The sequence below is a fragment of the Sphingopyxis sp. 10G20-10 genome (assembly GCF_057365075.1).
In genome coordinates this window covers 564,532-620,314 of sequence record NZ_CP195117.1, presented here as the reverse complement: position 1 = coordinate 620,314, position 55,783 = coordinate 564,532, and the positions used below count along the sequence as shown (strand labels likewise).

Sequence of the window (55,783 nt, the reverse complement as noted above, 5' to 3'; positions counted from 1 at the left end):
CTCGGCTGCCGATTCGGCATCGATGCGCTGCAGCTCTGCTCGCAGCATCTTCAATTGGGTGCGAAAATGGTCAGGGTCGATCGTCATAGCTGTGCGATCTTAGCAGTAAGATCGACCTATGGCACCGCCTTCTCACCACGTCACTCGCAACTGCGCGGTCCCCAATCCGTCATGGAACGAGGGGCCGTTTTCCATAGCAGACCTGCATTTACAGCCACAGCATCGCACGCTTTGCGCCAAGGATAACATCGCAATAAGCATCTCATGTGACACCATATTTAATGAAAAAAGAGAGGTAAAATCTGGGAAAATGATTTGCGGGTAACATCAAATTTCGATAGCTTTGAAAACAATTATTTCAGAATGATCGTATTGCGATATGAAATATTATTCTCACGGGCAATTGAGAGAAATTTCATTTCGGCGGAATGGTCGATGGCGTGGCTCTGCTTTCAGTATAGATGAAACGCACTGCGCTGGCTGGATTACGGGTTGGGATGGACCCGGATACTGCGTCAATTCGGCGCACAAAACAGGAGAAGGCAAATGATATTCCCAAAAACAGGTGTCGCACTCGCGGCCATGACATTGGCCGCCATGGTCAGCGCCCCTGCTGCGGCAAGAAGTGCAGACAAACTCAAGGATCTGGTCGGCGAACGGGCAAGTTCAGGTGAGCAGGATATGGAGTCGCGAGGCTTTACGTTCATCACCGGGCATGAAAGCAGTCGCGACAGCAAATATGGCTATTGGTGGAGCCGCGATGCAAAAGATTGCATTCGCACCGAAACCCGTGATGGTCGCTTTGCATCCGTAATCGACACCAAAAATGTGGATTGCAACCAAAAGAACAAGGACAGTGGTGCCGGAACCGCCATTGCTGCGGTCGCGGGTGCCGCGCTGCTTGGCGCCCTGCTCACCCACAAATCGGGGCATCATGATGATGGCAAACATTATGAGAACGACGCCGACGAAGCCCAATATGAGCGCGGCTTTAATGATGGCCTCTATAACAAAAGCTATCATAATTATGACCGGTCCGATCACTATGCGAGCGGCTATCAATCGGGGGTCAACCAAAGGAGCACCAACACCAGGCACCATCATGGCCGAGGCGGCTATAGCGCCGTTGCTCAATTCAAGGATTTGAAGGGCGCGCGCGGGTCGAGCGTCGACAGGACTTTGGAATCGCGTGGCTTTACCAATGTCGATGGTTTTAAATCGGGCAACACCGCTTACACGATCTGGAATCGCCCGGCGTCGAGACAATGCCTGCAAGTCACCGTTGCCGATGGCCGTGTCTATGACATCCGCGACATCGCAACACACCCCAAATGCCGCTAGGCTGACGGAGCCGGGCCCGGGGCGCGCTGATCTATGTGATCAGCGCGCCAACCGATGCGGACGACAGACGGGCATGGGATTGAAGGGGAGGACGATTCCCCTCCCCTGACGCGACGGCTTTATGACCTTTGATATCGAGCGGTTCAAGCGCGGCAATGATGTGCGCTTGAACCGGCGCTTTAGGCCGCTTTCTTGCGCGATGCTTTCTTGCGCTCGTTCGGGTCGAGCAAAGCCTTGCGCAGGCGGATGTTCAGCGGGGTGACTTCGACCATTTCATCGTCGTCGATATAGGCGATGGCCTGTTCGAGCGTCAGGCGGCGCGGCGGGGTCAGGCGGATGGCGTCGTCCTTGCCACTGACGCGGAAGTTGGTCAGCTGCTTCGACTTCATCGGATTGACTTCCAGATCGTCGGGCTTGGCATTCTCGCCGACAATCATGCCTTCATACAGCGCCTCGCCGGGGGCAACCATCAGGATGCCGCGTTCTTCGAGCGGGCCGAGCGCATAGGCATTGGCCTCGCCCGCACCGTTGCTGATCAGCACGCCGTTCTGGCGTCCGGCGATCTGGCCTTTGTGCGGGCCATATTTTTCGAACAGGCGGTTCATGATTCCGGTGCCGCGCGTGTCGGACAGAAACTCGCCATGATAGCCGATCAGGCCGCGCGACGGGCCGCTAAAGGTGATGCGGGTCTTACCGCCGCCCGATGGGCGCATGTCGGTGAGTTCGGCCTTACGGATCTGCATTTTTTCGACCACGGTGCCCGAATGTTCGTCGTCGACGTCGATGACGACGGTTTCATATGGTTCGGTGCGCTTGCCCGCTTCGTCTTCACCGAACAGAACGCGCGGGCGGCTGATGCCGAGTTCAAAGCCTTCGCGGCGCATCGTTTCGATGAGCACACCCAGCTGAAGCTCGCCGCGACCGGCGACTTCATAGCTGTCCTTGTCGGCGCTTTCGGTGACGCGGATGGCGACGTTGGTTTCGCCTTCGCGCAGCAAGCGGTCACGGATCATCCGGCTCGTGACCTTTTTGCCTTCGCGGCCGGCCATCGGCGAATCATTGACCGAGAAGCGCATCGACAGCGTCGGCGGATCGATCGGCTGCGCGGGGATCGCAACGCTGACCGAGGGGTCGGCGATGGTGTTCGAAACGGTTGCTTGGGTCAAACCGGCAATGGCAACAATGTCGCCGGCGCGCGCTTCGTCGACAGGGACACGGTCCAAACCGCGAAACGCCAACAGCTTCGATGCACGACCGGTTTCGATGATCTTGCCGTCCATGTCGATCGCGTGGATCGGCTGGTTGGTCTTGATCGTCCCCGACTGGACGCGACCCGTGAGGACACGGCCGATAAAATTGTCGCGGTCGAGCAGGGTCGCCAAAAAGGTGAACGGGCCGTCTTCGGGCAAGCCGGGGGTCGGCACATGGCTGACGATGGTTTTGAACAAAGGCTCAAGCGTACCTTCGCGCGCGTCGGCGCTATCCGAAGCATAGCCGCCGCGGCCCGAGGCATAGAGAATCGGGAAATCGAGCTGTTCGTCATTGGCTTCGAGCGCCAGGAACAATTCGAACACTTCGTCGAGCACTTCGGCGGCGCGCGCGTCGCTGCGATCGATCTTGTTGACGACGACGATGGGCTTCAGCCCCAATGCGAGCGCCTTGCCGGTGACGAATTTGGTCTGCGGCATCGGGCCTTCGGCAGCATCGACGAGCAGGATAACACCGTCGACCATGCTCAGGATGCGCTCGACCTCGCCGCCGAAGTCGGCGTGACCCGGGGTGTCGACAATATTGATCCGCGTCGCGTCATCACCCTCGCCCCATTCGACGCTGGTGCATTTCGCAAGGATGGTGATCCCGCGTTCCTTTTCCAGGTCGTTGGAATCCATCGCGCGTTCTTCGACGCGCTGGTTGTCGCGAAAGGTGCCCGACTGGCGGAACAGCTGGTCAACGAGGGTGGTTTTGCCATGATCGACGTGCGCGATGATGGCGATATTGCGCAAAGACATGCGAAAAGCCTTGATTGGGAGGGGGCGGCACCGGATGCCGCGAACCGCGCGCCCCTAGCAGATGGTCTGTTGCGGCGCAACAAAATTGCCCGCTTTGGTATAACAGAAAAAGACGCGACAACCCCAAAGGATTGCCGCGCCATCATTGTCTTGATTGTCTTGCGTCAGATCACATCGCGGGCGGCACCTTGCGCGGCGGGGCTTTCGCTGCCGGCTTGCTACTGCGCATATCCTCCAGCACCCGTGCCGCTGCGTCGCGACCGCCTAGGCCAAAGGCGAGCGCGGCAGCCACTGCGCCGCCGATCACCAGCGCCCCGAACGCCATTTCGATGATGCTGTCGGCGATCCCCATATATTTGAGGCCCATCGCCGCGAACAACAGGATCGTGGCATAGCGGATGAGCTGCGGTCCCAAACCGCTGCCCCCCGCGCTGCTGACCAGCGTGGCAAGGAAGTTGGCGATCAGGAAACCGACGGCGATAATCACACCGCCAAAGATTACCGCACCGCCAAGCCGCAGCACTTCATCAACCACTTGGGTCAATTCGGGGAAGTTGAGCATCCGCGTCGCCGCTATGGTCACAACGAGCAGGATGGTCACCAGAATGACCTTGCCGATAATATCCGACAGCTTCACCGCCGGGGGCAGGATGCCGATGGCACCGACCGATTGGTCAACCCCGAGGCCAGCCAGCACTTCTTCGGCAACGCCCGCAATCCAGCGCGCGATGACAAAGCCAAAGCCGAGGACCAGAGCCGCGCCAATGACTGCCGGAATGGCATCAAGAATACGCGACAACATGCCGACCAGCGGGTCGCTGATCGAATCAATCTGCAGCGCCTGAAGCGCCGCAATGACGACCGGAATGATGATGAGCACATAGATGATCGTGCCGATGGTGCGGCTGATCGTGCTGTTTCCGGTTACTTGTTCGATTCCGCCGCGATTGGCCCAACGGTCGAAATCGACCGTCGCGAGGACGGTTTCAATCAGCTCCTTGGCAATCCGCGCCAGCATATGACCGATGAATAAGATCAGCCCGGCCCCAATGATATTGGGAATGAAGCCCATCGCATTGTTGAGCATCGTCTGCATCGGACCGGTCACCGCACCCAGATTGAGCACGTTCAAAATAGCGACAAGACCGAACAACCAGATGAGCAACGCCACGATCCGTCCGAGCGACAGACCGAAACTTTCCCCCGACCCCGTCTCTCGCCGTAACAGCGGGACGGTTTCTACCAGCTTGGCAAAGGCCCATTTGGCGGCGCGCGCCAAAATCCATGTTGCCAGCAATATGAGCAGCGCGATGACGGCGATGCGGCCATAGGCCACCGCTCGCTCCCCATCGATGATGAAGTTGCCGATTTGAAAGTCGTTCATAGCTATCCGGTCCCCTTTTTGTTTTGCGGGACTCGGCGCACCAAATTGCGGCACGCAGAGCCGCGGTAGGGACAGGTTTACCACAATATTTTGATAAACTATAGGGGCATAGCCACTAAGGGTTGATGTGACCGCCATAGCGCATCACAGTTTCGCGACCAGCCGTTCCACCGCGCTCGCCGCAGCCCGCGCCGCGCGCAACAGGTTGGTCTGAAAATCACCCGCGCTGGCGCCATCGGCATCGTCGGTCACCGCCTTGATCGCGGCCCATGGCAGTCCGGTGCGATGCGCGACCTGCGCCACCGCGCCAACCTCCATATCGACCAGATGCGCGCCCAGCCCATCGGCGAGCCAGCGGCCATGGTCGGGGCAGCCGACAAAACTATCCCCGCTGGCAATGCGCGCGTGCGGCAAACCCAGACCGGGATCGGGCATGGCCGAAAAATGCGCCGCACCCGCCTCGCCAATCGGCCAATCGCCTGCGCGATAGGGCGTAAATCCTGCCGCCTGCCGACTGCCATAATCATGCTGCACCGCTTCGGCGATCCAGAACGCCTCGCCCGCCAGCGGCCCGACGCGGCCGCAGCATCCGGTCATCATCAGCATATCGGGGCGCTCGACCGCCATCAGCAATCCCGCCGCCAGCGCCGCCTGCACCTTGCCCATTCCGCAAGTGGCAATGGTCAGCCGGTGGCCGTGGATTTGGACATGGCGGGTCGGAACGCCAGACAGGTCGTTGCGTGTCCCTTCGCCGGGAAAGAGCGCCTCGCCCTCTTCGGGCAAGGCCGCCAATATCAGAATCAAACTCATCGCTGCTATCTAACGCCATTCGCGCATCGCACCAGAGCGCTTGCCAAGGCCGCGCCCAATTGCCATCGCTTCGGGCGATGCTCGCGCGAATTTTTCCCGACCGCTTTGTGCCTGTTCTGTTGGCAACGATTGCACTCGCCAGCCTGTTGCCGGTGAGCGGACGCGCGGTGCCCCTCGCACACGGCCTGTCGACCGCCGCCGTCGTCCTGCTGTTTTTCCTCAACGGCGTGCGCCTGCCGCGCGACGAGGTGCTGCACGGCATTCGCAACTGGAAATTGCAGGGGGCGGCATTGGGTTTTTGTTTCGGCGTGATGGCGCTGATCGGTCTTGGCGCGCAGGCCCTCACTACTCCCTTTCTTCCCGCCACCCTTGCGCTCGGCTTTTTGTTCCTTGGTGTCCTGCCTTCGACCGTCCAGTCGGCCACCGCCGCCAGCAGCCTTGCCGGTGGCAATGTCGCAGCAAGCGTGGTGGCCGCCGCTTTGCTCAATCTGATCGGCGTTCTCCTCTCTCCCTTACTATTTACCGCGCTCGCGGGAAGCGCGGGGGAGATTAGCGGCATGGCGGCGGTTCGGATCGTGTCGATTCTGCTGTTGCCCTTTGTCGCCGGACAATTGGTGCAGCGCTGGCTGCGGCCATGGGCTATCCGACACAAGGCGCTGGCGACCTTCATGGACCGCAGCGCGATTGCCATTGCGGTTTATGTCGCCTTTTCCGCTGCCGTCGTGGGCGGAATCTGGGATCAGCTCGACGGCCCCGAACTCGGCATCATCGGCGCGGCGGTGGCCGCGATGCTGGCGCTGTCTTTTACCGGAGCCTGGACGCTCGGCGGATGGCTCCGTCTGGCGCGGCCCGACCGCACGACCCTGCTGTTTTCGGGCGCGCAAAAGAGCATTGCGGTCGGCGCGCCGCTCGCCGCAACGCTATTTCCACCGGCAACAGCAGGCATGGTGCTGGTGCCGATCCTCGTCTATCATATGGCGCAGCTGATCTTATCAGCATGGATTGCCCCTTGGCTGCTAAGGCAGACAAGAGGTGTGGTGCTTGAATAATACAGATGCGCGTGCCATATATCGGGACGGCATCGGGGTGGAAGGACGAAGAATGAGCGAAGCAACGGCAACCGCGACGGCGACCGACGAGTTAAAGCTGACCCCGCCCGAGCCTTTGGCGCCGGTGGCACCCGAAAAGGCCGCCGGCCTTGTGCCGCTGTCGACCGAGCAAAAGTCCAAGCTGGAGGAGCGGGTCGACAGCTTTATCGACGATCTGGTCGCGCAGGATGAAAATTCGCCCGAATTCGGCCAGCGCATCGACCAGATTACCAATATGGGCCGCAAGGAAATGATGGAGGCGGCGGGTCAATCGAACCGCTTTCTCGACCGTCCGGTCAAGGCGATGGAGCGCGACAGCGACGTCGGCAAAAATTTGATTGAATTGCGCAACACGGTCGAGGAGCTCGACCCCTCGGCAAACGGCAAATTGCTGTCCAGAACCGGCTTTTTCGGAAAATTGTTCGGCAATCGGGTCGGCAATTATTTCGCCAAATACCGCTCGGCGCAAAGCCATATCTCGGCGGTGCTCAACGCGCTGGCCAATGGCAAGGACGAATTGTTGATGGACAATGCCGCCATCGACGTCGAACGGCGCAAGCTGTGGGAGGCGATGGGCAAGCTGGAGCAGATGGTTCATATCGCCCAGACGCTCGACGCGCGACTGGAGGCCAAAGCCGTCGAACTCGACAGCAGCGACCCCGCCAAGGCCAAAGTCCTTCGCGAAAACGCACTCTTCTATGCGCGCCAGCGGACACAGGACCTGCTCACCCAGATGGCGGTGACGGTTCAGGGTTATCTCGCGCTTGATCTGGTCAAGAAAAACAATGTCGAACTGGTGAAAGGCGTCGACCGCGCGAGCACCACAACCGTCAGCGCGCTCAAAACGGCGGTCACCGTCGCACAGGCGATGACCAACCAGAAACTGGTCCTCGAACAGATCACCGCGCTCAACACCACGACCGCAGGGATCATCGACGGCACGTCGAAAATGCTCAAGGACAATACGGCCAAGATTCACGAACAGGCCGCATCGAGCACCATTCCGCTCGAAACATTGAGCCGCGCGTTCCAGAATATTTACGATACGATGGACGCCATCGACACCTACAAGCTGAAAGCGCTCGATTCGATGAAGAGCACCGTCACCTCGCTCGAAGGCGAAGTCGCCAAGTCCAAGGGCTATATCGCCCGCGCCGAGGGTGCCAGTCAGGCCCAAGCCAGCGTCAGCAGCGGCGACAGCCCGCTTGCGTCGCTCGAAGGATAGTCACGGACAAGATGCCCATGAGCGAAACTGACCGCACCATCATGCTGGGCGAGGCCGCGATCGAGCGGGCGCGCACGCCGCGCCACCATATCGGCAAAAAAAGCCGCGCGCTGCGTCGCCAGCATCTCTATCGCAAACTCGGGCGGATGCTGGTTGCGGGCGGCGTGTTGCTGCTTGGCGCCGCCGTCTTTGGCCTGATCATCCGTCCCTTGGGCTTTGCCGGACTGCTCGCGCTCCTTGTTCTGATGGTCGGCGTCGTCACGCTGTTTTCCAACTGGCCAAGCTTTCCCGAGCCGCGCATGGCCGATTTGCCCAAGGCCGATCTGAAGCAGCTCGCGGGGCGCACCGAAATCTGGCTCGAGGCGCAGCGCCCGATGCTGCCCGCGCCTGCCAAAACGCTGATTGATGGCATTGGCGTCCAGCTCGACCTGCTAGCCCCGCAACTCCAGACGCTCGACGAATCGACCCCTGCGGCGCGCAATATCCGCAAGCTTGTGGCCGAGGATCTGACCGGACTGGTCGACGGCTATCAGCGCATCCCCGTCCCGCTGCGCAAAGAGGCGCACGCCGGACGCACCCCCGACGAAACCCTCGTCGGCGGGCTCAAGATGCTCGAGCGTGAAATCGGCGAAGCAGCGCGCAGCCTTGCCACAGGCGACCTCGACAAACTCGCGACGCGCGAACGTTATCTTGAGCTTAAATATCAGGGTGTCGAAGACCCGGCAGACTAGGCGCGTCGCGCGCCTTCATGCCAGCGCATGAAATGGATGCCCCGTGAGGATTCGAACCTCAATAGGCGGTATCAGAAACCGCAGTCTTACCATTAGACGACGGGGCACCAGAGGCGGGCGAAATATGGGCCGCGCGGCCAACTGTCAAGGTTGATGCTCACCCGATGCACGCAAGCCTTGCCCTGACGCATTTCGCCGCTAGCATCACGCCATAACAAAACGGGGGTGTTGCGTGGGACGCGCGGACCACCTGGGCAAGGAGTGGGTTGATGCGTCACATTGCCATCATCGGGTCGGGACCGGCGGGATATTACACCGCCGAAACGCTGCAAAAGGCAGAGGATATCTCGATCGATGTGCTCGATCGCCTGCCCGTACCCTATGGCTTGATCCGCACCGGCGTCGCCCCCGATCATCAATCGATCAAGGCCGTCTCGCGCCGTTACGAAGGCGTGGCACTGCGCGATAATGTCCGTTTCGTCGGCCATGTGTCAGTGGGCAGCGATGTCACGATTGACGAATTGGTCGGGCTCTATGATGCGGTCATCCTGGCCACCGGCGCGCCCAATGACCGGCCGCTATCGATTCCGGGGGCCGATTTACCCGGCGTCATCGGCAGCGCCGCCTTTGTCGGTTGGTATAATGGCCACCCCGATTTCACCGACCTTGACCCGCCGCTCGGTGCGGCGGGGGTGGCGGTCATCGGCAACGGCAATGTCGCGCTCGACGTCGCGCGCATATTGGCCAAGACCCCGCAGGAGTTTGCCGGAAGCGATATTGTCGCGCACGCCCGCGATGCGCTGGCCCAAAGCGGTGTCCGCAACATCCACGTTCTCGGCCGCCGTGGCCCGCATCAGATTGCCATGACGCCAAAGGAGCTGGGCGAGCTGGGTCATCTGGCGCGTGCCAGCCCGCGCGTCGACCCCACCGACCTGCCGCCAGAGGGGGAGGATGCGCTGCTCGAACCCGGGATGCGCAAATCGGTCACCCATTTGCGCGGCTTTGCCGCCAATCCGGTCGCCAAGCCGGTGACAATCGATTTCGATTTCTTTGCGATGCCCGTTGCGGTCGAAGGCGACGGAAGAGTGAAGCGCGTCATCGTCGAAAAAACCATCCTCGACGCCGATCTGCGGTCACAGCCCACCGGCGAGACGTACAGCATTGATGCGGGGCTGGTGATCAGCTGCATCGGCTATCAAACCCCGCCCATCCCCGGCGTCCCCTATGAACATGGGCGCGGGCGTTTTGCCAATGACGAAGGGCGGATCCTACCGGGTCTATATTGCGTCGGCTGGGCGCGGCGCGGGCCGTCAGGGACAATCGGCACCAACAAGCCCGATGGCGCACGCCTTGGCGAAATGGTGCTGGCCGACATCGGCCATGGTAGTGGCAAGGCAGGCCGAGCGGGGCTCGACGCCCTGCTCGCCAGCCGCGACGTCACGCCCGTCACCTTCCGCGACTGGCGCCGCATCGAAGAGGCGGAAGTGGCCGCCGCACGCGAAGGCGCTCCACGCGAAAAATATGTCTCGGTCGATGATATGCTGGCGGCGCTGGGGCGCTAGCTCTGCGGCTAACCGCCAGTTGCTAACAGCGGATCAACAGCGGCCTTGAATTCGCGCGCCGAAAAAGCGCCCTTATGGGCAAAACGCATAATCCCTTTGCGGTCGATGATATAGGTCGAAGGCACGCTGTTATCGATCGCGCCATATCCGCCGCTGATATGGTTCGACAGCGGATAGGATAGAATGTCAGCGAGCTTTTTGAGCTGATATTTGGGCACGCTGTCCTCTGTCGTCACCCCGAACATTTCCAGCCCGCGCGCGTGATTGGCTTTGTAATAGCGATGCATCATCGGCATTTCTGCCTTGCATGGCCCGCACCATGTCGCCCAATAGTTGATGACAACAACCTTGCCCTTCAATTCAGCCAGCGTGACCTTGCGCTTGTCAAATGTGGTGAGCTTGAAGGCGGGGGCGGCTTCGCCCGGTTCTGGGATGTGACGCGACGCAGCGCCGATCAACAGAGCGGCAAACAGGGGGGCAATGACCATGCGGACCAAGGACGCAGATTTCATGGCGCAAAGGTGCGAAAGGCCATGGCGATAGTCAAGCCGCAAAGCTGGCCGCGCACCGCGTTTCGATGGCTGCTCGTCATCGCCTATGCGGTCGCCGGTTGGGCGCACCTCACGCGGCCAGGCGGCTTCCTTGCGATCACCCCGCCGTGGGTTCCGTGGCCAGAGACTGTCGTTGCGCTGACCGGCGTCGCCGAATTGGCGGGCGCGGCGGGATTGATGATTCCCCCGTTGCGCCGCGCCGCTGGCTATGGGCTGGCGCTCTATGCCTTATGCGTCTGGCCGGCCAATTTTCACCACGCGCTTGCCGACATACCGCTGGGAGGCGTGCATCTCAGCTGGTGGTATCACGGTCCCCGCCTCGCGCTTCAACCCGTCATCATCTGGTGGGCGCTGTGGGCAGGCGGCGTTGTCGACTGGCCTTTTGCCAAACGCGACTAGTCCGCCCTATTCGGCCGCTTTCGCCACCGGCGTTTCAATCGGCGGATCGCCCGCGTGCGCCTTGGCATAGGCCTCCGCCGCCTTCATCACGCGCATCATATTGCCGCTGGCGATCTTCTCCAAATCACTCTGCGAATAGCCGCGCCGTGCCAGTTCGGTAAACAGCGCCGGATAGGTCGACACATCCTCCAGCCCGTCGATTACCGCCGGAATACCGTCGAAATCGCCGCCGATACCGATATGGTCGACGCCAATCCGGTCGCGGATATGGTCGATATGCTCGGCCACATCGGCGATGGTCACGCGCGGGGCGGGGTTGGCAGCGACCCACGCATCCAGCGCCGCCTTGGCCCCATCGGGATCCCCGATATGCAGGGTCTTTTGCCGCGCCTCCTCGGCGCTGCTTGCTGCATTCCATTGGTGCAGTTTTTCGCTGGCATAGTCGGGGACGAAATCGACCATGACGATACCGCCATTGGCCTTGAGTTCATCGAGCACCTTGTCGGGGACATTGCGCGGGTGGCTGTTGATCGCGCGCGCGCCCGAATGGCTGAAAATCACCGGCGCCTTCGTCACCGCCAGCGCGTCGAGCATCGTCGACTCCGCCACATGGCTAAGGTCGACCAGCATCCCCAGCCGGTTCATCTCCCGCACCACCTGCTCGCCAAAGGGGGTCAGCCCGTCATGGGCGGGCACATCGGTCGCGCTGTCGGACCAGGGCGTATTGTTGAAATGGGCGAGCGTCATATAGCGCGCACCCAGCGCAAACATTTGCCGCAGCACGCCCAGGCTCGACCCGATCGAATGGCCACCTTCCATGCCGATAAGCCCCGCAATCTTATGCTGTTTCCACGCCGCCATGACATCGCCGCTCGATCGCGCGAGCATCATTGCATCGGCGTTGCGCGCGATCAGCCGCTTGGTAACGTCAATCTGTTCGAGCACCTGCTGCACCGCATCGGCTTCGGGCAACGACGAATCGACCCACACCGACCAGAATTGCGCGCCGACCTGTCCCTTACGCAGCCGCATCAGGTCGGTGTGCATCGCCTTGTGCGTCGCATCGGCGCTGCCGCTGGTGTCGGTAAAATCAAAATCGCCGATCACATCGCCATGCCGGTCGCGCAACTGTTCGGGCACATCATTATGCCCGTCCCACACCGGCGCAGCGGCCAAGGCGGCTTTGGCAATGGCTTCGGGCGAAGACTGAGCCGAGGCAGGGGCAGCGACAAGGGCGAATGCGGCAAGGCCGGCAAGTAAGGGAGCTTTGGTCATGGCGGCGACCTTAACCGCTGCCCCACGAAAATCACCCAAAGATTTTCAACGGCCCGTCTTGACCTCTTCGCCCACCCCGCCCAGCATTCGGCACGAGCGCCGCAAAGGAAATATGCATGAACGAAATCACCCAAAACTTCCCCGCCGAGGCCGAAACCCTCCTCCCCGATCTCGTGGCCTTGCGCCGCGCGATTCACCTTGAGCCCGAACTCGGCCTGCACAATCCCAAGACGCTGGCGAAGATCAAGGAAGCGCTCGCGGGTTTGCCGCTGGAGTTTCGCGAAGGGCCTTCGACGACCGGCCTCGTCGCTATCCTGCGCGGCCCCGCCAATGGTCGCACCGTGTTGCTGCGCGGCGACATGGATGCGCTGCCGCTCGTGGAGGAAACGGGGCTCGACTTCACATCGGAAACCCATGGCGCGATGCACGCGTGCGGGCATGATACGCATGTCGCGATGCTCGTTGGCGCGGCCAAGCTGCTTTGCGCCGCCGCCGACCGCCTGCCCGGCACCGTGATGTTCATGTTTCAGCCGGGTGAGGAGGGGCATCATGGCGCGCGCTTCATGCTCGACGACGGCATCATCGACCCGCTGCCCGATGCCGCCTTTGCGCTCCACATCATGCCCAACGCGCCGCACGGAATTTTTGCCGGACGCGCCGGACCGTTGCTCGCTTCGGCGGACGTTCTTCATGTGACGATCAAGGGCGCAGGCGGCCACGCCTCTATGCCGCACGATACGGTCGACCCGATTCCGGTGGCGTGTGAGATTGTCGGTGCGATCCAGACGATGGTGACGCGCAAGGTTTCTGTCTTCGATCCGGCGGTGGTAACCATCGCCCGCATCACGGCGGGCACGACCAACAATATCATCCCTGAAACAGCCGAGATGGAGGGGACGATCCGCACCCTCAGCGCCACCCAGCGCGCCCATGTCGCGCGCGAACTCCATCGGCTGATCCCCGGCATAGCAGAGGCGCATGGCTGCACCGCCGAAGTGGTGATTGACGAAGGCTTTCCGGTCACCGTCTGCGATGCCCGCGCCGCAGCCTTTGGCCAGCGGGTCGTCACCGATCAGTTTGGCGAGGATGCGTGGCTGACCATGGACAACCCCGTGATGGGGGCGGAGGATTTCGCCTATGTCCTCGAAAAAGTGCCCGGCGCGATGTTCTGGCTCGGCGCAAGCGAGGAAGGCAGCGACTGGCGCGCCTGCTGCGGATTGCACAGCAACCATATGGTGCTCGACGAAAAAGTGATGGCCCGCGGCGCGGCGCTCCACGCAGCACTGGCAGAGACTTTTCTGGAGGGCGGTTTCGACGATTGAATCGCTTGCGACGGCAGCCGCGATTGATTAGCCTTTCATCAGAAGCCCATAGGGGCAGGGGAGGAACGACATGATCAATATCATCGGTGCGATTATTTCCGGTTTCATCATCGGCGGACTGGCGCGTTATTTTTATCCCGGCGTGGTCCAGATGGGCTGGGTCGCGACAATCCTGCTCGGCATCGCGGGTTCCTTACTCGCCGGTATGGTGACCACACGCGGTGTGCGCGGCGAATTTCACCGCGCCGGCTGCCTCGCCTCGATCATCGGCGCGGTAGTGCTGATCTTTGTCGGACGAATGCTCGGCATCGGCTGACCAAGCTGAAAGCCCTGACTCTAACTTAACGCAAACCAGAGCAACGCCGCGACACCCACTGCCGCGAGCGTGTGGATGACCGCAAAACTCAAACGGATTTTGCGGATCAGCTTTTTGAACTCTGCGGTGTCATTGACATGCGGGAACGGCGTCGCCGGGACGGGCTTGTCCAGAAAGGCGCAAAGCGGTTCCCACCCCTGTTTGGCTTCGAATATCAGCAATTTTTCGGCGGGCACATCGGCTTTGACCTGTTCGATATAATCGCGGAAAATCTGTGTCGCCTTGGCCTTGTCCTCAAACTGGCCATGGAATACCCGCTGCCACACCGTGCCTTGCACAATGGCATCAATCTGCCGCTGCATCTTGATATATTTACGCGCCCAACGCGGTGCGGCGGTGCTGATTGGATAGATGGTCTCGTTGGCACTTTTATACCAGCTGTCGGGATCACGAACCGTCAGTAGAACTTTGGCATCGGGATAACGCGCCAGCAATTCCTTGTAATAGGTGCTCGACGGAAAATCGACTGACGCCTGGAAACCATCAAAAATAGCGTCCCAGTCGGGTGCAGCCCCCTCTGCCACTTGCTGCCATAATTGCCGCTGTTCGGCGTTGGGCAACACCTCCAGCATATGGTGCGTCTTGATATAGCCGAGCTGTTCGAGAGCAGCCTTCATCGACATCGTTCCCGTCCGGCCAAAACCGGCGCCGATAACTTGTAAGCCCATAATCACATCCCCCCGACATGCTTGTATCGCGGGACCGGAGTTTGACAATCAATACTGTATCACGGCACCAACACCGTATCTTCGGGCACCAACAGCGTTTCGGGATAATCGGTCGTATAATGCAGCCCGCGGCTTTCGTGGCGGTGCAGCGCGCTTTTGACAATCAACTCGGCACATTGGAGCAGGTTGCGCAGTTCGATAAGGTCGGTGGTCACGCGGAAATGACCATAATAATCCCCCACCTCATGGGTCAGCATATTGATGCGGTGCTGCGCGCGCTCCAGCCGCTTGGTGGTGCGGACAATGCCGACATAATTCCACATGAAGCGACGGATTTCGGTCCAGTTCTGCTTGATGATGACTTCTTCGTCGCTGTCGGTAACGCGGCTTTCGTCCCACGGGCGGATCGGCGGCGGCGGGGCCATTTCGTCCCAGCGCGCGACAATGTCGGCGGCGGCGGCTTCGCCAAAGACAAAACATTCAAGCAAGCTGTTCGACGCCAGCCGGTTCGCGCCATGCAGCCCGCTTTCGGTCACTTCGCCTGCCGCATAAAGGCTGGGAAGGTCGGTCCGCCCCGCCAGGTCTATCAGCACCCCGCCGCAAGTATAATGCTGCGCCGGAACCACGGGGATCGGTTCTTTGGTCATATCGATGCCCAGCCCCACCAGCTTGTCATAGATGTTGGGGAAATGGCCCTTCACAAAGTCGGGGTCTTTGTGACTGATGTCGAGGTGGACATAGTCGAGCCCCAACCGCTTGATCTCATGGTCAATCGCGCGGGCCACAACGTCACGCGGCGCCAATTCTTCGCGCATGTCAAAGCGCGGCATGAAGCGTTCGCCGCCGCCCGGAAAGCCCGGCGGAATTTTCAAATGTCCACCCTCGCCGCGCACCGCCTCGGTAATCAGGAAATTCTTGACCTCCAGATTATAGAGGCAGGTCGGATGGAACTGCATCATTTCCATGTTGGACACGCGCGCACCCGCACGCCACGCCATCGCAATGCCGTCGCCGGTCGCGCCTCTGGGAGCCGTCGAAAATTGATAGACACGTCCGGCCCCGCCGCTCGCCAGAATCGTCGCGCGGCCTGTATGCGCGTGAACCTTGCCGCTCGCTTCGTCGAGTGCATAGACACCCCACACGCTACCCGATCCCGAATAACGCATTTCATGGCGTCCGGTGATCAGGTCGATGCACGTCTGCCCCGGCAACAGCGTGATATTGGGATGCGCCTCGGCGGTTTTGAGCAATGCAGCCTGCACCGCCCAGCCGGTGGCATCATCGACATGGACGATACGGCGGTGCGAATGGCCACCCTCGCGCGTCAGGTGCAGCGCTTCGGCTTCCTTGTTAAAGGGCACCCCCATCTCGACCAGCCGCTCGATTGTGTGCGGCGCATTTTCGATGACAAATTCAACCGTCTCGCGCCGGTTCAGCCCTGCGCCCGCCACCATCGTGTCGTTGATATGATTTTCAAATGTGTCGCCTGCATCGAGCACTGCGGCAATGCCGCCCTGCGCCCAGGCGGTTGAACCGCCGGTCAGGCTTCCCTTGGCCAGCACCAGCACCTTCGCCTTGTCGGCCAGACTAATCGCCGCCGACAATCCCGCCGCGCCAGAGCCGATGATAACGACATCATGGACAGTGCCCTCACCCATCGGCGCGGGTCAGGTTTAGGAAGACATCTTCCAGATCGGCCTCTCGGGTCGACACGTCGACAATATGCAGCCCCATGCCCTGCACCGCGGTCAGCACATCACCCGCATTCATCCGGTCCTTATTATAGCTGATCGCCAGCCCGCGATCGCCCTCGCGCTCGACCTTGTCAAAGGCCGGATGTTCGGGAAGGTCGGTCACATCGCTATCGAGCGTCAGCGACACCACCTTTTCGCGCGCCATATCGACCAGCTCGCGCGTCGGCTTGTTGGCGATCAACTTGCCATGGTTGATGATGGCGATGCGGTCGCACAATTCCTCGGCTTCTTCCAGATAGTGCGTGGTCAGCACCACGGTGACGCCGCGTGCGTTGAGCCCGCGGACATAGTCCCATAATTGCTGGCGCAGTTCGATATCCACGCCCGCCGTGGGTTCGTCGAGGACGATGATCGGCGGCGAATGAACCATCGCCTTGGCCACCAGCAACCGCCGCTTCATCCCGCCCGACAGCGTGCGGGCATAGGCGTCGCGCTTGTCGGTCAACCGCACGGCCGCCAGCAATTCCTCCGAAATCCGCTTCGCCTTGGGCACACCATAGAATCCGGCCTGATTCTCCAGCGTTTCAAAGGGCGTGAAAAAGGGGTCGAAAACAATTTCCTGCGGGACAATGCCGATCGAATATTTGGCATTGCGCGGATCGGCATCAATGTCGAAACCCCAGATGCTGGCATGACCGCCCGTTTTGTTGACCAACCCTGCCAATATATTGATCAGCGTCGATTTTCCTGCCCCGTTGGGACCTAGCAACCCGAATATCTGACCACGCGGAACATCAAAACTGACATTGTCGAGGGCCTGCTTGCCCCCGGCATAAATTTTCGAAACAGCGTCGATGGAGATAGCAGCTTGGGTCATAGGACGACGGGCTTAGCGATGGATGCGCCGCCGCGAAAGGGGGCTGATGGCAAGACTTTGTTTACCATGATGCGTAAGCATAATTTATGACTGTATCACTAGGGGACAGGTTGTGAGGACCAGACACACCAACTTCCCGTCGTTTCTGCGACGCGGCGCTGCCGCCTTTGCGCTGTTGATGGCTCCGGCCGTCGGCACGCCGGCGTTGGCGCAGGCGACTTCGCAGGGCCAGGCCAAGGCCATCGTGCTTCAGCCCCTGAGCTTCTTCAAGGTCAATGATCTCGACTTCGGTGATATCATTGCGTCAGGAACGGCGGGAACCGTGCGCCTGTTCCCCGACGGAACACGCACCGCATCGGGCGGTGTAACGCTCGCCAGCAATGGCGGCGCGCCATCGCGCTTTGCCGGACTCGGCTCGCCCAATCAGCGCGTTGTGATCTCGGTCGCCGCAAACAGCATCTTCATTACCGGACCGGGTCAGCAGATGCGGGTCCGCAATTTCGATATCGGCAGCACGCCGACCGTGTTGTTGTCGACGTCGCCGCTGCGCTTTCGCATCGCCACCGGGCTGGGCAATTTCAACTTTCCGGTTGGCGCGACGCTCGACGTCAATGCCAATCAGGCGCCGGGCGATTATAGCGGCACCTTCTCCATCATCCTCAATTACCAATAGGACTCCGGGTGAGGAGCAAAGCAACTCACCACAGGGCGCGGCGGCGAATCGGGAGGGGGTTCGCCGCCGCTGCCTTCATGGCGGCACTTTGGGCTCTCCCTGTCGCGGCACAGGACGCAGATGCCAGTGCCGACGCGCAGGCGTTGGTGCTGCAACCCTTTTCGCTGGTCAGTGACGAGGATCTTGATTTCGGATCGATTATACCTTCGGCGTCTCAGGGCAATGTCATTGTCAGTCCCGACGGTACAATATCCACCACCGGCGGCGTCATCACCGTCGGTGCGGGAACCCATCCGGCGCGCTTTGCCGGACAGGGCAGCAGCAACCGGGTGCTCATCAAAACAGGGTCGAACCGGATATTCCTGACCGGCCCCGGCGCGCAAATGCGACTGAACAAATTCACCATTGGCGCGCTTTCAGGCCTGTCGCAGATCGGCAACGGCAATAATTTCCGTATCACCAGCAGCAACGGCATCATCGGCTTTGGTGTCGGCGGCACCTTGCGCGTCAATGCCAATCAGGCCGAAGGGCTGTATAGCGGCACTTTCACCATGACCTTCAATTATCAATAGCACGTCACGCATCACCCGATTGCCCAGCCGAAACAGGCTTGCTATGCGCGAAAGCCATGACGACATCAGCCCCCCCACCCGAAACCCTCCGTGTCAGCAAAAGCCGCATCGCCTGTGATGGCACCGGCGATGGTCTTGCCAATGCCGCGCTCGGTCATCCGCGCGTGTGGCTGGAGATTGATCCCGACGACGGGTTTGCGGACTGCGGCTATTGTGACCGGCGGTTCATCCTGATCGGCGGCGTCGCCGACAAGGGCTGATTCCCCTTTTTCCACGCCCAAAGCTTAACAGCTTTTTTACCCTGATTATCCATTCGATGCACATCCGGTGCTGGCATAACTGTGCCAGACAGGAGCAGGATGGATGGTTTCACGGGGTGCAAAGCAACGGGCGGCATCGCCAGTACGTCTGATCATTGTCGCCATCGCGGCGATGGGATTTGGCGTGATTCCGGCGCAGGCCGCCGATAGCGACGGCACCGCTCGGGCCGTCGTCGTTCAACCGCTCAGCCTGATTAAAACCGCCGATCTGGATTTTGGAACCTTGGTCAGCGGCACCACGGGCGGCACGGTTACCATCAACCCGTCCAGCAACGCGCTGACGACCGCGGGCGGCGTGACGCCGGTCGGTGGCGGAGCGCATCGCGCAACCTTTCAGGGCGCCGCACGCATCGGCCTGATTGTCACAATCAACGGCAGCAACACCGCCACCCTGACGCGCGCCGGCGGCGGAGCGCCCCCCATGACCGTCAATCTGACTCGCACCTATGGGTCGGGACTCAACGTCATCACGCTTCCTTTGGTCGGCACGGTGACTGTCGTGGCGACGGGCGTGCAGACTTATTATGTCGGCGGCACGCTGAATGTTCCCGCCAATCAACCCGACGGCGATTACAGCGGCACCTTCAATCTGACCGTCAACTATCTGTAGCCGCTCAGCGCGAACCCTTTGCGGATGCGGGGCAGCGTGCCTATATCGCGTCTATGAACAGCCCCACTGACCCCCGCCGCTTTCTCTATCGTACCGACGCCCTCGACCCCGATCTGGCGCAAGTTCTTGCCAAAGACGCGCTGGCCAGCGCCGATGATGGCGAGCTTTATCTGCAATATCGCGCGACCGAGAGCTTTGGTTTTGATGACGGGCGACTCAAGACCGCCGATTATTCGACCGACGCCGGTTTCGGCCTGCGCGCCGTGTCGGGCGAGATGACGGGCTTTGCCCATGCCAGCGACATCAGCGCCCCGGCGATCCGCCGCGCCGCCGAAACGCTCGCACTGCTCGACCCGACCAAAACGCCCCACGCCCCCGCACCGGCGCGCACCAACCGCCATCTCTATGACGAAGCCAACCCGCTCGACCTCATCCCCTTCGCCAAAAAAGTGGCGCTGTGCCAAGAGGTCGATGCCGCCGCACGTGCGCGCGACCCGCGCATCGTCCAGGTGTCGGTCAGTCTGGCCGCAAGCTGGTCGGTGATCGAAATCGTCCGCGCCGACGGTTTTCTGGCGACCGACATCCGCCCGCTCGTCCGCCTCAACGTCTCGATCGTCGTCGAGGAAAACGGACGGCGCGAAAGCGGCTATTTCGGGCTTGGTGGCCGTTACATGTACGACCATTTGTTCGCCGAAGCGCAATGGAACCGCGCCATCGACGAGGCGCTCGCACAAGCCCTCGTTAATCTGGAGGCGGTCGACGCACCGGCTGGCGAGATGACCGTGCTGCTCGGTCCCGGCTGGCCCGGCGTCCTGCTCCACGAAGCGGTCGGCCACGGACTCGAAGGCGATTTCAACCGCAAGGGCACCAGCGCCTTTTCGGGCCGCATCGGCGAACGCGTTGCCGCACCCGGCGTCACCGTCATCGACGACGGCAGCCTCAACAGCCCCGTCGGCGGCGGTCGCCGCGGCTCGCTCAGCATCGACGATGAAGGCACCCCGACCAGCGAGACCGTGTTGATCGAAGACGGCATATTGAAATGCTATATGCAGGACCGGCTGAACGCGCGGCTGATGGGCGTTGAACCGACCGGCAATGGCCGCCGCGAAAGCTTTGCCCACGCCCCCATGCCGCGCATGACCAACACCTTTATGAACAGCGGTCAGGATGATCCCGCCGAGTTGTTGTCGCGCGTCAAATCGGGCATTTTCGCCAAAAGCTTTGGCGGCGGACAGGTCGATATTGTGTCGGGCAAATTCGTCTTCAGCTGCACCGAGGCTTATAAAATCGAAAATGGTAAACTCGGTGCGCCGATCAAGGGCGCAACACTTATCGGCGATGGCCCCAGCGTGCTGACCAAGGTGATGGGCATCGGCAACGACATGGCGATCGACGAAGGCATCGGCATTTGCGGCAAAGGCGGCCAAAGCGTCCCCGCCGGCGTCGGCCAACCGACCTTGCTGGTCAGCGCGCTAACGGTGGGCGGTACGGCATAGGCCGTTTGGCGCCCATTTCCGTCAGTCATGGCTCATTCAGACTAAAAGATGTAGTCTGCTAACAAAGGAGTCGTCCCATGCGTCATCTGACCACCGCCATCCTTGCCGCCACCGCGCTGATTGCAGTTCCGGCATCATCAGCCGCGCGCGAACGCCTGACACCCGATCAGCAACTTGCCAAACTGCTGGATGGTCGGGTCGCGGGGGAACCGCAAAACTGTATCACCCTCTCTAGCGTCAACAGTTCGCAGGTCATCGACAAGACTGCCATCGTCTATCGCATCGGCAGCACATTTTGGGTCAACCATCCACGAAGCGGTGCCGACTCGCTCGATGATGACGACATCCTCGTCACCAGATTATCCTCCAGTCGGCTGTGCAGCATCGACACCGTCCAACTCCATGATCGCAGCAGCCGTTTTTACAACGGCTTTGTCTCCTTGGGCAAATTCGTCCCCTATCGCCGCCCCGCCACCACAGAGTGACACTGATCGACAGGGACGAACAGGACGTCACCGCGCCGCCCGATGACTGGGCCGCGCGACTGCTCCACTTTTGGTTTGACGCGCATGGCATGGCGGATTGGTACGGCGGTGGCCCTGCCTTTGACAAAGCTGTCGCAGACCTCGCTGCCGACTGGCACACCGCTCTCCGTTCGCAACCCGTCGAAACTTTTCTGACCGACCCCGACACCGCCCGCGCCGCGATCATCCTGTTCGATCAGGTGCCCCGCAACATTTTTCGCGGGTCGGCCGACGCCTTTGCCACCGATACCCACGCGCGCGCCATCGCCCGCGCGGTGGTCGAGCGCGGATGGGATCAGGATAGTCCAGAGGACCAGCGTCAATTTATCTATATGCCGTTCGAGCATAGCGAAAACCTCGACGACCAACGCGAATCGCTTCGGTTGTTCGCGGCGCGCGGCGACGCCAATTCGCTCAAATATGCCCAACAGCATTTTGACATCATCAAACGCTTTGGCCGCTTCCCGCATCGCAACGCCGTGCTTGGCCGAAAAAGCCGTGACGCCGAAACCGCCGCTATCGAGGAGGGCAAAAATTGGTGATACGCACAGGCGATCGCCTGCTAAGGATTGCGGCATGGCCGAATTCACCGACACGCTGACCGACAAGCATCAGGCATTCATCGCCAAACAACCGATGTTCTTTGTCGCCACCGCCGCCACCGATGGCCGCATCAACCTGTCTCCCAAAGGCTATGCCGACACATTTCAGATCCTGTCGGACAGCCAGGTCGCTTATCTCGACTTCGGCGGATCGGGCAATGAAACCCACGCCCATCTGGCCGCCGACGGACGCGTCACTTTGATGTTCTGCGCCTTTGATCGCAGCGCACTCATCCTGCGCATCTATGGCAAGGGTCGCCCCATCCTGCCGCAAGACAGCGACTGGGGCGATCTTGCCGCGCATTTCACCTTGTTGCCGGGCACCCGCCAGATTTTCCTGATCGACGTGCAGAGCGTGCAAACCAGCTGCGGCTGGGGCGTGCCGATGATGGAACTGCAGCACGAGCGCGATACTTTGCAAAAATATCATCGTCAGGCTGACCCCGACAAATGGGCGGAGAAGATGAAAAAACGCACCCAAAGCATCGACGGACTGCCGACGCGCCCCACCGACCGTTATATCGCCGGAGACCCCATCTGATGGCGCTCGTCGAACTTCTTCGTATGTCCAGCGGGGCGGAGGCTGAACTGCTGCGCGGGCGTCTGGAAAGCGCCGGGGTTGGCGCGGTCTGCTTCGATGCCGGCATGAATATCGCCGACAGCGTCGGGATGATGATTCCGGTTCGCATCATGGTGCTCGACGAAGATCTGGCCGAGGCGAAGGCCCTGCTGGCCGAATTTGCGGCGGGCGGGAACGCTTCGGTCGGTTGAGCGCTTGAATCTGCACAGATGATCAAAGTCGCCAGCTATAATATGCGCAAGGGCATCGGGCTCGATCGCCGCCGAGATCCCGGCAGGGTGCTCGCGGTGCTCGGCGAACTCGACGCCGATATCGTCGCGCTGCAAGAGGCCGACCGCCGCTTCGGCGCGCGCGCCAGCGCCATCCCCGAACAGATGTTCGCCGATCACAGCGACTATGTCCCCGTCATGCTCGACAACCGCCCACACAGCATCGGCTGGCACGGCAATGCCCTGCTCGTCCGCAAAGGCGCGATCATCGAGGAAAGCCACGCGCTCCACCTTCCCATGCTCGAACCGCGCGGCGCGGTCGCGGCAACGGTGCGCCTCGGCGATCAGCGCGTGCGCGTCGTCGGGATGCACCTCGACATTTCGGGACTGCGGCGACGGCAACAGGCGCGCGCCATTTTGACGCATGTCGCCGAGGGTGAAACCCTGCCGACGATCTTGATGGGCGATTGCAATGAATGGCGCAGCTATGGGGGATGCTTGCGCGATTTCGGGGCCGATCATCCGCTCGTCGACACCGGCCACAGCTTCCACAGCCGCCGCCCCGTGGCGCGGCTCGACCGCATCTTTGCCTCGCCCGACCTCGCTGCGATTGAATCCGGCGTGCACCTCAGCCCGCTCGCCGCGCGCGCGTCGGACCATCTACCGATCTGGGCGCGGCTGAAACTGGCGTCTCCCTAAGGCCAATTCCTCACAATCCGAAACCCTTCGCACTGCCTAATAATTAGGCAGTGATTGGGCGCCGCTGCTCAATAAACGAACGAAACAGCCTGTTGCAGACCCTCCCCTTGTAACAAACGCTCAATTATTCTCCCCCCGCCGTAATCTGGCACGCCTGTTGCAGTGCAACATTGTGCACATTGCAAAGGGGACATCATGAAGCTGATCCTGGCCATCATCAAACCACATAAGCTCGACGAGGTGCGCGAGGCGCTCACGACCGTCGGGATCGCGGGAATGACCGTGACCGAAGTCAAAGGCTTTGGCCGCCAAAAGGGGCAAACCGAAATCTACCGCGGCGCCGAATATGCGACCAACATGGTGCCAAAGGTCAAGATCGAACTCGTCTGCGATGATGCGCTCGCATCGCGGGTCGTTGAAACGCTCCAACAAAGCGCCGGCACCGGATCGATCGGTGACGGCAAGATTTTCGTCCTCGACGTGGGTCAGGCCGTGCGCATCCGCACGGGCGAGACCGGCGAGGCGGCACTATAATGACAAAGGGGGACAAAATGACGTTCGCACATAAATTGGCGACCACAGCCGGGGCCGCCGGCCTTGCGCTGTTCGCCGCCCTGCCCGCCTGGGCACAGGATGCCGCACCCGCCGCGGCCAACGCCGTGGCCAAGGCGGCTCCGGCGGTTCCCAATCCGGGCAATAACGCCTGGATGATGACCGCCACCGTTCTCGTCCTGATGATGATCCTGCCCGGCCTCGCGCTCTTTTATGGCGGTCTGACGCGGACCAAGAATATGCTGTCGACGATGACGCAAGTGGGCGCGGCTGCCTGCCTCGCGATGCTGGTCTGGGTCATGTGGGGCTATGGCCTCGCCTTTGGTCCCGAGGGCAATGCGGTGATCAGCTGGGGCAAATTTTTCCTGTCGGGTGTCACCGCCGATTCAACGGTAGCGACCTTTTCGGACGAAGTGATCAGCGAGTATGTGTTCATCTCCTTCCAGATGACGTTTGCCGCGATCACCCTCGCGCTGGTGCTCGGCTCGGTCGTCGAACGCATGAAATTCTCGGCGGTGATGATCTTTGGCGTCATCTGGCTGACCATCGTCTATTTCCCGATTGCCCATATGGTGTGGGCAGGCGGCGGCTTCTTCTTTGAAGGCGGCATGTTCGGCACCGACACCCCCGCCGCGCTCGATTTCGCGGGCGGCACCGTTGTCCATATCAATGCCGGTGTCTCGGCGCTCGTCGCCTGCCTCTTTCTGGGCAAGCGCATCGGCTATCAAAAGGAAATCATGGCGCCCCACTCGCTGACCATGACCGGCATCGGCACCGGCTTGCTGTGGGTCGGCTGGTTCGGTTTCAACGCCGGCTCGGCGCTTGAGGCCGATGGCTCGGCGGGCCTGGCGATGGTCAACACCTTCGTCGCCACCGCTTCGGCTGCGCTTTGCTGGATGCTCGCCGAACGGCTTTCGGGGCACAAAGGTTCGGCGCTGGGCTTTTGCTCGGGCATCATCGCCGGTCTGGTCGCGATCACGCCAGCGGCAGGGAACAGCGGCCCCTTTGGTGCCATTGTCCTTGGCGGTGTCGCCTCGGTCGTCTGCTTCTTTGCCGTGACCAAGCTCAAGACACGACTGGGCTATGACGATGCGCTCGACGCCTTTGGCATCCACGGCATCGGCGGCATGGTCGGCGCGATCGGCACGGCCTTTACCATGCTGGTCGCCATCGGCGGTCCGGCGGGCAGTGATTATGCGCTCGGCCCCCAGCTGGCCACACAGATCATGGCGGTGGTTATCACCATCATCTGGGCGAGTGTCGGCACCGTCATCGCCATCACAATCGCCAAGGCCGTGACCGGCCTGCGCGTCAGCCCGGACGTCGAACGCGAAGGGCTCGACCTCGGCGAACATGGCGAGCGCGCCTATAATTACTGACGAGTTTGGATACCCGCCGCCGCCTACTACCCTCCTATAAGGCGGCGGGATCCTCCCCAGGTTCCTCCTGCGAGAACCACTGTGGCCGGGATGCAACATGTCCCGGCCATTTTTTTGTCGCTTGATGTTTGTTCCTTGCGAAGAATTCAATGGCGGCGCAGCTTCGCCAAAGACAGGGATGAAAACATCCCGCATTTAGGGAGATATGACGTGAAACAGCCTCATTTTTCTTCAAACCATTGTCGCGGCCATCTGTTGGCTGGTTTGTCTTTGGTCGCGCTGGCGATTGCCACCCCCGCTGCTGCGCAGGACGCCAATCAGAATGACGACAGCAATATCATCATCGTGACGGCCACCAAGCGCAACGCCAATTTGCAGGACGTGGCCTTTTCCATCAACGCCCAGACCGCCGAGGATATCCAGAAATCGGGTGCGGTCACGCTGGAAGATCTGTCGCGCAACGTCGCTGGCCTCGCGGTGCAAAACCTCGGGCCGGGGCAAAGTCAGGTCAGCCTGCGTGGCGTGTCGGCGGGACAGGTCGTTCGCGATCAACCGGGGGTCAAGGAACAGGTCGGCGTCTATCTCGACGAATCGGTAATCTCGCTGTCGCTTTTCACCCCCGATATCGACCTTTTCGATCTCAACCGGGTTGAAACCTTGCGCGGACCGCAAGGCACATTGTTCGGCTCGGGATCGGTCGGCGGCACCATCCGCTATATCACCAATCAGCCGCGGCTCGGCGCGACCGAAGGCATGGTCGAAGCGAACGTCAACCTCGTCGACGGTCAGGATCTGGGCGGCTATCTGAAGGGCGCGGTCAATGTGCCACTGGGCCAGAAGGCGGCGATGCGGGCGGTTGGCTATTACACGCGTTACGGCGGCTTTATCGATGCACTCGGAGAAGGCGGCACACGCGACAAAAATGTCAACAGCGGCGAACGTTATGGCGGCCGCATCGCGATCACCTTTGAACCCAGCGACAATGTCAGCATCACACCGCGCGTCCTCTATCAAAAGGTCACAGCCGACGGGTTCAACCGGCAAGATGTTTACAATCTCTATGCCAACCCCTTCAACACAACCCGTCCGGCGATCACATTCAAAGAGCGCGAGCAATATCTGCTCCGTCCCGAATCCTTTTCGGATGAAACCTTCCTGGCCGACGCCACGATCAATATCGGTTTTGGCGGGGTCAAGCTGACGTCGATTTCGACCTATTTGGACCGCAACATCGTGGTCAGCCGTGATGCCAGCGCGCTGACCGGTTCGGTTTCGGTCGATCTCGGCTATCCCGATGCAGGCGTCCTCCTGCCGTCCAATTTGCGCGACAACACCGACTTGAAAACCTACACACAGGAAGCGCGACTGGCATCGGATACTGACAGTCCGTTCCAGTGGGTGTTCGGTGCCTTTTATTCCAAGGTCGACCGCATTTATGCACAGCGCCTGCCGACACCCGGTTATGACGCGGTCACCGACGCCACTTTGGGCGCGGGGACATCGGCGGCTGTCGCCAACGGCTTTGGTCCCAATTCGCCCTACAACGCCGACCTGCCCTATAATATCAAGCAGTTCGCCCTTTTCGGTGAGGGAACCTATGACCTGACCGACGCCCTCGCGGTCACCGCTGGCGGGCGCTATTATGACTTTAAGGAAACCCGCAGCTTCATCTCGGGCGGCCTGTTCTCCAATGGCGATCGTCAGACCGACCAGACCAAATCGGACGGTTTTACCCCGCGTTTTCTGGTTAGTTACAAGGCAATGCCAAATGTCACGATCAATGCCCAGGCATCGAAAGGATTCCGCCTCGGCGGGGTCAATGATCCGCTGAACATTCCGCTGTGCAACGGAGGGGCGGGCGGGGTCGACGCGATGACCTTTGGCAACCGGCCGCGCTATCGCGACGAAACGCTGTGGAACTATGAACTCGGCATCAAGACACAGGGCCGCGGATTCACCTTCAATGCCGGGGCCTTCTATAACGACATCAGCAACCTGCAAGTGACCGCCGATGCGGGCAGTTGTTCCTCGCGCGTCGTGTTCAACGTTCCCAAAGCGCATTCGCAAGGCGTCGAATTTGAATTGAAAGCGAATCCGGCCGAAGGACTGGCTCTTGGTCTTTCGGGAAGCCTCATCAGCTCCAAATTCAATTCATCGGTGACCGACACGTCGGGCGTGGTGATTGCGGGTATTCGTGACGGCAATCGCTTGCCGACGGTGCCGCGATTCCAGATTTCGGCCAACAGCAGCTATGAATGGCCGGTCGCCGATGCGGCCAAGGCCTATGTCGCTGCATCGATCCAGCACGTCGGCACCCGCTATACCCAGCCGTCGGATCAGGAAAATAATCCGCGCAGCTTTTCGCCCGGACTTCCTTTCGGGGGGCAGCCTGCCAATGCGGCGACGATCGTCGATCTCAAACTTCCCGATTATCAGCTGGTCAACCTCAGCGCGGGAATCGATTTCGACAATGGCCTGTCGCTGATTGCCTATGTGAACAATGTTTTCGACGAAAACCCGCTGCTGTCCTTCGACCGGGAACGGGGTGGCCGGGCGCGGTTGGGATTCACTGTCGGCCAACCCCGCACCTTCGGGCTCACCGCCCGCAAGTCTTTTTAACGAAAGAAAGGGCTGTCCCCAAATTTGCCCTTTTCAACACGTCATTAATGTGGCATTCAGCCACTTCGATTTCAGGAGGGGAGAGCCTGAAAGGCTGGGCCGGGACGCAAGTCTCGGCCCTCTTTTTTGCCCGAAGCCATCGCTATTCCTTGCCTTTTGCGTCGCACCTCCGATTCAGACACTGGCACGTCCGATCACCGAATCAGGACAAATAATCCCATTCAGCGCAGCTTTTTTATGACCGGTTTTGACTAGAGCGCCGCCTGCACAAAGGCCGCCGCGCGCTCGCCGATCATAATGCTCGGGGCGTTGGTGTTGCCCGAAACCAGCCGCGGCATGATGCTCGCATCGGCAACCCACAGACCTTCAACTCCGCGCGCCTTCAATGTCGGATCGACGACGCTATCGGCATCGCCGCCCATCCGGCAGGTGCCAACGGGGTGATAGACAGTGTCGGCGCGGCTGCGGATCAGCGCATCGAGTGCGGCATCATCGGCAAGATCAACCGGATGCCGGTCGACGCCAGCATAATCGCTGAGCGGCGGCGAGGTGCAGATGCGCTGCATCATCCGCACGCCCGCGCGTAGCACTGCCATATCGCGGTCATCGGTCAGGAAGGCCGGATCGATTAGGGGCGCAGCGACGGCATCGCCTGACGCCAGTCGCACCGTCCCGCGACTTTCGGGGCGCAGCACACAGGCATGGCAGGAAAATCCGTGCCCCTTCACCTTGGCGCGCCCATGATCTTCCAGCATCGCCGGAACAAAGTGATATTGCACATCGGGCGCGGGCAGGTCGGCCGATGATTTCCAAAATCCTCCGGCCTCGGCAAAGCAGGTCGTCATGATGCCGGTGCGTTTCAGGCGATGCTCGACAATCGCCTTCACCATCCGCCAGCTGCCGCCCAAACTGTCGCCAAAGGGTTCGCGCGATGCGGTCTCCCAGCTCGACACATAATCAATATGGTCCTGCAAATCGCTGCCGACGGCGGCGCGGTCAGCAACCACGGCAATACCCTGCTCTTGCAAATGCGCAGCCGGTCCGATGCCCGACAGCATCAAAATCTGCGGGCTGTTGAACGCCCCCGCCGACAGGATCACCCCGCAGCGCGCGCGAATGGTTTCCGACCCGCCGCCTCTGCGGATGCGAACCCCGACCGCGCGCCCGTCCTCGACCAAAATTTTCTCGACCAGCGCGTCGGTGCGAATGTCGAGGTTCGCCCGCCCGCGCAAAGGCTCGACATAGGCGCGCGCCGCCGTCCAGCGCTCGCCACCCTTTTGCGTCACCTGATACAGGCCGAAACCTTCCTGGCTCGCGCCGTTGAAATCATCGTTGCGCGCCAGTTGCAGCGACGCCGCACTGTCGGCGAATTTGCCGCTCAGCGCATTGGGCCAGCGTTGGTCCATCACATTCAGCGGGCCATCGCCCCCGTGAAAATCATCGCCGCCACGCTCATTGCCTTCGCTCTTTTTGAACCAGGGCAGCACATCGGCATAGCTCCACCCGTCGCACCCCAGCGCCGCCCATTGGTCATAATCAAAGCGATGCCCACGAATATAAACCATGGCATTGATCGCGCTCGACCCGCCCAGTCCGCGCCCGCGCGGCTGATAGCCGGTGCGCCCGTTCAACCCCGCTTGCGGCACCGTTTCGTATCGATAGTTCGACTTGTCGGGAATGAACGGCATGAAGCCGGGCGTTTTGACGCGGACATCATTATTGCGCCCGCCCGCTTCGATCAGACAGATGCTGCGCGTTTCATCCTCGGCCAATCGCCCCGCCGCCGCACTCCCCGCACTGCCGCCGCCGATTACGATGATGTCAAACTGGTCCACGCGTCACTCTCCCACTCGCCACCCATTGGGTAGTCATTTGCGACTTACATGAATGTCATTAGAGACCGGCGCAAGGCAGAAAACCACCCCAACGGTCGTCATTGCGAGCGCAGCGAAGCAACGACGCGCCTGGTTTAGTCAGTTTGGTCACCCCGTCCCGCGCGCCACCGTTCGCGGATCATCGCGCTCGTCATCCGGCTGCCGTCATGGCTCCATCCCGGCTCGCGGACCATATAGTTCAGCTTGTGCCGCCACGGCGCACGCCAGACGTCTTTGGCAATCCCGACCCATTCATGCACCGCGGCCCACAAAAAGTTGAAACTGCCAAGCTGCTTGACGATGCCATAGCGCACCGGCTCGTCATCCCGCTCGGGCACAAAGCTTCCGAACATCCGGTCCCAGATGATGAACACGCCTGCATAATTGGCATCCAGATAGCGCGGGTTGACGCCATGGTGGACGCGATGATGCGACGGCGTGTTCATCACCGCTTCGAACCATTTCGGAAAACGCCGGATCGCCTCGGTATGGATCCAGAATTGATAGATGAGGTTGAGGCCGACAACGAAAAACACCATCGCGGGCGGAAAGCCGATCAGGAATAGCGGCAGGCGAAAGACAAAGGACAGGCTGAAAAATCCCGTCCACGTCTGCCGCAACGCGGTCGACAGATTATAATGCTGGCTCGAATGATGGATGACATGGCTCGCCCAGAACCAGCGCACCCGATGCGCGGTGCGATGGAACCAATAATAGGCCAGATCGTCGAGGAAAAAGCACAGGATCCACGCCCACCACCACTGGCTCCACCCCAGCCCGATGTCGAACAGCGCAAACTGGTGCAGCCACACCCCCAGCAAGACCACCGCCCCGCCGGTCAGCGCCCCCGCGACGGTGCTACCCGTCCCCAACAACAACGACGTCAACGTATCGCGCGATTCATAGCGGCTTTTGTCGGCGCGCAGCGCGATGACCATTTCGATCAGGATGAGCAAGATGAACGCGGGGACCGCATAGTCGACAGGGTTCGGTAGTTCATCCATGATGTAATTCCCGCATCCGGCTCGCCCAAAGTCCGGCCTCTTTACCCAGATGCAGCGTCACCGCACCAAAACTCCGCTCGGGGACGGTCAGCGTCAACTGGTCCTTGTCGAGCCGCCCTATGACGCTGGCATCAATGGCCCGCGCCGCAAAGAAATTGCCATGCGCGCGCACCAGCATTTGGCGTCCCTCGGCATTGCGGACGATGGCGGCAAAGCCCGCGCGGTCGCGCGCCACTTCGACCCCGCCAAATCCAGCCTCGGCCTCATCGGCCAACCGGATCGCATGGGCGGCATCGGCGATGCGCGGGTCGGCGCCCAGCCCGATGCGCTTGACCAGCCAGGCAACAAACAGCACCGCCAAAATCGATGCGCCCAGCTGGATCATCTGCGCGAGTGTCACCGCTCGCCCGCCAGCGCGTCGAGCATCGGCCGCAGCGCGCTCAAATCATACCCCTGCTCGGATGCCGCCTGACAAATCCCGTCCAGATCATCGCCCGCCCGTGCCCGCGCCAGCGCCCATAAATGGGTCGAGCGCGTGCCCGACCGGCAATAGGCCAGCACCGGCCCCGTCGCCCCCGCCAGCGCGGCGTCGAGCGCGTCAAGCTGCGGATGGCTGAACCCCGCACCGCCGACCGGAATCGCGGCATAGGCCATGCCCTCGGTCGTCGCCGCCGCCGCGATCTCGTCGCCCTGCGGTGCCGACTGGTCTTCGCCATCGGGACGGTTGTTGATGATCATCGCAAAGCCCGCCTCCTTCGCGGCGGCGACATCGGCAAGACTGATCTGCGGGGCGACCGCATAGGCGGGGGTCAGGGGTCTGAAATCACTCATGGCGCGAACTATAGGCAGCGCGCCCTTGCTGACAAGCGGCTAGGTGAAATTCAATATTGTTCAATCACCGCCAAAAACGCATCGCCCCACGCCTCCAGCTTCTTTGCCCCCACGCCCGCAATCGCGCCCATCTTGTGCAGGCTGTCGGGCCGGTCGCTCGCCATCGCGCGCAGCACGGCGTCGTGAAACACCACATAGGGCGGCACGCCGGCCTCCTGCGCCAGCTCGCGCCGCGTCGCGCGCAAGGCCTCGAACAAGGGATCACCCACAGGATTCGCCGCCGCACTTCCGCCGCGTGCTTCGCGTTTCGTGCGCTTCACCGGCGGCTCGGCCATCATCACCTCGGCTTCACCTTTCAGAACCGGCCGCGCTTCGGGGCCGAGCATCAGCCCGCCATGCTCGGTCACGCTCAGCGCCTCGCGCGCCATCAAACTGCGCACCAGCGGCTTGAGCAACCGCGCCTCCTCACCCGCGACAATCCCGAACACCGATAATTTGTCATGCCCGCGCGACACAATCCGCTCGTCGCTGCGTCCGGTCAGCACCGCCTCGACATGCCCCGCGCCATAGCTTTGTCCGGTGCGATAGACCGCGCTCAGATATTTGCGCGCCAGTTCGGTCGCATCAACCCGCGCCGGAGGCTCCAGACAATTGTCGCAATTGCCGCAGCTTTCGGGCGGGCTTTCGCCAAAATGGCGCAGCAGCAAAGCGCGCCGACACACCGGCGTTTCGACCAGCGCGCCCAGTGCATTCAGCCGCGCCCGCGCGCCCGCCTGCCGCTCCTCGGGCAGCTCCGCCACCCGCACCCGCGCCGTCGCAAAATCATTCGCGCCCCATAACAGCAGCGCCTCCGCCGGATCGCCATCGCGCCCCGCGCGCCCGGTTTCCTGATAATAGCTCTCGATCGATTTGGGCAGCCCCGCATGGGCGACAAAGCGCACATCGGGCTTGTCGATTCCCATCCCGAACGCGACGGTGGCACAGACAATCCCGTCTTCCGACGCCACAAAGTCGCGCTGCACCGCGGCGCGCACTTCGGGCTCCAGCCCCGCATGATAGGCCGCCACCCGCCGCCCCGTCGCCGCACCCAGCTGCGCCGCCAGCTTCTCGGTCTGCGCGCGCGTCGGGCAATAGACGATCCCCGGCCCCGGATTGTCGCCAATGAATTGCAGCAATTGCTTCGCCGCGCTCACCCGCCCGCGCAGGCCATAGCGGATGTTGGGCCGGTCAAAGCCCGCCAAAATCAGCCCGTCGGCGGGGATCCCCAGCTGCACCAATATGTCATCGCGGGTATGCGCATCGGCGGTCGCGGTCAGCGCCAGCCGCGGCACATCGTCAAAGCGGTCGAGCAAAGGCCGCAGCAGCCGGTAATCGGGCCGGAAATCATGCCCCCATTCGGACACGCAATGCGCTTCATCAATCGCGAACAGGGCGGGCGCGCGGGCCGACAACAGCGTCGCGAAATGCTCCTGCGTCGCCCGTTCGGGCGCGACATAGAGCAGGTCGAGTTCGCCATCGCGATACGCCTGCCGCACTGCCGCGCCATCGGCATCGACACTGGTCAGCGAAGCCGCCCGCACCCCAGCCGCCCGCGCCCCGCGCAACTGGTCGTGCATCAGCGCAATCAGCGGCGACACCACCACCACGCACCCGTCCAGCGCCACAGCGGGCAATTGATAGGTCAACGACTTCCCTGCCCCCGTCGGCATCACCGCCAACGTCCGCTGCCCCGCCATCACGCGATCCACCACCTCGGCCTGCCGTCCGCGAAAGGCGTCAAAACCAAAGGTGGATTTCAAAAGCGGAAGGAGGGCGGATGCGGGCATGAGCCCCGCCCCTAGCAAGCCCCGTCCACCAGCGGTAGGGGCTTAGTCGGACTTTTGCTCCGCCGCTCCCCCGTCTTATCGCGGCACGCTATCCGGGAACCAGCGCCGCCCGAACCAAAAGGCCAGATTGACCAGCAGGATCAACACCGGCACCTCGACCAGCGGCCCGATCACGGCGGCAAAGGCAACCGGCGACGCCAGCCCGAAGGCGGCAATCGCAACCGCAATCGCCAGCTCGAAATTATTGCCCGCCGCGGTAAAGGCGACCGCGGTGGTGCGCGGATAATCGACAGCGATCAGCTTGCCCATCGCAAAGCTGATGACGAACTGGACGACAAAATAAATCGTCAACGGAATCGCGATCCGCATTGCATCGACCGGCAAGGTCAATATCTCGCCGCCCTTCAGGCTGAACATCGCGACAATGGTGAACAACAGCGCGATCAGCGTGACCGGTGCGATACGCGGTAAAAACCGCGCTTCATACCAGGCCTCGCCCTTGCTCCGCGTCAATATCGTGCGGGTCAGATATCCGGCGAGGAACGGCACCCCCAGATACAGCAACACCGCCTCGGCAATCATCCAGGTGCTGATGTCCACCATCTGCCCCTCCAGCCCCAGCAAGGGCGGCAGAAAGGTCAGAAAGAACCACGCATAGGCGCTGAAAAACAAAATCTGGAACAGCGAATTGAACGCGACCAGCGCCGCGACATATTGATTGTCACCCTTGGCCAGCTGGTTCCAGACAATCACCATCGCGATACAGCGCGCCAGACCGATCAATATCACCCCGGTCATATAGGCGGGTTCATCGCGCAAGAATATCACCGCCAGCACGAACATCAGCACCGGCCCGATCAGCCAGTTCTGCACCAGCGACAGCATCAGCACGCGCCGGTCGTCAAACACGCGCGGCAGGGCAGAGTATCGCACCCGCGCCAGCGGCGGATACATCATCAGGATTAATCCGATGGCGATGGGAATATTCGTCGAGCCAACGCTCATCGCGTCAATATGCTGCGGCATTTGCGGAAACAGGCTGCCCAGCGCGACCCCCAGCGCCATCGCGAGGAATATCCACAGGGTCAGATAACGATCGAGAAAACCGAGGCGGCTGCGTGGCATGGCATTTGGTCCTTGAAACGGGGAAAGGCATATGCCCTTCCCCGTCCTGTGATCAGCAACAACCGGCGGAAGCGGGCGCGGCGGCGGGCTTGGCTCCGGCGGGGACGCAGCACGCGCCCTCGGCGGCCCCGTCGGCACCGGCCGACAGCGGCGCGAAATCGGGATTGTCGCCATAAACCACCGCTTCGCCGTTGGTCAGGAACGCCTCCCACACCACGCCATCGGGGTCGGCGATCCAGCTTTTCTCCGACTTGGCATAACAGCATGTCGTCGCGCCTTCCTCCAGCACCGGTGCGCCCGCATCCTTCAACCGGCCGTAAACCGTTGCCAGTTCGGCGGCATCCTCGACCTGTAATCCGACATGCTCGATCCCGCGGCGCGCGCCCTCGCGCACCGAAATGGCAAAGTTGATGCGCGGATCGTCGAGCATCCATTTGGCATAATCATCCTTGGTCACGCTCGGCTTTGCGCCGAACAATCCCGAATAAAAGGCGATGGATTTATCAAGGTCGGCAACCCCGACATGCATATGAAAACGGCTCATGGCTTTTTCCCTTCTTTGTTAGCTGTGACGCCGCAGCCAGCGTCGGGCGCACAAACCGCCCCGCCGCCGCAGCAATTTTCCATCAAGAATCCGACCAGCGCATTCATCGCGCCATAATCGGCGGAATAGATCAGCGACCGGCTCTCACGCCGCTGCCCGATCAGCCCCGCATGGGTGAGCTGCGCCAGATGGTGCGACAACGACGACGCGGGCACCCCAAGCGCCTCGGCAATCACCCCCGCCGCCAGCCCCTCCGGTCCCGCCTGAACGAGCAGCCGGAACAGCGCGAGCCGATGCTCCTGTGCAAGCGCGCCAAGCGCGCGGATGACGGGTTCGGACTCCATGACACTCTCCATGATTCGATAATTGTCGAAATATGGAATTGGGGAGGGGGAGTCAAGGGTTATTTCGATAGATGTGGAAATGTGGTCATGCGACCGTGATAAGCCGAAAAGAAGCCCGCACCCAGCACAACTGGTCATGTATCAGCGCAATCAACAGCGACACCGCCACCACGCACCCGTCCAGCGCCACAGCGGGCAATTGATAGGTGAGCGACTTCCCTGCCCCCGTCGGCATAACCGCCAACGTCCGCTGCCCCGCCATCACGCGATCCACCACCTCGGCCTGCCGCCCGCGAAAGGCGTCAAAACCAAAGGTGGATTTCAAAAGCGGAAGGAGGGTTTGGGAGGGCATGGGGGATGCTGTAGCGGGGCGGGCGAGGGAGCGGTAGTGAGTGCCTTCAATCAAATTGCAACGTTTCATTGTCATTTTCATTCTTTTCTCGGAAACTATTGCCTGTTCCGTCTACATATTTCGATATTGATTTGTTGGAATCTGCAGCGTACGGCAACTTTCGTGATAAATTTGCGTTTTTATTGCATGGAAGGAGCTTTCAGAATGAGCGAATTAGCAAACGCTGTGGCGTTCGTATTTTTCGGCATTCTTGCGGTGATGATTTTTGCGGTACTAATTTCCGTCATTCGCCAAGGGCCTAACCAAATACGAAATCTTCGCCGCAAAAAATACGGCCTAGTTGCTTTGATTAAAGGCCAAATGCCGAAGCCGAGCGATGGCTCGACGATAGACGTGATTGAAGGCCTTGAGTTCTATGCTGACAATGGACGTGTTGCGTCCGTCCGGCAGACACGAACGATTTCAGCAGAAATTTGCTAATTTCATAGTGGAAGGTAGAGGTCAAAGCAGGCCAGAAGCATTATTTGCTTTACCGGATAGCGGTCCGTATCCTTGGATTAACGTCGAACATAGTTACGCCGGATGGATTCCGACTGTGCTGGGCCATTTGGCGTTCAGCATCATCGGAACACATGTGATGCGTGCACGCTTTCATTCTCTGAACCGCCCTACGAATTGCAGATTGAACCGGATCGTCGCTGTCCATCAACGCCGGTCAGCGCAAGACTACATTCTTCCAGGTGAAGTTCTTCGACGATTGCGCCCACAGGTTTCGCAGGACTATTTCCTGATCGGTCAAACAGCAAATGCAAAGACGCCTTTTGTCGATGTGGATGGTGCTGGCGAAACAATTGATGATCAGGGAGCCTTAATGGGGGCGGTTTTTGTTCTCCCGGAAGAGAGAAATAAATTTATAAATGCTAAGCGGTCAGAGCTATTGAAAGAGCTAAAATCGCAATTTGAAGATGAAGATACCGAGCCGGATAGTTTGCCATCATCGACGTTGGAAAAAATTGGTGATGCCCGACTGGCAGGGGTAGCAATATTTCAAATTAAATTCGCACTTTTTCGTACAGGTGAAATCCGTCTTTGGTTTAACAACAAAGACTTCCTTGGCCGAGAGGTGCATTCTGGAGCAATTCAACCATCCTCGGCTGAACTCGAGTTGGCATCGGCATTGCCCTCACAAGTCTACTATTTTGTAAAGGACGCGGCCCACCGCCACTACCATCACGAACCGGATTCAGACCAACTGTTACCGTTAACAAGGCTAACTGCTTCCTCGACATCAGACGGCCACCGAGAAAATGAACTTAATTGGCGCCGTGAGACCCTCTGGGGATTGGCTCGGGTTGTCTCCCAATTCCGTCGCAACAACGATCTCTATGATTTCAAGAAAGCACAAGGAGTTCTGGCCTATGCAGACTCATTCCAGTCAACGCTGGCCAAAGTCACCAGACCGAAAAAAATCGAAGAAAAACATCTCAATCAAACCGGTCTTACAGTGTATGACTTTACCCATACGCGCGCATCGGTAGAAGCAACTGAAAGCCTCGCTTCCTGGAGACGCGCTGGAGGAATGCAGCTCTTCGCAACAATGTTAGGTGTTTTGCTATCATGTCTCGCTCTTTGGGCCGGGGCCGTGCAAGTACGTCCGATAATTTGTGCCGATATTGCTAAATCTAAACTTCCTTGCCCTGCTGTTCCGCGATCGGCGACCGTTGATGTAATTCTCTGGGTGAGCAACCACCCGCTGGTTTTTATCGGCACATTCATAATAATTGGATTTGCGGTTTTCATCCTCATATTACGTGATCTCACATACATCCCATTTGGGACAAAATTGAAACGCCTGCTTTCACCATTAGCGAAGGCCATCGGAACAAGTTTAGCTCGATACACAACTGATTGGATTGGCTATGTTATAGCAATACTCATCCTCGCCATTCTGTTTTTATCAACTTTAACAGCCGCCTACTTGGTAGCTCTTCAGATGATTGCAAACTAGCCCCCTCACCCCACCTCATCCTTCTCCGCCTGCTGCCGCGCCCACATATCCGCATACAACCCCCGCGCCCTCAACAACTCCTCATGCGTCCCCGTCTCTGCGACGCTCCCTTTGTCCAGCACAATGATCCGGTCCGCCCCCGTCACCGTCGACAGGCGGTGCGCGATGACCAGCGTTGTCCGCCGCTGGGCGATGCGGTCGAGGGTTTCCTGAATCGCGGCTTCGGTGCGGCTGTCGAGCGCGCTGGTCGCCTCGTCCAAAATCAGCAGCGGCGGGTTTTTCAATAACGTCCGCGCAATCGCGACGCGCTGCTTCTCTCCGCCCGACAGTTTCAGCCCGCGCTCGCCGACTTCGGTGTCATATCCTTGCGGCAAAATGCCGATAAAGCGGTCAATCGCCGCCCCCTCGGCCGCCGCGACAATCTGCTCGACGCTCGCGCCCTCGCGGCCATAGGCGATATTGTAACCGATGCTGTCGTTGAACAGCACCGTGTCCTGCGGAACGATGCCGATTTGCGCGCGCAGGCTGGCCTGTGTCACCGCCTTCACATCCTGTCCGTCGATGGTGATGCGCCCGCCTTGCGGGTCATAAAATCGGAACAGCAACCGCGCGATGGTCGACTTGCCCGCGCCCGACGGGCCGACAATCGCCAGTGTCTGCCCCGCCTCGACGCGAAAGCTGACCCCGTTCAAAATCGTGCGGTCGGATTCATAACCGAACACCACATTGTCAAACGCCACCGCCGCGCCGTCGACCGCCAGCGCGGTCGCGCCCGGTGCATCCTCAATCTCGCTGGGGGTGTCGATCAGGCGGAACATCGCCTCCATATCAATCAGGCCCTGCCGGATGATGCGATACACCATGCCGAGCAGGTCGAGCGGGCGGAACAGTTGTGCGAGCAGCGTGTTGACCAGCACGACATCGCCGACCCCGAAAATCCCCTGCGACCAGCCCCACACCGTATAGCCCATCGCCCCCGCCATCGCGGCGTTGGTGATGAACGACTGGCCGATGTTGAGCAGCGCCAGGCTATTCTCGCTTTTGACTGCGGCGTCGGCATATTGGCTGGCGACACCGGCATAGCGGTCGGCCTCGCGCTTTTCGGCGCCGAAATATTTGACCGTTTCATAATTGAGCAAACTATCGACGCTGCGCCCGACGGTCAGCGTATCCAGATCATTCATCCGCGTGCGCAGCGCGTTGCGCCAGTCGGTGATTTTGCGCGTGAAAATAATATAGGCAACGACCATGACCGCCGTTGCGGCGGCCAGCCCGAAACTGAACTTGCTGTAAAAAATGATGATGACGGCGGCCAGTTCCAGCACCGTCGGCGCGATGTTGAACAACAGGAAATAGAGCATGGTGTCGATGCTCTTGGTCCCGCGCTCGATCACCTTCGTCACCTCGCCCGTCCGCCGCGCCAGGTGAAAGCGCAGGCTCAGCGCGTGCAAATGGGTGAAAACACTAATCGCCAGCTCGCGGGTCGCATCCTGCCCGACACGCTCGAACACGACATTGCGGAGGTTGTCGAACAACACACCGGCAAAGCGCGCCCCGGCATAGGCAATGACCAGCCCGATCGCGAGCGCCACGCCCTCTTCCATCCCCGGCTTCATCCGGTCGATGGCGGCCCCATAAAGGAAACCCATCGACAACTGGACGCCCTTTGACGCCAGCACGATCATGGCCGCGCCGATAATCCGCGCCTTATGTCCGGCGTGTCCGGCGGGCCATAAATAGGGCAGAAAGCGTTTCAGCGTGGCGAGAACCGGCGGTTCCTTGCCGGCGTCGGCGGACGTGAGTGTATCAGGTGGCATCAGCGCCCATGTAGGGACGGTGCGCCGCCACGCCAAGCGGCTTCATCCTATGGCGTCACGCCGTCATGACGGATCGGGGCGCGGCGGCGCTTCATATCCGGCGCGCGACAGGATGCGGCGGATCAGGCGTTGCTCGTCCGAACTGGGTGGCCCCGGATTGCGCGCGGCAAAGGTCGACGGCGCAAGCGGTTTTCTTTGTAGCTGATGGTTGGGGGGGGACATGCGCGGGGCCTTTGACTGCCGCCTGAACCGCCCCACACGAATCAAGTCGGATTAAAATCGACGAAGGTCCCGCCACACAAATGGCGCGGAATGCTTACCCAAATGTAAAACGGCCTTGCGCCGAATCTTAGGGATTGTCCCGTTTCGGGACGGTGAAGGTGCCCGACACGCGGCCATTGCTGCCCTCGATCGCCTGACCATCCGGCCCGCGTGCGGCGCCGCGCCCGTCAACCGTGGCACGACCGGTGTTGAGGTCGATGAGCAGCCGTCCGCCCGACAGGCGGTTGCCGCCCTGCCGCAGTTCGACATTGCCGACCATCGTGATCAGCCGCCGGTTAAGATCATAAATGGCGACATTGCCGGTGGCGCGCTCATTGCCCTTGGTCACGACGACGCCGCCGGTGGCGTCCATGCGGTTGACGTCGGTGCTGCCCGCGCGGGTATAGGCAACCGTCATGCGGTCGGCCGTCAGCGTCAGCCCCGCCTGCGTCACCTTCACATTGCCGGCGATGACCACGCGGTCGGACCGGTCCTGCACTTCGATGCTGTTGGCGGCGAAATCGACGGGGGCATTGCTGTTATGATTGGCCAGCGCCTGTGCCTGCGCGCTGTCGCCCGCCGATCCGGTCGCGAGCAGCGCCAGCGCGGACATGACAAAACTGGCACTGGCAATCGCCACGCTTGAACGACGGATCATCGGACCACTCCCTGATTGATGCGCAATCGGGCATTGCCCTGCAACCGCACGGTCCGCTTGTCCAGATCGGCGTAGAGTTGATTGGCGGAAAAGCGCCCCAGATCCATAACGCCATTGACGCCGCCGGTGCCGGTCAGCGCCCTCTTTTTCAAATCCAGACTGACGTTGCTCGCCAGCAGTGAATAGCCGTCGGCGCTTTTGACCGTCACCGCGCCCGGCACAGCGACGCTTTCGCTGTCCATATTATAGCTGCCATGCGCGGCGACAATCGTCGCGGGGCCATCGGCCAGGCGAATCGCACCCGACAGATCGTTCATTTCGACCACCGGTTCGGCAGAACTTTTCTGTACCGCGCTGCCCGCGACCAACGCAAAGGGCTGTCCCTTGCTGTCCTGTCCGCGATATTCGGCGCGCGTCACCTTCATCCGTTCCTTCGCCACCTCGACGCTGTCCTTGCTCAGCAAGAAACTGACCTCGGCGCGTTGGGCAAAGGGGGAGAAGATCAATACCGCCGCGATCACCCCGATGACGGCGGGCAATCCGAAGCGCAAAATACGCACGACGCGATCATGGCTCGACCCGGTGGCGGCCCAGAGCTGGCGCAGGTTGCGATCAAATTCGGCGCGTTCGGACATGGCGTGCTTTTCCGATTCGCTCAGCTATGCGCAAAAATGTCGGTTTCGGGCCAACCGGCCAGATCGAGCGCGGCGCGGGTCGGCAGAAAATCGAAACAGGCCTGCGCCATCTCGCTCCGCCCCTCACGCGCCAGCCGCTCGTCGAGCACCTCTTTCATACGGTGAAGGAAACGAACATCACTAGCCGCATAATCCCGCTGCGCGTCGCTCAGATCTGCGGCACCCCAATCGCTCGACTGCTGTTGCTTTGACACCTCTTGCCCGACCAGTTCGCGCACCAATTCTTTCAGCCCGTGCCGGTCGGTATAGGTGCGGATCAGGCGCGAGGCGATTTTGGTGCAATAAACCGGTGCCGTCACAACGCCCAGCGCCTGTTGCAAGGCGGCAATGTCGAAACGCGCAAAATGGAATAGTTTCAACCGCTTGGGATCAGTCAATATCGCCTTGAGCACCGGCGCGTCAAAGGCACTGCCGGGGGAAAAGCGGACCAGATGCTCGTCGCCCGATCCGTCGCTGATCTGAACCAGACATAATCGGTCGCGCAGGGGGTTAAGCCCCATGGTTTCGGTATCGACGGCAACAGCCCCCGGGCCAAGCGCGCCCTCGGGCAAATCTTCTTCGTGGAAATAGACTGTCATGAACCCGCCTTAGGCGATGCTGTCGCGGTGCTCAATGACTGGTTTCGTTGCACGCGCCATCGCCCCTGCAAGGCCACGGACGCAGCCGCTTTCATCCGATATGTCGCATGGAATTTTATTGTCGCGGTGAACAGCGTTTTAGGCTATATATTACGCTGGTATCGGCACGGGGCGAGTCTGTGCTCATGGTGAATTGCGTCCCCGTCCGGCGCGAGGCACCAGATTAGACAGGGCGTGGACGAACCGAAAGCGAATACAAGACTATGAGTTCCAATAAGGATCGCCGTGGCCATCGGGGGCGCCGCGGGCGCGATGATTTCGGCAATTTCGACAGCTTTGAACCGGCACCTTTCGGTGGTGACAGCTATAGCGCGCCGCGGCGCAGCTTTGGCGATGACCGTGGTGGTGGCGGTGGCGAACGGCCCGGCGGCTTTGGTGGCGGCGACCGTCAGGGCGGCGGTGGCTTCGGTGGCGGACGCGGCGGCGGGATGCCGGCGCAGGTCGTTGGCGAAGGTCAGGGCGTTGTCAAATTCTTCAATCCCGGCAAGGGCTTTGGCTTTGTCGCACGCGACGATGGCGGCGAAGATGTGTTCGTACACATCAGCGCCGTTGAACAGGCCGGCCTGCAAGGCCTGGCGTCGGGCCAGCCGCTCGGCTTCACGCTCGTCGAACGCAATGGCAAGGTGTCGGCCATCGATCTCAAGATCGAGGGCGAACCCATGCCGGTCGAAGACCATGCCCCGCGTCAGGATCGCGGCGACGCGCCACGCGGCGCACGCGGCCATCGCCAGCTGACCGGCGAACGCACGTCGGGAACGGTAAAATTCTTCAACACGACCAAAGGGTTCGGCTTTATCGCCCGCGATGACAATCAGGCCGACGCCTTTGTTCACATCAGCGCCATTCAGCGCGCCGGGATGACCGGCCTCGACGAAGGCGACCGCGTTGTCTTTGACATCGAGGTGGATGATCGGGGCAAATTTGCCGCGGTCAACATCCAGCCGCATCAGGACTAATAGTCCGCCTATCTGAAAAAGGGGGCGCCCGTGTGGCGTCCCCTTTTTTATGCGGTTAAAACTTTGATGCGACCGCGTTGCGGCTTCACATGCCAAAGGCGGCCATGGCACTACGCAGTCCCCAAAAGGCCAGAACTGCCGCGCAAGCCCAGCGCAGCCACAAAGCGGCCCGCTGTTCGGCCAGCGCAGGACCAAAGGCGACAAAGGGCATCAGCGCGATCGCCCAGCCGACACTGCCCCCCGCCGCTGCCCACAAACCGGCGCCAGACGTCGCCGCCAGCGCCGCGATCAGAAACTGGCTACGGTCACCAAATTGCGACAACAGCAAAGTGACCGCCAGCCGTGTCGGGCCAGCGTCAACAATCGAATCGGCGGCCAGCGTCAACCGCCCGCGCCACAAGAGGCCGACCGCCGCTGTCAGCAGCGCAAATGCCACAAATAATGTCAGCACGCCTTGCCCGATCATGCGGTCGGCGATGGTTCCGGCAATCGCCGAAAAGACCGCGTTGACGATGAAACTACCAAAGAAAAATATCAGCGCCCGCCGCGTGTCGGTGCGGGCGGCCAGAAGCAGCGCGAGCAAGCGTCCGCTGCGTCCATCGGCATTGGCGAGCAACACCGCCACCATGGCGACCATGATTGCATCCATGGCCGATAAACCTGTTTAGGCGCCGAGGCGCACGGCGACCGAAGCCAGCCACGCCTCTTGCGCGGCGGCGGGCAACGGTCCCGGCCGGTCGGCAGCCGCATCGCTCATCGCATCAAGATAGCTCAGCACCGCAGCGCGATAGCCGCCTGCGGCAATCGCCGATTCTAGCCGACTGGCCAGTGTCTCGACCACGGCAAAGCCGTGATCGCGGGCAAAACAGCGAATGTCGTCGACTCCGCTGACCAGTTGCGGCAGCGCACAATGCGGCAAGGCATGGGCGAGCTCGCCAATGCGGTGAGTCAGGATGCTACGGTTTTCCTGCGCGGTTTCGATATTGGTGGCCATGATCTTTCCCCCGTCGATGGATGGAAGATGCGCCTGTTTGGTTAATAGGTGGTTAGCGCTGCCCGCGCGACGCGGCGGCGGCGTCGAGTTTGGCGCGGTACATATCGTGGTCGGCGGCGGCCAATATGTCGGATTCGGTCATATCGGCGCTTAGCATCGCGATGCCAAAACAGGCCGATAGCTCAATTGCCTGACCGTCAAATATCGCCGGAGTATCGGTCAAAACGCTTTCGAGCCGCCCAACCTGTGCCCGCGCGCCTGCTTCGCTCGACTGATCGAGAATCAGGCCGAATTCATCGCCGCCGATGCGTGCCGCGACATCGGTGGCGCGGATCGAGGCGGCCAGGCGGTTGGCGATCTCCATCAGCGCAAAATCGCCCGCCGCATGGCCGAAACAGTCGTTGATGGCCTTCAGCTGGTTGACGTCGGCATAGACAATCGCCGCGCCTTCGCGGGTCCGTTCAAATTGGGCAATGCGTTGGTGGATGGCGGTCAGGAAATAGCGACGATTATATAGCGGGGTCAGCGTATCGCGCTCGGACACGCGCTCAAGCTCGGCCACGGCGATCTTGAGGACACGGTTTTCCCGCCGCAACGCGTCGCGTTCGCGGCGCAAATCGCGCAGCTGATCCTGAATTGAGTCGGCAACCGTTTCGCTGGTCAAATCGACCGCGATTCGTGCCGCTCCGCTACTCTCCATGCCGCTTCCCCGCCGCTGATCCACGCGCCACATCATCGCAATGACCCGGCGCCTGCAAATGTCTTAGAAGCGACATAATACCAATCGGTAAACGGGCGAAGTTTTTGGGCAGCGTTGCCCGCGACCCAGCGACCCGCTAGGGGATGGCCTGCGGCGGCAATTCACCTTGGTCCGCCGACAGGTCAGGAGTTTGGGGCATGGGCAACAGCACGCCACGGGTCGGCGTTATCATGGGCAGCCAGTCCGATTGGGCCACCATGGCCCATGCCGTTGATTTACTGACCATATTGGGCATTGCGCACGAGGTGCAGATTGTGTCGGCGCACCGCACCCCCGACCGCCTGGTTTCCTATGCCAAATCGGCAACCGGGCGCGGCCTGAAAGCCATTATCGCGGGGGCGGGCGGCGCCGCCCATTTGCCCGGCATGGTCGCGTCGATGACGCGCGTTCCGGTGCTCGGCGTCCCCATCCAGTCGGCGGCGCTGAATGGCATGGATAGCCTGCTGTCGATCGTCCAGATGCCCGGCGGAATTCCCGTCGCCACCTTTGCCATCGGCAAGGCGGGGGCGATCAACGCCGCGCTGTTCGCCGCCGCGCAGTTGAGCAATGACGATGACGCGCTCGCCACACGGCTTGATGCGTGGCGCGAAGCACAATCGGCCAGCGTCACCGCAACCCCCAATAAAGAGGCTTAGGGCTTGCTGGAACCCGGTTCGACCATCGGCATTTTGGGCGGTGGCCAGTTGGGCCGGATGCTCGCCGTTTCGGCGGCACAGCTGGGCTATCAGGTCCATATCTACGCCCCCGAATCGGACAGCATCGCGGGCCATGTCGCCGCGCATGTCACCCATGCCGCCTGGGATGATGAATCGCGCCTCGCCGCCTTTGCCAGCAGCTGCGACGTCGTGACGCTGGAATTTGAAAATGTGCCGGTTGATACGGTGCGCTATCTGTCGGGCCATGTCGCGGTGCGCCCCGGCGCAAAGGGGCTGGAGATCGCGCAGGACCGGCTGGCCGAAAAGCGCTTTGTCGCCGACCTTGGTGGGCGCACCGCCCCCTTTGCCCCCGCCCCCGACCGCGCCGCTCTCGACACGGCGGTGGCCGAAATTGGCACCCCCGCGATCCTCAAAACCGTGCGTATGGGCTATGATGGCAAGGGACAGGCGCGGCTGAAATCACCCGCCGACGCCGACGAAGCGTGGCAAAGCATCGGACGCCATGACGCCATATTAGAAGGCTTTGTGGGCTTCGCGCATGAATTTTCGGTGCTGCTGGTCCGCGGCATCGACGGCGAAACGCGGTTCTGGGACAGCCCGGTCAATGTCCATCAGGGCGGCATATTATCGACATCAAGCTTGCCCGCGCCGCGCGAGGTCACAGAACAACAAGGAGAAGCGCGCGAGCTAATGCGCCGTATCGGCGACGCGCTCGATTATGTCGGCGTGCTGACCGGCGAATTTTTCGCGACCGGCGACGGGCCGATCTTCAACGAAATGGCCCCGCGCGTTCACAATAGCGGCCATTGGACAATCGAGGGCGCGGTCACCAGCCAGTTCGAAAATCATATCCGCGCCGTCGGCGGCCTACCACTCGGCGACACCGCGACCACCCAGCTTCCTGTCACCATGCGCAACCTGATCGGCGATGCTATCAACCAAAGTCCCCAATTGCTCTCCGACCCCGCCTGTCATTTGCACCATTATGGCAAGGCAGAGGTGCGCGCGGGCCGCAAGCTTGGTCATGCCACTTGGGTCGGGACCGATGCGCTATGAACCGGCCTGAAATCACCATGATCCTTGCCCGGGCGGCGAATGGCGTCATCGGCGACAAGGGCCGGATGTCTTGGCATCTGCCCGCTGATCTGCGCCGCTTCAAACAGATCACGACGGGCCGCCCGATGATCATGGGGCGCAAGACGTTTGACAGCCTGCCGTCGCTGCTCGACGGGCGCCGTCACATAGTGCTGACCCGCGACACCGACTGGACCGAAGACGGCGCCGAAGTCGCGCACAGCGTCGAAGAGGCGCTGCGCCTTGCCAATGCGCCGCACGTCATGGTGATCGGCGGGGCAGAGATTTACGCGCTGTTCCTGCCGCTCGCCGACCGTATCGAATTGACCGAGGTCGCACTGGAACCGGCGGGCGACGCGACCATCCCAGCCGCCGACCCACAGCATTGGCAAGAAACGGCGCGCGAGGACCATCCCGCCGAGGCCGGACGCCCGGCGTTCAGCTTTGTCACCCTTGTCAGAAAAAAACAGGCACCATGATCCGCCTCGACGGCCATGATCCTATCGCCGCGCCCTTGCGCGACGGGGTGATCGCGCTCGGCAATTTTGACGGTTTCCATGGCGGCCATCAGGCGGTCGTCGGCCGCGCCGTCCACCATGCAAAGGACGAAGGCCGTCCGGCGATTGTCGCCACTTTTGACCCGCATCCGGTGCGCTTTTTCAAACCCGACGTCCCGCCCTTTCGCCTCACCAGCCTCGATCAACGGCAGGAACTGTTCGCCGCCGCGGGGGCCGATGCGATGCTGGTTCTGTCGTTCGACGCCGCGCTCGCGGCGACCAGCGCCGATGATTTTATCGCCGACCTGCTGCTCGATCGTTTTGGCGCGGCAGGGGTTGTGACCGGCAGCGACTTTGTGTTCGGCAAAGGCCGCACCGGCACTGTCATCACATTGGCCGAACAGGCGCGCGCGCGCGGCTTTTTCACCGAAATGGTGTCGCCGGTCGACGACAGCACCGAAGTGATTTCGTCGAGCCGCATCCGTGCCGCCTTGCAAGCGGGCGATTGCGCCACCGCAACCCGCCTGCTGACCCGCCCCTTCGCGATAAGAGGCACGGTGCAGCATGGCGACAAGAACGGCCGTCTGCTCGGCTTTCCGACCGCCAACATCGACATGGGCAGCTATTTGCGCCCGCGCTATGGCATTTACGCCGTCACCGGTCGCCTGCCAGATGGCCGCACCCTCAAAGGCGCGGCAAACCTCGGCATCCGCCCCAGTTTTGACCCGCCCAAGGAATTGCTCGAACCCTATTTCTTCGACTTTGCAGAGGATCTGTACGGGCAGGAAATCGACGTCGCATTGCACAGCTTTATCCGCGGCGAGTCAAAGTTCGACAGTCTGGACGCGCTGATGGCACAAATGGCCCAGGATTGCGACGAAGCGCGGGCGCGGCTCGCTGACCTTTAACCCCCGCGCGCCCAATTTCTTTGCGCTGCACCAAAATTAGGCTAAGCGCCGCCTCATTATGACCGACAGCGCCCCCGCCAAAGAAACGCGCGACTATCGCGACACCGTGTTCCTGCCCAAGACCGACTTTCCGATGAAGGCCGGTCTGCCGCAAAAGGAACCGCTCATCCTCGCCAAATGGCAGGAGCAAAATCTGGAAGGGCAGATTCGCGAAGCCCGCAAGGACCGCGACCAGTTCATCCTCCACGACGGCCCGCCCTATGCCAATGGCGACATGCACATCGGCCATGCGCTCAACCATATCCTGAAGGACATGGTTGTCCGCACCCAGACGCTCAAAGGCAAGGACGCGCCCTACGTCCCCGGCTGGGACTGCCACGGCCTGCCGATCGAGTGGAAGGTCGAGGAACAATATCGCAAGAAAAAGCTGAACAAGGACGAGGTGCCGGTCGAGGAATTCCGCGCCGAATGCCGCGCCTATGCCCAGCATTGGGTCGACGTCCAGCGCGAACAGGTCAAACGCCTCGGCATCGGCGGCGACTGGGACAACCCCTATCTCACCATGGACGCCGAAGCCGAAGGCACCATCGTCGCCGAACTGATGAAGTTCGCCGAGAGCGGCCAGCTCTATCGCGGGTCAAAGCCGGTGATGTGGTCGCCGGTCGAAAAAACGGCCTTGGCTGAGGCCGAGGTTGAATATGAGGATATCACGAGCACGCAGATTGATGTGGCGTTCGAGATTGTGGAAGCTCCGAATGCTCCTAACATTCAAGCCATGATCGACAGCGGTGAAAAAGTATCTGCCGTGATCTGGACAACGACGCCGTGGACGATTCCGGTCAATCAGGCTTTGGCTTATGGAGCGGATATTGAGTATCGACTGTATCGAATTGCCGTGTCTCTTACCGGCCACGATACAACTGCGGCTCCCGAACACCCTTCGTGGCAAGCTCTCAACGACGTCAAAGTGCTTATCGCTGACGACAATGCTCTCAAGGCAGGGTTTGAAAGTCGACTAAGAGAGTTTTGGCCGGGAGCCGGGCTTGTAGATGTTGATGACTGGCATGGCAAAGGCTCCGACCTCGCCGGCACCATCGCCCGCCACCCGATGGCGAACCTCTTCTCCCCCCTCCCCTTCAGGGGAGGGGCCGGGGGTGGGGGCTCGCGGGATGGCGCAGCGCAAACCGGTACCCCCCACCCCAACCCCACCCCTGAAGGGGAGGGGCTTGATACCCCCGCCACCATCCACCCCGATTCCCCCCTCGCCGAATTCTACCTCCGTCCCCGCCCCTTCCTCGCGGGCGATTTCGTCACCACCGACAGCGGCACCGGGCTCGTCCATATGTCGCCCGACCATGGCGAAGACGACTTTGACCTCTGCAAAGAAAACGGCATCGACCCCGTGTTCGCGGTAACGGGCGACGGCAAATATCGCGAAGATTGGGCATGGCTCGGCGGGCTGGGCAGCGTCATCAATGCGAAATTCAACGCCCCCGACGGCCCGATCTGCACCGATCTGCGCGAATCGGGCGGGCTGCTCGCGGCCAGCGCCGATTACAAACACAGCTACCCGCACAGTTGGCGCTCAAAGGCGAAGGTCATCTATCGCTGCACCCCGCAATGGTTTGTGCCGATGGACAAGATCGTCGATCACGACACCCCGCGCTGCGCCGCCGAAGCCGACATCCGCGCCGCACAAGGCGACGGCGAAACGCTGCGTGCAATAGCGATGCGCGCCATCGCCGACACCCGCTTTGTCCCGCCCAAGGGCCGCAACCGCATCGGCAGCATGGTCGAGGGCCGCCCCGACTGGGTGCTGTCGCGCCAGCGCGCGTGGGGCGTCCCGATCACGCTGTTCGTCCACCGCAAATCGGGCCATTATCTTTGCGATACCGCCGTCAACGACCGCATCATCGCGGCGGTGAAGGAAAGCGGCGTCGATGCGTGGAGCGACGCGCGCGCGCAGGACTATCTCGGCCCCGACTATGACGCCGCCGATTATGAACGCGTCACCGACATTCTCGACGTCTGGTTCGATTCGGGCTGCACCCACGCCTTCGTCCTCGAAAGCGGCAGATGGCCCGCGCTGACCCGCCGCGACGGATCGACCCACAGCGCCGATCTCTACCTGGAAGGCAGCGACCAGCATCGCGGCTGGTTCCAGTCGAGCTTGCTCGAAAGCTGCGCCACGCGGGGCCGCGCGCCGTATAAAGCCGTCCTCACCCACGGCTTCACCATGGATGCCAAGGGCTTCAAAATGTCGAAATCGCTCGGCAACACGATCAGCCCGCTCAAAATCATGGAAACCAGCGGTGCCGACATCATCCGCCTGTGGGCGCTGTCGGTCGATTTCACCGAAGATCACCGCATCGGCGACGAAATCCTGAAAGGCGTGTCCGACCAGTATCGCAAGATGCGCAACACCTTCCGCTACATGCTCGGCGCATTGGAAGGTTTCAGCGAAGAGGAACGCATCAGCGACGTATCGGCGATGCCCGAACTCGAACGCTATATGCTCAGCCTGCTCGCCGACCTTGATGCCAAGCTGGCCCGCGCGGTCGATGACTTCGACTTCAATAGCTACACCCGCAGCCTGTCCGATTTCTGCAACGAGGATCTGTCGGCCTTTTACTTCGATATCCGCAAAGACAGCCTCTACTGCGACATCGGCCCCGCCGCACCGCTCGGCACCGACAAGCGCCGCGCCTATCGCACCGTCCTCGACACATTGTTCCACGCGCTGGTCCGCTATGCCGCCCCGGTGCTGGTGTTCACCGCCGAAGAAGTGTGGGGAACGCGCTATCCCGACGCGGGATCGGTCCACCTCCTCGAATGGCCAAAACTGCCGTTCTCCCGCGAAGGCGGGAGCCCATCATCTGCTGGCGCAAGTCCGAACCAATCGGAATTGGGTTCCCGCCTTCGCGGGAACACGGAACTCGCTGAAAAATGGGCAAAGGTCCGTACCCAGCGCGAAGCCGTCACCGAAGCCATCGAGCCTTTCCGCCGCGAAAAGACCATTCGGTCGAGCCTCGAAGCAGAGGTCACCATCCCCGACCCCGCGCTCGACACCGCTGATCTGGAAGAGGTCTTCATCGTTTCGGCGGCGCGCAGCGGCGATGCGCTCACCGTCACCCGCACCGAAAACCACAAATGCGGGCGTTGCTGGCGGCACCTGCCCGAAATCGCTGCCGACGGCGACTTGTGCAATCGCTGCGACACGCTATTGAACCCGGCATGACCACCCAGCGTTCGCCCTATATCCGCTTTGGCCTCATCATTGCCGCCGTCGTTTTCCTGCTTGACCAGCTGGCGAAATGGGTTGTGCTTGTCCCGTTGTCGCTCAAGACGCAGCCGCAGGGCATCATCGACCTGTTGCCGATTTTCCGGCTGCACTGGGCCGAAAATTGCGGGATTTCGCTGTCGCTTTTCTCCAACTGCAGCGACGGCCAGCGTTGGACGCTGGTGGCGATCACCGCCAGCGTCGCGATTGCCGTCGCCATCTGGATGATGCGCGAAAAGGCCAAGGGCGATGTGTTTGCGCTGGCGCTGATTTTGGGCGGCGCGATCGGTAATATCGTCGACCGCATCCGCCACGGCTTTGTCGTCGACTATGCCGATTTGCATTTCGGGGATTTCAGCCCCTTCCTGATTTTTAACGTCGCCGATGCGGGGATTACCATCGGTGTGCTTTTGCTGGTTGCGCGCGCGCTGTTGTTGCGCGAAAAGGCGCCAGACGCGGAAGCCAAATCCGCCAGTGAATAACGGGGCGATCGAGGAGTGAATATGACCATGAACAAGATTGCCATTGCCGCAGCTATTGCGGCCGCCATGACCCTGACGGGCTGCGGCTCGACCGGCCTTTTCGGCCGCGACCGCCCCGACGAAATGGCGGTGTCGCGTCAGGCGCCGCTCGTCGTACCGCCCGACTATTCGCTGGTTCCGCCCGCACCGGGCGCCGCACGTCCGGGCACCGAATCAACCGCGCAGCAAACGCTCCGCGCCCTGTTCGGCGGCCCCAGCGCCCGCAGCGCCAGTGAAGCCGCCGTTGTCGGCAGCGCCGGCAAGCTCGACTCCGACCCCGGCATCCGCAGCGAAGTCGGCAGCCCCGACACGCAGGTCGTCGACAAAGGCCTCGTCACCCGCGACATCCTCAGCGCCCCCGAAGGCGATGGCCGCGACGCACAGGCGGCGATTCCGGGAGCCTAAGGCTGCAAAGACATTTGTTCAGGCGGAGACGCGCAGAACGCAGAGAGACAAGAGGGTGGCCAATGGCCGCCCTTTTTCTTTGGCTAACAAAGGGAATGAGTCCGGAAGGCCCCTTAGGCCCGAACCCCCGCCTCCACGCCCGCGCTGTTGTGGCGCAGCGCCTTTAGCACCGTGTCGACAATCTGCGGCGCGTTCAAACCGGCGGTGTCATATTGCAGGTCGGGCTTGTCCTGATCCAGAAACGCATCGGGCAGGCGCATCGTGCGCAGTTTCAACCCCGCATCGATCAGCCCTTCGTCGCTCGCGAGCGTCAGCACATGCGCGCCAAGCCCGCCGATGCTGCCTTCCTCGATGGTCACACAAACCTCGTGGTTGGCCAGCGCCTTGCGGATCAAGTCCTCGTCGAGCGGCTTGGCAAAGCGCAGGTCGATGACGCTGGTCGACAGGCCTCGTGCCTCCAGCGTCTCCGCCGCCTTCATCGCCTCGGCCAGCCGCGTGCCGAGCGACAGGATCGCGACCGTCTTGCCGCTGCGCACCACGCGCCCCTTGCCGATTTCAAGCCGTTCGGGAACGTCCGGCAAAGCCACACCCGTGCCGCCGCCGCGCGGATAGCGGAACGCAATCGGGCCATCGTCATATTCGGCAGCCGTGTAGGTCATATGGACCAGCTCCGCCTCGTCCGCCGCCGCCATGACAACGAAATTGGGCAGAGTCGCAAGATAGGTCACATCGAACGATCCGGCGTGCGTCGATCCGTCGGCCCCGACCAGGCCCGCGCGGTCAATCGCAAAGCGCACCGGCAGATTCTGGATCGCGACATCATGGACCACCTGGTCATAGGCGCGCTGGAGAAATGTCGAATAAATCGCCGCAAACGGCCGCATCCCCTGCGCCGCCAGTCCGGCGGCAAAGGTCACCGCATGTTGTTCGGCAATCCCGACGTCAAAGGTGCGCGCCGGATGCGCTTTTGCAAATTTGTCGACGCCGGTGCCCGACGGCATGGCGGCGGTAATCGCGACAATGCGCGGATCGGTTTCGGCCAGCTTGGCCAGCGTTTCGCCGAACACATTCTGGTACGACGGCGGCCCCGGCGGCGATTTGGCCTGCACGCCGGTAATGACATCGAATTTCTGGACGCCATGATATTTGTCGGCGGCGGCTTCGGCAGGGGCATAGCCCTTGCCCTTTTTGGTGACGGCATGGATCAGCACCGGCCCATGGTCGCTGTCACGGACATTCTCCAGCACCGGAATCAGATGCTCCAGATTATGCCCGTCGATCGGGCCGACATAGTAAAACCCCAGCTCCTCGAACAATGTCCCGCCCATCGCCATGCCGCGGGCAAATTCATCGGTTTTCCGCGCAGCCTTGTGCAGCGGATCGGGCAATTTGCGCGCGAAACGCCGCGCAATCTCTCGCAATTCGATAAAGGGGCGCGACGACACCAGCCGCGCCAGATAGGCGCTCAGTCCCCCGACCGGCGGCGCGATCGACATGTCATTATCGTTCAATATGACGATCAGCCGGTTGCCCGCCTGTTTGGCATTGTTCATCGCCTCATAGGCCATGCCCGCCGACATCGACCCGTCGCCGATGACCGCAATCGCGCGGCCCGGCTGGTCCTTCAGCTTGTTGGCAACCGCAAAGCCCAGCGCCGACGAAATGCTTGTCGAACTGTGCGCGGCGCCGAACGGATCATATTCGCTCTCGCTGCGCTTGGTAAAGCCGCTCAGCCCGCCGCCTTGCCGGATGGTGCGAATCCGGTCGCGGCGTCCGGTCAAAATCTTGTGCGGATAGCATTGATGGCCGACATCCCAGACCAGCCGGTCGCGCGGCGTATCGAACACATAATGAATAGCGGTGGTCAGTTCGACCACACCCAGTCCGCTGCCCAGATGGCCGCCGGTGACGCCAACCGCGGCAATCATCTCTTTGCGCAATTCATCGGCCAGCTGCGGAAGCTGTTCGGGACGTAATTTGCGCAGGTCGGCGGGGACATCCACCGTGTCGAGCAACGGGGTCGTAGGTCGATCGGTCATGGGACCGCCATACCGGTAACCAAAGAAACTGTCGAACAAAAAGGGGGAGGCACACATCTGGCACACCGATAGGGCGGGCCGCCCCATTATGGGGTCAGGGCGAAACGACTGTTCCCCCCTTTCCATCGCTGCGACAATCACTTACACATGGGTCCGAGGGGCAAGAAAGCAGGAACGCTGTTGCCCATGCCCATGTCAAAACCCCCTCCCGCCCTGCGTCTTCGCGACGCGCCTTTCCTCGCTGTCGCCACTCTGGCTTTATGCGTTATGGCACCGGCACAGGCGGCTGAGCCAACGCTCTATTATGACCCGGCGATACTCGCAGATGTGACGCTGGCGGTTGGCGCGGCGGAGGGCAGCCCGAACCCACCGTCCCAAAACCTGCCGTCCGAAACCATAATGCCGATCCCGGCGCCAGAGCCGGACAGCCGTCGCTGGGCGCGCGACTATCTGGCGGTCGCGGTCGGGGCGGTCAACGCACCCAGCTATGATGGTTCGGACGACCGCAAATGGCTCCCCGGATTTTACCTGCGCGGGCGGGTGGACGGTTTTGCCTTTTCAACCCGCGGCACCAATTTACAGGTCGACCTGCTGCGCCAGCGACGCGGCGCGCGCACCGACTGGAAATTGGGACCGATCATCAACCTGCGTGCCGAACGCAATGGCAACACCGGCGATGCGGCGGTCAACACGCTCGGCAAGCGCAAGCTGGCGGTGGAGGCGGGCGTATCGGCGGGTGTCACCCATAGCGGCGTTTTCACCGGCAACTATGATCAGATCGGGCTGCGCCTCGTCGGCCTCTATGACATATCGGGACGTCACAAAAGCTGGGTTATGTCGCCAACAATCGAATATGGCACTCCGCTGTCCAAGCGCAGCTATCTGGGCGTATCGGCCTCTTTCAACGTCTATGGCAAGGGCTATGGCCGTTATTATTATGACATCGATACCGCAGGCAGCGCCGCGAGCGGCCTTCCCGTTTACAGTCGCGCTGGCACGCGGGCGGTTATCGGCAAATATACGTTCGGCGCGGCGGGCGCCTATGCGCTGTCGGGCGATTTGCGAAAGGGCTTCGTCCTCATCGGCGGCGCGCAATATGGCCGCATCGGGGGCCGCTTTGCCGACTCGCCCATCGTCCGCATCGCGGGGGATGCCGACCAATGGATCGCGGGCGCCGGGTTCGCCTATAATTTTTAGGGGCGGCTGACGCGCCGCTTCAGCCCAGCGCCGCCGCAACCCGCCGCCGCAGTTCGGGCAGCACCTCGGCCTCGAACCACGGGTTCTTGCGCATCCAGATCGTGCTGCGCCAGCTGGGGTGCGGCAGCGGGAACAGCCCCTCGGGCGCATCGGCATAATCGCGCACCATCGCGGTCATCGACCGCTTGGGCTTTTCCCGCCAATAATATGGCAGCGCGTGCGATCCGACGAGCAGGGTCAGCGCAATATTGGGCAGCGAAGCGCGCAAAGGCGCGTGCCACAGCGGCGCACATTCGGGGCGCGGCGGATTGTCGCCCGATTTGCCGGTGCCGGGAAAGCAAAACCCCATCGGCATCAGCGCGACCTTGTCGG

59 protein-coding genes, 1 tRNA gene and 1 pseudogene (2 of these 61 running past the window's edge) are annotated in these 55,783 nt (G+C 61.3%); 32 read left to right on the top strand and 29 right to left on the bottom strand.

What is annotated here, in order from left to right; translation table 11 throughout:
- Positions 1-87, bottom strand: partial view of a TraR/DksA family transcriptional regulator gene (locus ACR3XE_RS03020; protein WP_473699063.1) — the start only. 252 nt of this gene lie to the left of the window's left edge; only the first 87 of its 339 coding nucleotides appear in the window; the start codon lies at positions 85-87; the stop codon falls past the left edge of the window.
- A 459-nt stretch (positions 88-546) separates the two neighbouring features.
- On the opposite strand from ACR3XE_RS03020, the gene ACR3XE_RS03015 reads away from it, so the two are divergent.
- Entirely contained in the window at positions 547-1,341 is a 795-nt protein-coding gene (locus ACR3XE_RS03015) for a hypothetical protein (protein ID WP_473699064.1), read from the top strand.
- Positions 1,342-1,520: 179 nt separating this feature from the next.
- Here ACR3XE_RS03015 and typA read toward each other — a convergent pair whose 3' ends face one another.
- The 3 genes from typA to ACR3XE_RS03000 form a co-directional block, all read right to left on the bottom strand.
- Positions 1,521-3,350: a translational GTPase TypA gene (gene typA / locus ACR3XE_RS03010; RefSeq protein ID WP_473699065.1), complete on the bottom strand. Its 1,830-nt coding sequence runs from the start codon at positions 3,348-3,350 to the stop codon at positions 1,521-1,523.
- Between the two features lie 169 nt (positions 3,351-3,519).
- The gene (locus tag ACR3XE_RS03005; protein WP_473699066.1) at positions 3,520-4,734 is read right to left on the bottom strand and encodes a mechanosensitive ion channel; all 1,215 of its coding nucleotides are present in this window, start codon (positions 4,732-4,734) and stop codon (positions 3,520-3,522) included.
- A gap of 144 nt (positions 4,735-4,878) precedes the next feature.
- Positions 4,879-5,544: a 5'-methylthioadenosine/S-adenosylhomocysteine nucleosidase family protein gene (locus ACR3XE_RS03000; protein WP_473699067.1), complete on the bottom strand. Its 666-nt coding sequence runs from the start codon at positions 5,542-5,544 to the stop codon at positions 4,879-4,881.
- Positions 5,545-5,603: 59 nt separating this feature from the next.
- On the opposite strand from ACR3XE_RS03000, the gene ACR3XE_RS02995 reads away from it, so the two are divergent.
- From ACR3XE_RS02995 to ACR3XE_RS02985, 3 genes are read left to right on the top strand one after another with little or no spacing between them, the layout of a single operon-like run.
- Positions 5,604-6,593 carry a bile acid:sodium symporter family protein gene (locus tag ACR3XE_RS02995; protein ID WP_486185899.1) on the top strand — a complete coding sequence of 330 codons (990 nt, stop codon included), beginning with the start codon at positions 5,604-5,606 and terminating at the stop codon, positions 6,591-6,593.
- Positions 6,594-6,645: 52 nt separating this feature from the next.
- The gene (locus tag ACR3XE_RS02990) at positions 6,646-7,857 is read left to right on the top strand and encodes a toxic anion resistance protein (RefSeq protein WP_473699068.1); all 1,212 of its coding nucleotides are present in this window, start codon (positions 6,646-6,648) and stop codon (positions 7,855-7,857) included.
- Between the two features lie 17 nt (positions 7,858-7,874).
- Positions 7,875-8,588: a hypothetical protein gene (locus tag ACR3XE_RS02985; RefSeq protein WP_473699069.1), complete on the top strand. Its 714-nt coding sequence runs from the start codon at positions 7,875-7,877 to the stop codon at positions 8,586-8,588.
- A 33-nt stretch (positions 8,589-8,621) separates the two neighbouring features.
- Here ACR3XE_RS02985 and ACR3XE_RS02980 read toward each other — a convergent pair.
- Positions 8,622-8,695, bottom strand: a tRNA-Gln gene (locus ACR3XE_RS02980).
- 162 nt (positions 8,696-8,857) lie between these two features.
- On the opposite strand from ACR3XE_RS02980, the gene ACR3XE_RS02975 reads away from it, so the two are divergent.
- Positions 8,858-10,150: an FAD-dependent oxidoreductase gene (locus tag ACR3XE_RS02975; RefSeq protein ID WP_473699070.1), complete on the top strand. Its 1,293-nt coding sequence runs from the start codon at positions 8,858-8,860 to the stop codon at positions 10,148-10,150.
- Positions 10,151-10,158: 8 nt separating this feature from the next.
- Here ACR3XE_RS02975 and ACR3XE_RS02970 read toward each other — a convergent pair whose 3' ends face one another.
- A complete protein-coding gene (locus tag ACR3XE_RS02970; RefSeq protein WP_473699071.1) occupies positions 10,159-10,662 on the bottom strand; it encodes a TlpA family protein disulfide reductase in 504 nt (167 codons plus the stop codon).
- 21 nt (positions 10,663-10,683) lie between these two features.
- Between ACR3XE_RS02970 and ACR3XE_RS02965 the strand changes: the two genes are divergently transcribed.
- Entirely contained in the window at positions 10,684-11,100 is a 417-nt protein-coding gene (locus ACR3XE_RS02965; RefSeq protein WP_473699072.1) for a DoxX family protein, read from the top strand.
- A gap of 6 nt (positions 11,101-11,106) precedes the next feature.
- On the opposite strand, the gene ACR3XE_RS02960 is transcribed toward ACR3XE_RS02965, so the two are convergent.
- On the bottom strand, positions 11,107-12,375 hold the full coding sequence (locus tag ACR3XE_RS02960) for a dipeptidase (RefSeq protein WP_486185898.1): 1,269 nt from the start codon (positions 12,373-12,375) through the stop codon (positions 11,107-11,109).
- 116 nt (positions 12,376-12,491) lie between these two features.
- On the opposite strand from ACR3XE_RS02960, the gene ACR3XE_RS02955 reads away from it, so the two are divergent.
- Both ACR3XE_RS02955 and ACR3XE_RS02950 read left to right on the top strand, forming a co-directional pair.
- On the top strand, positions 12,492-13,697 hold the full coding sequence (locus ACR3XE_RS02955; protein ID WP_473699075.1) for a M20 metallopeptidase family protein: 1,206 nt from the start codon (positions 12,492-12,494) through the stop codon (positions 13,695-13,697).
- Between the two features lie 70 nt (positions 13,698-13,767).
- Positions 13,768-14,013: a GlsB/YeaQ/YmgE family stress response membrane protein gene (locus ACR3XE_RS02950; RefSeq protein ID WP_473699076.1), complete on the top strand. Its 246-nt coding sequence runs from the start codon at positions 13,768-13,770 to the stop codon at positions 14,011-14,013.
- A gap of 20 nt (positions 14,014-14,033) precedes the next feature.
- Here the strand turns inward: ACR3XE_RS02950 and ACR3XE_RS02945 are convergent, their stop codons facing one another.
- The 3 genes from ACR3XE_RS02945 to ACR3XE_RS02935 are packed head-to-tail and all read right to left on the bottom strand — an operon-like array spanning position 14,034 to position 17,312.
- The gene (locus ACR3XE_RS02945) at positions 14,034-14,741 is read right to left on the bottom strand and encodes a sulfotransferase family protein (RefSeq protein WP_473699077.1); all 708 of its coding nucleotides are present in this window, start codon (positions 14,739-14,741) and stop codon (positions 14,034-14,036) included.
- 59 nt (positions 14,742-14,800) lie between these two features.
- Positions 14,801-16,399: an L-aspartate oxidase gene (nadB, locus tag ACR3XE_RS02940; RefSeq protein WP_473699078.1), complete on the bottom strand. Its 1,599-nt coding sequence runs from the start codon at positions 16,397-16,399 to the stop codon at positions 14,801-14,803.
- The gene (locus tag ACR3XE_RS02935) at positions 16,392-17,312 is read right to left on the bottom strand and encodes an ABC transporter ATP-binding protein (protein WP_473699079.1); all 921 of its coding nucleotides are present in this window, start codon (positions 17,310-17,312) and stop codon (positions 16,392-16,394) included. Before ACR3XE_RS02935 ends, nadB begins: the two co-directional genes overlap by 8 nt.
- A 112-nt stretch (positions 17,313-17,424) precedes the next feature.
- Between ACR3XE_RS02935 and ACR3XE_RS02930 the strand changes: the two genes are divergently transcribed.
- The 13 genes from ACR3XE_RS02930 (at position 17,425) to ACR3XE_RS02870 (ending at position 28,147) form a co-directional block, all read left to right on the top strand.
- Positions 17,425-17,985 carry a DUF4402 domain-containing protein gene (locus ACR3XE_RS02930; RefSeq protein ID WP_473699080.1) on the top strand — a complete coding sequence of 187 codons (561 nt, stop codon included), beginning with the start codon at positions 17,425-17,427 and terminating at the stop codon, positions 17,983-17,985.
- A gap of 77 nt (positions 17,986-18,062) precedes the next feature.
- Complete coding sequence (locus tag ACR3XE_RS02925) at positions 18,063-18,557, top strand: DUF4402 domain-containing protein (protein WP_473699081.1); 495 nt, start codon at positions 18,063-18,065, stop codon at positions 18,555-18,557.
- A gap of 56 nt (positions 18,558-18,613) precedes the next feature.
- Positions 18,614-18,817: a zinc-finger domain-containing protein gene (locus ACR3XE_RS02920; protein ID WP_473699082.1), complete on the top strand. Its 204-nt coding sequence runs from the start codon at positions 18,614-18,616 to the stop codon at positions 18,815-18,817.
- Between the two features lie 103 nt (positions 18,818-18,920).
- Positions 18,921-19,487, top strand: coding sequence for a DUF4402 domain-containing protein (locus ACR3XE_RS02915; RefSeq protein WP_486185897.1), 567 nt, complete (start codon positions 18,921-18,923; stop codon positions 19,485-19,487).
- A gap of 53 nt (positions 19,488-19,540) precedes the next feature.
- Complete coding sequence (gene tldD / locus ACR3XE_RS02910; RefSeq protein WP_473699085.1) at positions 19,541-20,983, top strand: metalloprotease TldD; 1,443 nt, start codon at positions 19,541-19,543, stop codon at positions 20,981-20,983.
- A 77-nt stretch (positions 20,984-21,060) separates the two neighbouring features.
- Positions 21,061-21,468 (top strand): hypothetical protein, encoded by a 408-nt coding sequence (locus tag ACR3XE_RS02905; protein ID WP_473699086.1) that lies wholly within the window; start codon positions 21,061-21,063, stop codon positions 21,466-21,468.
- The gene (locus ACR3XE_RS02900; protein WP_473699087.1) at positions 21,465-22,049 is read left to right on the top strand and encodes a DUF924 family protein; all 585 of its coding nucleotides are present in this window, start codon (positions 21,465-21,467) and stop codon (positions 22,047-22,049) included. Before ACR3XE_RS02905 ends, ACR3XE_RS02900 begins: the two co-directional genes overlap by 4 nt.
- Before the next feature lie 34 nt (positions 22,050-22,083).
- Positions 22,084-22,650, top strand: a complete 567-nt coding sequence (locus ACR3XE_RS02895) for a pyridoxamine 5'-phosphate oxidase family protein (protein WP_473699088.1) — start codon at positions 22,084-22,086, stop codon at positions 22,648-22,650.
- Positions 22,650-22,880 carry a putative signal transducing protein gene (locus ACR3XE_RS02890; protein ID WP_473699089.1) on the top strand — a complete coding sequence of 77 codons (231 nt, stop codon included), beginning with the start codon at positions 22,650-22,652 and terminating at the stop codon, positions 22,878-22,880. The genes ACR3XE_RS02895 and ACR3XE_RS02890 overlap by 1 nt, the downstream gene beginning before the upstream one ends.
- An 18-nt stretch (positions 22,881-22,898) precedes the next feature.
- Complete coding sequence (locus ACR3XE_RS02885; RefSeq protein WP_473699090.1) at positions 22,899-23,597, top strand: endonuclease/exonuclease/phosphatase family protein; 699 nt, start codon at positions 22,899-22,901, stop codon at positions 23,595-23,597.
- Positions 23,598-23,792: 195 nt separating this feature from the next.
- A complete protein-coding gene (locus tag ACR3XE_RS02880; protein ID WP_473699091.1) occupies positions 23,793-24,131 on the top strand; it encodes a P-II family nitrogen regulator in 339 nt (112 codons plus the stop codon).
- Between the two features lie 17 nt (positions 24,132-24,148).
- Positions 24,149-25,528 carry an ammonium transporter gene (locus ACR3XE_RS02875; RefSeq protein ID WP_473699092.1) on the top strand — a complete coding sequence of 460 codons (1,380 nt, stop codon included), beginning with the start codon at positions 24,149-24,151 and terminating at the stop codon, positions 25,526-25,528.
- A gap of 210 nt (positions 25,529-25,738) precedes the next feature.
- Positions 25,739-28,147 (top strand): TonB-dependent receptor, encoded by a 2,409-nt coding sequence (locus tag ACR3XE_RS02870; protein WP_486185896.1) that lies wholly within the window; start codon positions 25,739-25,741, stop codon positions 28,145-28,147.
- Positions 28,148-28,398: 251 nt separating this feature from the next.
- Here ACR3XE_RS02870 and ACR3XE_RS02865 read toward each other — a convergent pair whose 3' ends face one another.
- The 9 genes and pseudogenes from ACR3XE_RS02865 to ACR3XE_RS02825 form a co-directional block, all read right to left on the bottom strand.
- Entirely contained in the window at positions 28,399-29,982 is a 1,584-nt protein-coding gene (locus tag ACR3XE_RS02865) for a GMC family oxidoreductase (RefSeq protein WP_473699094.1), read from the bottom strand.
- A gap of 134 nt (positions 29,983-30,116) precedes the next feature.
- A complete protein-coding gene (locus ACR3XE_RS02860) occupies positions 30,117-31,025 on the bottom strand; it encodes a sterol desaturase family protein (RefSeq protein WP_473699095.1) in 909 nt (302 codons plus the stop codon).
- Positions 31,018-31,425: a hypothetical protein gene (locus ACR3XE_RS02855; RefSeq protein ID WP_473699096.1), complete on the bottom strand. Its 408-nt coding sequence runs from the start codon at positions 31,423-31,425 to the stop codon at positions 31,018-31,020. The genes ACR3XE_RS02860 and ACR3XE_RS02855 overlap by 8 nt, the downstream gene beginning before the upstream one ends.
- Positions 31,422-31,856 carry a protein tyrosine phosphatase family protein gene (locus ACR3XE_RS02850; RefSeq protein WP_473699097.1) on the bottom strand — a complete coding sequence of 145 codons (435 nt, stop codon included), beginning with the start codon at positions 31,854-31,856 and terminating at the stop codon, positions 31,422-31,424. The genes ACR3XE_RS02855 and ACR3XE_RS02850 overlap by 4 nt, the downstream gene beginning before the upstream one ends.
- A gap of 50 nt (positions 31,857-31,906) precedes the next feature.
- On the bottom strand, positions 31,907-33,682 hold the full coding sequence (gene recQ / locus ACR3XE_RS02845; protein ID WP_473699098.1) for a DNA helicase RecQ: 1,776 nt from the start codon (positions 33,680-33,682) through the stop codon (positions 31,907-31,909).
- A gap of 75 nt (positions 33,683-33,757) precedes the next feature.
- Positions 33,758-34,807, bottom strand: coding sequence for an ACR3 family arsenite efflux transporter (gene arsB, locus ACR3XE_RS02840; RefSeq protein WP_473699099.1), 1,050 nt, complete (start codon positions 34,805-34,807; stop codon positions 33,758-33,760).
- A gap of 52 nt (positions 34,808-34,859) precedes the next feature.
- Positions 34,860-35,351: an ArsI/CadI family heavy metal resistance metalloenzyme gene (locus ACR3XE_RS02835; protein WP_473699100.1), complete on the bottom strand. Its 492-nt coding sequence runs from the start codon at positions 35,349-35,351 to the stop codon at positions 34,860-34,862.
- The gene (locus ACR3XE_RS02830) at positions 35,348-35,695 is read right to left on the bottom strand and encodes an ArsR/SmtB family transcription factor (protein ID WP_473699101.1); all 348 of its coding nucleotides are present in this window, start codon (positions 35,693-35,695) and stop codon (positions 35,348-35,350) included. Before ACR3XE_RS02830 ends, ACR3XE_RS02835 begins: the two co-directional genes overlap by 4 nt.
- 127 nt (positions 35,696-35,822) lie before the next feature.
- Positions 35,823-36,047: pseudogene (locus tag ACR3XE_RS02825) on the bottom strand (DEAD/DEAH box helicase); the annotation flags it as partial.
- 204 nt (positions 36,048-36,251) lie between these two features.
- On the opposite strand from ACR3XE_RS02825, the gene ACR3XE_RS02820 reads away from it, so the two are divergent.
- Positions 36,252-36,527: a hypothetical protein gene (locus ACR3XE_RS02820; RefSeq protein WP_473699102.1), complete on the top strand. Its 276-nt coding sequence runs from the start codon at positions 36,252-36,254 to the stop codon at positions 36,525-36,527.
- A complete protein-coding gene (locus ACR3XE_RS02815) occupies positions 36,454-38,055 on the top strand; it encodes a hypothetical protein (protein ID WP_486185895.1) in 1,602 nt (533 codons plus the stop codon). Before ACR3XE_RS02820 ends, ACR3XE_RS02815 begins: the two co-directional genes overlap by 74 nt.
- A gap of 5 nt (positions 38,056-38,060) precedes the next feature.
- Here ACR3XE_RS02815 and ACR3XE_RS02810 read toward each other — a convergent pair whose 3' ends face one another.
- The 5 genes from ACR3XE_RS02810 to ACR3XE_RS02790 all read right to left on the bottom strand — a co-directional run bounded on the left by ACR3XE_RS02810 (position 38,061) and on the right by ACR3XE_RS02790 (position 42,064).
- Positions 38,061-39,872, bottom strand: coding sequence for an ABCB family ABC transporter ATP-binding protein/permease (locus tag ACR3XE_RS02810; RefSeq protein WP_473700384.1), 1,812 nt, complete (start codon positions 39,870-39,872; stop codon positions 38,061-38,063).
- Between the two features lie 63 nt (positions 39,873-39,935).
- Positions 39,936-40,094: a hypothetical protein gene (locus ACR3XE_RS02805; RefSeq protein WP_486185894.1), complete on the bottom strand. Its 159-nt coding sequence runs from the start codon at positions 40,092-40,094 to the stop codon at positions 39,936-39,938.
- Between the two features lie 127 nt (positions 40,095-40,221).
- Positions 40,222-40,791, bottom strand: coding sequence for an LptA/OstA family protein (locus ACR3XE_RS02800; RefSeq protein WP_473699104.1), 570 nt, complete (start codon positions 40,789-40,791; stop codon positions 40,222-40,224).
- Positions 40,788-41,426, bottom strand: a complete 639-nt coding sequence (locus ACR3XE_RS02795) for an LPS export ABC transporter periplasmic protein LptC (protein ID WP_473699105.1) — start codon at positions 41,424-41,426, stop codon at positions 40,788-40,790. The genes ACR3XE_RS02800 and ACR3XE_RS02795 overlap by 4 nt, the downstream gene beginning before the upstream one ends.
- 20 nt (positions 41,427-41,446) lie before the next feature.
- Positions 41,447-42,064, bottom strand: coding sequence for a ribonuclease D (locus tag ACR3XE_RS02790; protein ID WP_473699106.1), 618 nt, complete (start codon positions 42,062-42,064; stop codon positions 41,447-41,449).
- A gap of 263 nt (positions 42,065-42,327) precedes the next feature.
- Here ACR3XE_RS02790 and ACR3XE_RS02785 point away from each other — a divergent pair, with 263 nt between their 5' ends.
- Complete coding sequence (locus ACR3XE_RS02785; RefSeq protein ID WP_473699107.1) at positions 42,328-43,080, top strand: cold-shock protein; 753 nt, start codon at positions 42,328-42,330, stop codon at positions 43,078-43,080.
- A gap of 85 nt (positions 43,081-43,165) precedes the next feature.
- Here the strand turns inward: ACR3XE_RS02785 and ACR3XE_RS02780 are convergent, their stop codons facing one another.
- Genes ACR3XE_RS02780 through ACR3XE_RS02770 form a run of 3 tightly spaced genes read right to left on the bottom strand, consistent with a single transcriptional unit; the run spans position 43,166 to position 44,774 of the window.
- Positions 43,166-43,729, bottom strand: coding sequence for a TMEM165/GDT1 family protein (locus ACR3XE_RS02780; protein WP_473699108.1), 564 nt, complete (start codon positions 43,727-43,729; stop codon positions 43,166-43,168).
- A gap of 15 nt (positions 43,730-43,744) precedes the next feature.
- Positions 43,745-44,074 (bottom strand): hypothetical protein, encoded by a 330-nt coding sequence (locus tag ACR3XE_RS02775; protein ID WP_473699109.1) that lies wholly within the window; start codon positions 44,072-44,074, stop codon positions 43,745-43,747.
- A gap of 52 nt (positions 44,075-44,126) precedes the next feature.
- A complete protein-coding gene (locus ACR3XE_RS02770; RefSeq protein WP_473699110.1) occupies positions 44,127-44,774 on the bottom strand; it encodes a GGDEF domain-containing protein in 648 nt (215 codons plus the stop codon).
- Between the two features lie 197 nt (positions 44,775-44,971).
- Here ACR3XE_RS02770 and purE point away from each other — a divergent pair, with 197 nt between their 5' ends.
- Genes purE through ACR3XE_RS02735 form a run of 7 tightly spaced genes read left to right on the top strand, consistent with a single transcriptional unit; the run spans position 44,972 to position 52,175 of the window.
- Complete coding sequence (gene purE, locus ACR3XE_RS02765) at positions 44,972-45,469, top strand: 5-(carboxyamino)imidazole ribonucleotide mutase (RefSeq protein ID WP_473699111.1); 498 nt, start codon at positions 44,972-44,974, stop codon at positions 45,467-45,469.
- A 3-nt stretch (positions 45,470-45,472) separates the two neighbouring features.
- On the top strand, positions 45,473-46,546 hold the full coding sequence (locus tag ACR3XE_RS02760; RefSeq protein WP_486185893.1) for a 5-(carboxyamino)imidazole ribonucleotide synthase: 1,074 nt from the start codon (positions 45,473-45,475) through the stop codon (positions 46,544-46,546).
- The gene (locus ACR3XE_RS02755) at positions 46,543-47,043 is read left to right on the top strand and encodes a dihydrofolate reductase (RefSeq protein ID WP_473699112.1); all 501 of its coding nucleotides are present in this window, start codon (positions 46,543-46,545) and stop codon (positions 47,041-47,043) included. The genes ACR3XE_RS02760 and ACR3XE_RS02755 overlap by 4 nt, the downstream gene beginning before the upstream one ends.
- Positions 47,040-47,969 carry a bifunctional riboflavin kinase/FAD synthetase gene (locus tag ACR3XE_RS02750; protein ID WP_473699113.1) on the top strand — a complete coding sequence of 310 codons (930 nt, stop codon included), beginning with the start codon at positions 47,040-47,042 and terminating at the stop codon, positions 47,967-47,969. The genes ACR3XE_RS02755 and ACR3XE_RS02750 overlap by 4 nt, the downstream gene beginning before the upstream one ends.
- 58 nt (positions 47,970-48,027) lie before the next feature.
- The gene (locus ACR3XE_RS02745; RefSeq protein WP_486185892.1) at positions 48,028-51,207 is read left to right on the top strand and encodes an isoleucine--tRNA ligase; all 3,180 of its coding nucleotides are present in this window, start codon (positions 48,028-48,030) and stop codon (positions 51,205-51,207) included.
- Positions 51,204-51,731, top strand: coding sequence for a signal peptidase II (gene lspA, locus ACR3XE_RS02740; RefSeq protein WP_473699114.1), 528 nt, complete (start codon positions 51,204-51,206; stop codon positions 51,729-51,731). The genes ACR3XE_RS02745 and lspA overlap by 4 nt, the downstream gene beginning before the upstream one ends.
- A 27-nt stretch (positions 51,732-51,758) precedes the next feature.
- Complete coding sequence (locus ACR3XE_RS02735; RefSeq protein ID WP_473699115.1) at positions 51,759-52,175, top strand: DUF3035 domain-containing protein; 417 nt, start codon at positions 51,759-51,761, stop codon at positions 52,173-52,175.
- 113 nt (positions 52,176-52,288) lie between these two features.
- Here ACR3XE_RS02735 and dxs read toward each other — a convergent pair whose 3' ends face one another.
- Complete coding sequence (dxs, locus tag ACR3XE_RS02730; RefSeq protein WP_473699116.1) at positions 52,289-54,214, bottom strand: 1-deoxy-D-xylulose-5-phosphate synthase; 1,926 nt, start codon at positions 54,212-54,214, stop codon at positions 52,289-52,291.
- 192 nt (positions 54,215-54,406) lie between these two features.
- Here dxs and ACR3XE_RS02725 point away from each other — a divergent pair, with 192 nt between their 5' ends.
- Positions 54,407-55,411: a MipA/OmpV family protein gene (locus tag ACR3XE_RS02725; RefSeq protein WP_473699117.1), complete on the top strand. Its 1,005-nt coding sequence runs from the start codon at positions 54,407-54,409 to the stop codon at positions 55,409-55,411.
- 19 nt (positions 55,412-55,430) lie between these two features.
- On the opposite strand, the gene ACR3XE_RS02720 is transcribed toward ACR3XE_RS02725, so the two are convergent.
- On the bottom strand, positions 55,431-55,783 hold the 3' portion of the coding sequence (locus ACR3XE_RS02720; protein ID WP_473699118.1) for a uracil-DNA glycosylase family protein. Its footprint extends 235 nt past the window's final position; 353 of the gene's 588 nt are visible here — the last part of the coding sequence; its start codon lies beyond the right edge, outside the window; it ends in the stop codon at positions 55,431-55,433.

Coding starts and splice junctions, on each gene's coding strand:
- ACR3XE_RS03015 (WP_473699064.1), top strand. CDS start 547: ATGATATTCCCAAAAACAGGTGTCGCACTCGCGGCCATGACATTGGCC.
- typA (WP_473699065.1), bottom strand. CDS start 3,350: ATGTCTTTGCGCAATATCGCCATCATCGCGCACGTCGATCATGGCAAA.
- ACR3XE_RS03005 (WP_473699066.1), bottom strand. CDS start 4,734: ATGAACGACTTTCAAATCGGCAACTTCATCATCGATGGGGAGCGAGCG.
- ACR3XE_RS03000 (WP_473699067.1), bottom strand. CDS start 5,544: ATGAGTTTGATTCTGATATTGGCGGCCTTGCCCGAAGAGGGCGAGGCG.
- ACR3XE_RS02990 (WP_473699068.1), top strand. CDS start 6,646: ATGAGCGAAGCAACGGCAACCGCGACGGCGACCGACGAGTTAAAGCTG.
- ACR3XE_RS02985 (WP_473699069.1), top strand. CDS start 7,875: ATGAGCGAAACTGACCGCACCATCATGCTGGGCGAGGCCGCGATCGAG.
- ACR3XE_RS02975 (WP_473699070.1), top strand. CDS start 8,858: ATGCGTCACATTGCCATCATCGGGTCGGGACCGGCGGGATATTACACC.
- ACR3XE_RS02970 (WP_473699071.1), bottom strand. CDS start 10,662: ATGAAATCTGCGTCCTTGGTCCGCATGGTCATTGCCCCCCTGTTTGCC.
- ACR3XE_RS02965 (WP_473699072.1), top strand. CDS start 10,684: ATGGCGATAGTCAAGCCGCAAAGCTGGCCGCGCACCGCGTTTCGATGG.
- ACR3XE_RS02960 (WP_486185898.1), bottom strand. CDS start 12,375: ATGACCAAAGCTCCCTTACTTGCCGGCCTTGCCGCATTCGCCCTTGTC.
- ACR3XE_RS02955 (WP_473699075.1), top strand. CDS start 12,492: ATGAACGAAATCACCCAAAACTTCCCCGCCGAGGCCGAAACCCTCCTC.
- ACR3XE_RS02950 (WP_473699076.1), top strand. CDS start 13,768: ATGATCAATATCATCGGTGCGATTATTTCCGGTTTCATCATCGGCGGA.
- ACR3XE_RS02945 (WP_473699077.1), bottom strand. CDS start 14,741: ATGGGCTTACAAGTTATCGGCGCCGGTTTTGGCCGGACGGGAACGATG.
- nadB (WP_473699078.1), bottom strand. CDS start 16,399: ATGGGTGAGGGCACTGTCCATGATGTCGTTATCATCGGCTCTGGCGCG.
- ACR3XE_RS02935 (WP_473699079.1), bottom strand. CDS start 17,312: ATGACCCAAGCTGCTATCTCCATCGACGCTGTTTCGAAAATTTATGCC.
- ACR3XE_RS02925 (WP_473699081.1), top strand. CDS start 18,063: ATGGCGGCACTTTGGGCTCTCCCTGTCGCGGCACAGGACGCAGATGCC.
- ACR3XE_RS02920 (WP_473699082.1), top strand. CDS start 18,614: ATGACGACATCAGCCCCCCCACCCGAAACCCTCCGTGTCAGCAAAAGC.
- ACR3XE_RS02915 (WP_486185897.1), top strand. CDS start 18,921: ATGGTTTCACGGGGTGCAAAGCAACGGGCGGCATCGCCAGTACGTCTG.
- tldD (WP_473699085.1), top strand. CDS start 19,541: ATGAACAGCCCCACTGACCCCCGCCGCTTTCTCTATCGTACCGACGCC.
- ACR3XE_RS02905 (WP_473699086.1), top strand. CDS start 21,061: ATGCGTCATCTGACCACCGCCATCCTTGCCGCCACCGCGCTGATTGCA.
- ACR3XE_RS02895 (WP_473699088.1), top strand. CDS start 22,084: ATGGCCGAATTCACCGACACGCTGACCGACAAGCATCAGGCATTCATC.
- ACR3XE_RS02890 (WP_473699089.1), top strand. CDS start 22,650: ATGGCGCTCGTCGAACTTCTTCGTATGTCCAGCGGGGCGGAGGCTGAA.
- ACR3XE_RS02885 (WP_473699090.1), top strand. CDS start 22,899: ATGATCAAAGTCGCCAGCTATAATATGCGCAAGGGCATCGGGCTCGAT.
- ACR3XE_RS02880 (WP_473699091.1), top strand. CDS start 23,793: ATGAAGCTGATCCTGGCCATCATCAAACCACATAAGCTCGACGAGGTG.
- ACR3XE_RS02875 (WP_473699092.1), top strand. CDS start 24,149: ATGACGTTCGCACATAAATTGGCGACCACAGCCGGGGCCGCCGGCCTT.
- ACR3XE_RS02860 (WP_473699095.1), bottom strand. CDS start 31,025: ATGGATGAACTACCGAACCCTGTCGACTATGCGGTCCCCGCGTTCATC.
- ACR3XE_RS02850 (WP_473699097.1), bottom strand. CDS start 31,856: ATGAGTGATTTCAGACCCCTGACCCCCGCCTATGCGGTCGCCCCGCAG.
- recQ (WP_473699098.1), bottom strand. CDS start 33,682: ATGCCCGCATCCGCCCTCCTTCCGCTTTTGAAATCCACCTTTGGTTTT.
- arsB (WP_473699099.1), bottom strand. CDS start 34,807: ATGCCACGCAGCCGCCTCGGTTTTCTCGATCGTTATCTGACCCTGTGG.
- ACR3XE_RS02835 (WP_473699100.1), bottom strand. CDS start 35,351: ATGAGCCGTTTTCATATGCATGTCGGGGTTGCCGACCTTGATAAATCC.
- ACR3XE_RS02830 (WP_473699101.1), bottom strand. CDS start 35,695: ATGGAGTCCGAACCCGTCATCCGCGCGCTTGGCGCGCTTGCACAGGAG.
- ACR3XE_RS02820 (WP_473699102.1), top strand. CDS start 36,252: ATGAGCGAATTAGCAAACGCTGTGGCGTTCGTATTTTTCGGCATTCTT.
- ACR3XE_RS02810 (WP_473700384.1), bottom strand. CDS start 39,872: ATGCCACCTGATACACTCACGTCCGCCGACGCCGGCAAGGAACCGCCG.
- ACR3XE_RS02805 (WP_486185894.1), bottom strand. CDS start 40,094: ATGTCCCCCCCCAACCATCAGCTACAAAGAAAACCGCTTGCGCCGTCG.
- ACR3XE_RS02800 (WP_473699104.1), bottom strand. CDS start 40,791: ATGATCCGTCGTTCAAGCGTGGCGATTGCCAGTGCCAGTTTTGTCATG.
- ACR3XE_RS02795 (WP_473699105.1), bottom strand. CDS start 41,426: ATGTCCGAACGCGCCGAATTTGATCGCAACCTGCGCCAGCTCTGGGCC.
- ACR3XE_RS02790 (WP_473699106.1), bottom strand. CDS start 42,064: ATGACAGTCTATTTCCACGAAGAAGATTTGCCCGAGGGCGCGCTTGGC.
- ACR3XE_RS02785 (WP_473699107.1), top strand. CDS start 42,328: ATGAGTTCCAATAAGGATCGCCGTGGCCATCGGGGGCGCCGCGGGCGC.
- ACR3XE_RS02780 (WP_473699108.1), bottom strand. CDS start 43,729: ATGGATGCAATCATGGTCGCCATGGTGGCGGTGTTGCTCGCCAATGCC.
- ACR3XE_RS02775 (WP_473699109.1), bottom strand. CDS start 44,074: ATGGCCACCAATATCGAAACCGCGCAGGAAAACCGTAGCATCCTGACT.
- ACR3XE_RS02770 (WP_473699110.1), bottom strand. CDS start 44,774: ATGGAGAGTAGCGGAGCGGCACGAATCGCGGTCGATTTGACCAGCGAA.
- purE (WP_473699111.1), top strand. CDS start 44,972: ATGGGCAACAGCACGCCACGGGTCGGCGTTATCATGGGCAGCCAGTCC.
- ACR3XE_RS02755 (WP_473699112.1), top strand. CDS start 46,543: ATGAACCGGCCTGAAATCACCATGATCCTTGCCCGGGCGGCGAATGGC.
- ACR3XE_RS02750 (WP_473699113.1), top strand. CDS start 47,040: ATGATCCGCCTCGACGGCCATGATCCTATCGCCGCGCCCTTGCGCGAC.
- ACR3XE_RS02745 (WP_486185892.1), top strand. CDS start 48,028: ATGACCGACAGCGCCCCCGCCAAAGAAACGCGCGACTATCGCGACACC.
- lspA (WP_473699114.1), top strand. CDS start 51,204: ATGACCACCCAGCGTTCGCCCTATATCCGCTTTGGCCTCATCATTGCC.
- ACR3XE_RS02735 (WP_473699115.1), top strand. CDS start 51,759: ATGAACAAGATTGCCATTGCCGCAGCTATTGCGGCCGCCATGACCCTG.
- dxs (WP_473699116.1), bottom strand. CDS start 54,214: ATGACCGATCGACCTACGACCCCGTTGCTCGACACGGTGGATGTCCCC.
- ACR3XE_RS02725 (WP_473699117.1), top strand. CDS start 54,407: ATGTCAAAACCCCCTCCCGCCCTGCGTCTTCGCGACGCGCCTTTCCTC.